Here is a 46,239-nt window from a genome sequence, read left to right on the forward strand (position 1 = left end):
CCGATATCGACGCGGAAGGAGGTGCCATGACCGGTCAGGACTGGATGGAGAAGGACTTCTACGCCGTGCTGGGCGTACCGAAGGACGCCGACGACGCGGCCATCAAGAAGGCCTACCGCAAGCTGGCGCGCCAGCACCACCCGGACCAGAACCAGGGCAACGCGGCCGCGGAGAGCAGGTTCAAGGAGATCGGCGAGGCCTACGCGGTCCTGTCCGACCCGGAACAGCGCCGGCAGTACGACGCGGTGCGCGCGATGGCCGGCGGTGCTCGGTTCTCCGCCGGACCCGGCGGTGCCGGGGCGGGTGGCTTCGAAGACATCATGGGCGCCATGTTCGGCGGTTCCGCCGGCCGAGGCGGGCCGCGGGTGCGCTATTCGCAGGGCGGCGGCGCCGCCCCGGGCTTCGAGGACATCCTCGGTTCGATGTTCGGCGGCGGAGGCCGGTCAGCCTACGGTTCGGCGGGACCGACGGGGTTCGGCGCGCCCACGAAGGGGGCCGACGTCACCGCGCAGGTCACGCTGCCGTTCCGTGCGGCAGTGGAGGGCACCACCGCCGAGCTGGACGTCAACGGCCGCACCATCACCGCCCGGATCCCGGCGGGGATCAACGACGGCAAGAAGATCCGGCTGCGCGGCAAGGGCAAGCCGGGCGTCGCCGGTGGCCCGGCGGGTGACCTCGTGGTCACGGTGCACGTGGCGTCCCATCCCGTCTGGACGCTGGACGGGCTTGACCTGCGGATGACCGTGCCCGTCACGTTCGCCGAGGCCGCACTCGGGACCACGCTGGAGGTGCCGACCCTCGACGGTTCGACCGTGCGGCTGAAGGTGCCTGCGGGGACCCCGTCGGGACGGTCGATGCGCGTCAAGGGGCGCGGCGTGCACACGGCGACCGCGAACGGCGACCTGCTCGTCAGCGTCCAGGTGGTCGTGCCGCAGAAGCTCAGCAAGAAGGCCAAGCAGGCGATCGAGACGTTCGCCGCGGAGAGCGACGGCGAGGACGTGCGCGCCGGACTGGCCGAGCGGGCGGTGGAATGACCTCCGGCGCGGTGGGGCATGGTCCCCACCGCGCCGCGGTCGGTTAACCTGCCCGCACGCAGTTCCGAGCGAACGAGACAGGGAGGGGCACATGGTCGACGACGACGCACCCGTGCTCACCGTCTCCAAGGCGGCGGAGCTGGCGGGTATGCACCCGCAGACGCTGCGCCAGTACGACCGGCTCGGCCTGGTGGTACCCCGGCGTACCCGTGGTCGTGGCCGCCGTTACTCGCGCCGGGACGTGGCCCGGCTCCTGCAGGTACAGCGGCTCGCGCAGGTCGAGGGCATCAACCTCGCCGGGATCAAGCGCATCCTCGCCCTCGAGGCGCACGTGTCGGTCCTGGAGGAACGCCTCGGTGACCTGCTGATGCGGGTTCAGGAGGAGGGGCGCGTGTTCGCCGCGGGACCTGCCGCCGGCGACGTCGTCGTCGTGCAGCGCGGCCAGCGGGTCCGGAGCACGGCGATGCGCGTCGACCTCGAGCACCGCGGCGTCGGCGGTGGAGCAGTGGTGCTCTGGCGGCCGTCGCCCCGGCGCGAGGACTGAGCACCCCTACCGCCGACCATTTCGGTAACGCAATTCTTTCGTTAATCGAGAATGCGCCGATAAAGGTAGGTAAGGCATTCCTTGCTCTACGCGTTCTGCATTTCAGGAATATGCTCGGGCTAATCCGGATGTTCACGCGCGGGTCAATGAGGAGTGAGTCATGAGCACGCTGATGGAAATGCCCGAGGTCGCCGAGTGCTCGATCGAGGGCTGCGGCTACAACCACGACCACGGCTGCCACGCCGGCGCCGTCACCATCGCAGGTCACGAAGGTGACGCCTCCTGTGCGACGTTCATCCCGCTGAGCACGAAGGGCGGTCTCGACAAGGTCATCGCGCACGTCGGTGCCTGCCAGCGCGGCGAGTGCGTGCACAACGACCACCTCGAGTGCAGCGCCTCGTCGATCCGCGTGGGTGCAGGGCCCGAGCAGCCGGGGCACGCCGACTGCCTCACGTTCCAGGAGCGCTGACCGGCTCTGCGGAAAGCGACAGAGCGCCCGCTCGACGGTGAGCGGGCGCTCTGGCTTTTCGTTCGACGTCTGCGGTTCGACGTCTGCGGCTCAGCGAGCCAGGTGGTCCAGGAGGAGCAGCGCGTCGTCGTGCGTCCCCGGCAGGCGTTCGACCCAGACCCGGGTCGGCCTGCGCACCTCGGTGGTGAGGCCGAGCACCTCGGCATTGCGCTCCACGACGCGGCGCAGCGACTGACCGAGTTCCGCGGTACTGGGACCGCGCTCGCACAGCACCACGAAGGTGCCGTCGCCGACGGCGGCCATCGGGTGGCCCTCACCGAAGACCTGATGGAGGGTGCGGCCGATCGCCGCCGAGCGCGCGAGCCGCTGCCACGTGTCGAGGCTGTCGAGGCCGACGTCGAGCACCAGCAGGCAGTGGGTGGTTCCGGCGGTGGAGCCGATGCGCTGCGCGGTGCCGTAGGTCTCGCGCAGGCGCTCGCCCAGGTACTCGCCGGTCGGCAGGCCTGTCGACGGGTCGTGCGTGGCTATCTGATAGGGCACCCGTTCGCGCTCTCCCACCCAGCCGATCGCCGCGGCGCGCAGCGCGCCGACGTCGGTGGGGCGGCCGAACGCGGCGTACAGGCAGGCGACGTCGTCCAGCGCCTCGGTGATCCCGGCGCCGACGGCGGCCCGCGCGGCACCAAGACGCTCCGCGGGCGCGATCACCCCGCGGCCCTCGGCCAATGCCTCTGCCAGCGCTTCGGCGGCGGGATGCTCCCAGTCGTTCGGCCGGATCCAGACCGACGCAAGACTCGTAGCGCGCCACCGCTCACGCAGGTCATGTACACGCACCCGCGCCTCCTGCTGTGACTCACTCATGATGAAAGGACCCTCACGGGGATACATCATGACGCACCTTCGGCCGTGGTGTACCGCACTTCACCCGAACCTGATGCCAGAAATGTTTTTTCCACCCCCAAAACCCCGACGGGGCTCTATAGTCTTGGACAGGACACAGCCGAGAGTCTGGGTAGACGTGAAGCAAGCCGAGAGCAGCACGGGGGGAACCCCGAGTGACGCGGAACTGATCCTGCAGGTCAGGTCGGGTGACCGCGAAGCCTTTGGCGTGCTCTACGAGCGTCACGCGGCTGCCGCGCGCGCGCTCGCGCGGCAGTACGTCTCGCCCGCTGACGCCGACGACGTCGTCGCGGACGCCTTCAGCAAGCTCTTCGAGATGCTGCGTCGCGGCGCAGGCCCCGACGCAGGGTTCCGTCCCTACCTGTACACGGTGGTCCGCCACCGGTCGTTCGACGTGTCCCGCGGCGCCGCACGTACGCGCCCGAGCACCGACGACGAGATCGAGTCGGTGGTCGGCCGGGTCGCGTCCGACGAGGACCCGGCGCTCGCCGGCTTCGAGCGCAGCGTCGTCTCCAAGGCCTACTTCGACCTTCCCGAGCGCTGGCGCGAGGTGCTCTGGTACGTCCTGGTCGACGACCTGAAGCCCGCGCAGGTGGCGCCGGTGCTGGGGCTCAGCCCCAACGGTGTGTCCGCTCTGCTCTACCGGGCCAAGGAAGCGCTGCGTGCCGGCTACCTGCAGCAGCACCTGACGCATGCCCCTTCGGACACGTGCCGCTCCGTGAACCCGCTGCTCGGCGGGTACGTGCGGGACAGCCTGTCCAAGCGGGAGACCACGAAGATCGCCGACCACCTGGCGACCTGCGGCACCTGCAGCGCCCTGGTGCTCGAGCTGCACGACGTCGCCCACGGCATGAAGACGGTCATCGCTCCGCTGGTGCTCGGCGCGGGCGGGCTGGCTCTCGTCGGCGCCGGCGCGCCGATCGGTGGGATCTTCGTCGCGGCCAAGGCCGGTGCGGGGGCGGGTGCGGCTGCCGGAACCGCGCCCGCGGCGACGGCGACCGTCGGTGCGGCCTCGACCGGCACGTTCTCGGGTGCGGTGTCGTCGGCGGTCTCCGCCACCGCCAGTGCGTTCGCCGCCGCGACGGGCGGCAGCGTGGCGGCCGGCGCGATCGCGGTCGCGGCCGTCGGCGTGGTCGCGGCGCTGCAGATCGCGGGACCCAGCGACCCGGAGCCGGTGGCCAACGACAAGGTGATCAGCACCGAGGACGGCCGCGGGCTCCCCGGCGCCGAGGAGATCAACGGCAAGCCGGTGTCGCCGTCCGACACCGATGTCGAGCCGGACCCGGCCACGCAGGCAGTTCTCCGCGTCGACTACACCGACGCCTCGAACCCGCTGGCTCCGCGCGAGCACCAGATCCTCGGGTTCACCATCACGAACGCGGGCGAGGTCGCCGCGACAGGTACGCAGCTCGAGCTCACGCTTCCCCCCGGTCTGACCATGACGCCGGACGAGGGGCCGTTCGGCACGGGTGTGGGCGGACGGCTGGTCCGCGACACCGCCGAGCCGACCGCAGGCGCCGACGACGGCGGGACCGCGACGCCCGACGCCGGCGCGGGCGAGAACAGCGCCGACGGCACGGAGCCCGAGAGCGTCCCCGACGGCGAGACGCAGGCCGAGCCGAGCGCGTCGCCCAGCGCGCCTGCCACGGTGGGACCGCTCCCGAACAGCGGCCCGATCGCCTGCAACCCGACCGAGCAGGCGAACGTGCTGCTCTGCTCGCTCGGTGAGGTCGCACCGGGACAGGCGCACCGCGTCGAGGTGCCCGTCCGGGCCAACGCCGGTGGTGACTATCCCATCGGTGCCGAGGTGTGGGCCGACGGTCTCGACCACGTGACCATCGATCTCGCGGACCGCACGGTCGCGTCGTTCGGCCCGGAGCTGTCCGCGTCGACCGACAACGTCTCGCTGGGCAGCCCGGGGACCGCCGCGCTGCCGATCCGTGTCAACAGCACCGGCGACCAGACCGTGCCCGGGGACTGGGGCGTCGAGGTGTCGCTGCCCGACGGTGTCAGGCCCGCCGAGGCGCAGCCCGAGCTGTCCTGCACGGCCACGGAGTCGCCGAACGCCTGGTTCTGTGCCCCGCACACGGGTACCGACGCGGCGACGGCGGTCGCCCCAGGTGACGGCCGCGTCGTGGCGCTGAACGTCACGTCCGTCGTCGAGGCATCGTCGGAGGCCACGGAGCTCGGCGTCGCCAACATCCGTCCGGTCGTCACCGGCGGTTACGCGTACTCCACCACCGCGACGGTGACCGTGACGTCGGCCTGGGCGAACGCCGCCGACGGCGTGGGCGCGGTCACTGCCTCCTGCCTCACCGAGGGCGGACACGGCACCGCCGACGCCGTGGTGACCGGCTCGTACACCAACACGACTCAGCGCACGGTGCGGGTGGCCCTCCAGGCGGCCGGTACCAGCGCTTCCACGGGCAAGAGCCTCGCACCCGGGGAGTCCATCGAGCTAACGGCGCACGACGGCCTGCGGCTTCCGGCGGGTCAGGCGGTCTTCGTCCTGGCCGCCGATGTGGACGGCCGGACCTACAAGACGCCTGTGCCGGCGGGTGACCATCAGGGAGTGGACTGCTACACGCCGTCGTGGTCGACCGAGGTGAGCGCACAGACGATCAACACCGGCGGCACCGTGACGGTCGAGGGCAAGGTGACCAACACGTCGGACGAGACCATGACTGTCGACATGGTGGTCACGGTCGATGGCACCGCCCTGAAGTCGGTGTCCCTCCCCGTGACGCCGGGCGGAACTCAGACGCTGACCGTCGACACCGGTAGCGCGGCAGTGCCCGAGGGCGAGGCAGTCTTCCGCCTCGCACGGGAGGGCAAGGACGAGGACGGCGACGCGCCCGCCGAGGCGGTCGTGTCCACGGACAACCCGACGGCGCACTACGACGCCGCGACCATCGCCCCAGCACTGGGTGACAAGCCCGTGATCGCAGGAGCCTGCGAGTTCGACGTCGAGCAGGACCGCTCGGTGCAGAAGTTCGCCTTCACCGCCGACAACACGAAGTCGACACTGCCGGTGCGGTTCCACGCGGGGGACGTGACCAGGACTGTCGAGGCCGGACAGACCCAGGTGATCGAGTACCCGGTCGTCTGGGGCACCGAGACCTCTGAGATCACGGCCGGGGGCAAGGTGCTGGACACGGCGAACGTCTCGTTCGAGTCGTGCGCCGAGCTCGAGTGGCCCAGCGACGCCGTGTCGGTCGGCACCGAGACGCAGTGCTCCGCCGACTCGCAGGTCCAGCTCCTGGCGACCGTGGACAACCGGACCGGCCGCGACTGGATGGGCCTGCTGGTCCGCGAGAGCAGCAACGACATCGGCTCCGACCAGGCGGTGCCCGCCGGGCAGCCCACCACTCTCACGCTGACCCGGCAGACCCCCATCAGTACCGAGGGCTCGGTCACCGTACGGCTCTACCGTCAGCTCGAGGGCGAGACCCACGAGGTGGAGTGGTCGTACGGCGTCCAGGGCGAGAACTGCATCGGCGCCGTCGAGTGCGAACCGACGCAGGGCGCGACGCCGACCGTCTCTGGCGGTGAGTGGCAGTGGCCGTGGCAGGACTACGCCGCCTGCGGCGAGGAGCCGGCGACCGAAGAGCAGACTGCCGAGGAGCCGGCCACCGAGGAACCGGCCACCGAAGAGCAGACCGCCGAAGAGCAGACGGCCGACCGAGCCTGACGCCTGGGCGTCAGACGATGCCGTACAGGCGGTCGCCCGCGTCGCCCAGACCGGGCACGATGTAGGCCTTCTCGTTGAGCCGCTCGTCCACGGCGGCAACGACGACGGTCAGGTTCGCGCGGTCGCCGACGTGCTCCTCGAGAAGCTGGACACCCTCGGGCGCCGCGAGCAGGCAGACCGCCGTCACCTCGCGGGCGCCGCGCTCCAGCACGTAGTCGATGGCGGCGACCAGGGTGCCGCCCGTTGCGAGCATCGGGTCGATCAGGAACACGTGCCGGCCGGTGAGGTCGTCGGGCAGGCGGTTCGCGTACGTGACGGCCTTGAACGTCTCCTCGTCGCGCACGAGGCCGAGGAACCCGACCTCCGCCGTCGGGAGCAGGCGGCTCATGCCGTCGAGCATGCCCAGGCCGGCGCGCAGGATCGGCACCACGAGCGGCGGCGGCGACGCGAGGCGGGTGCCCGTCATGGTCGCGACCGGAGTCCTGACCTCGTGCGGCTCGGTGGCGATGTCCCGCGTGGCCTCGTAGGCCAGGAGCGTGACGAGCTCGTCGACGAGCAGGCGGAAGGTGGGCGAGGTGGTTGTCTCGTCCCGCAGGACGGTCAGCTTGTGGGCTACCAGCGGGTGATCGACGACGTGGAGGCGCATGGGCCCAACGCTACCGGGCAGTTGCCCGCAACGGCCGCGTGGAGGCCCCGAACGTTGCCAGGCCCACACCCGGCGTCGGCCACACCGGGTTGTCAGCCGTGCGGTTCACTAGGGTGAGCCGTGTGGCTGAGACGTCGGAGGGCTTGAGCGCGATGAGCGTCGCCGAGCGCCGCGCGCACTGGGAGAGCTGGATGGGCGCCGCGCTCGACGAGGCGCGCCGTGCCCTCGACACCGGCGACGTACCAGTCGGCGCCCTGGTGCTCGACGAGGCCGGCGGGGTCATCGGCGTCGGGCACAACGAGCGCGAGGCGACAGGAGACCCGACCGCCCATGCCGAGGTCCTCGCGATGCGGGCCGCCGCCGCGGCGCGCGGCGAGTGGCGGCTGTCCGGCTGCACGCTGGTGGTGACGCTCGAACCGTGCCCGATGTGCGCGGGTGCGCTGGTGCAGGCCAGGGTGCGACGTCTGGTGCTCGGCGCGTGGGACCCGAAGGCAGGCGCCACCGGCTCGGTTTGGGACCTCGTGCGCGACCAGCGTGCGCTGCACGAGGTGGAGGTGCTCGGCGGCGTGCGCGAGGGGGAGTGCGGGGCGCTGCTCCGCGAGTTCTTCGAGGCGCGGCGCGGCTGATCCGCCGTCAGACCTGGGGCAGTGCCAGGTGAAGCTGGTCGAGCAGCGTGCGGAGCCGGAGCAGGTACAGCCGTTCGTTCGCGAGGCTGGACAGGTTCGATCCGGCGGACGTGTCCTGGTACTTGATGAGCATGAGCTCGAACTCCGTCAGGTCCCGCCGCCAGTTGTAGCCCTGCACCTGCTCGCGCCAGCGGTGCAGCTGCCCGACGAGCGGGCTGTCGGGCGTCCGGCTCAGCACACCCGAAGCGAGCGCCGTGTCGACGGCGGACAGCGCGAGCCGGGGACTGACCGACAGGGCGCGGTCACCGCCGGTCCGGAGCCCGGCGAGACGGCGCTCGACGATCGCGCGGTTCTGCTGCAGCTCGAAGACCACCGAGGCGACCACCTCCGAGCGGCGTTCCGTCTCGGCGTTCTGCCGCTCCACGACGAGCCCGGTGACACCGGCGAGAAGCGTCAGCGAGTTGACCCAGGGTTCCCACTCGGGTCCGACACCGAGTATCCACAGGATGCCGAGCACAAAGGCGATGCCGAGCAGGGCATACGTGGTCACGGCGACGATCACGCGCCGTCGGCGGGCCCAGCGGCGGCTCGACCACGCCACCAGGGCTCGTCGCCGCAGCAGGCGCAGCCGCGCCCGCATCACTTCCACACGTCGAACGTCGGCAGCTTGACCGGCGCGTTCTCGTCGGGAGCCAGGAGGCGCAGCTCCAGACCGAACGGGTTGTGCCGCTGCGTGTGCCGGTAGTGCTCGCGCTGCACATGGGTGGTGCGCAGGCCCGCGCTGGCGACGAGCTGGTCGATGCGCTCCGTCGTGTACTTGCGTGTCGTGTACAGCCGGATCGTGTCCTGCGGCTTGAGCCGGATCGGCCGGCTGCCCGGGACGTGCATCCGGATCGCCTCCGAGCCGGCGTTCTGCCAGAACACCTTCAGCAGGATGCTCTCGTCCTCGACCGATCCGGTGAACCTGATGTGCTCGAGGTCGATCTTGAGGTCGGTGTTGTAGCGGACGGCGCTCGCGACGAACTCCACGAACCCGCGGGTCTGGCGGTACTCGGCCTCGGTGTCGCGCACCGCGACGTCGGACAGGCTCTCCGTGCTCGCGAACTCGACGAGCATCCGGTCCTGCGGACGGAGCACCTTGGCGAGGCCGTTCAGGAAGTCCTCGTCGCCGTCGAAGTTGGCGACCGTGTTGCCGACCAGCGAGTAGAGGATCGGCTCGTCGTCGACCAGACGGTCGAGGAACTGCTTGAGCTCCTCGAGGTTCCCGTCCAGGGAGAGGTCGATCTGCAGGCCGAGCGAGCGGTCCAGCGGGAAGCGCGCCTCCCGGACGGCGGTGCGGGAGCCGGTCCGGAGCATCTCTGCGCTCATGTCGATCGGGATGTAGAGCATCGACGGGTTGGCCCGCCACATCGTCTCCAGGAACATCCCGTCCTTGGCGCCGGTGCCGACGCCCAGGCTCACGAGGTGTACGCACTCGTCCGTGACGAGCGGCGAGATGGTGCGCCACTGCCTGCGGAACATCTCGGTGCCGACCTTGATGACCATGTAGGTCGGGTCGTTCGAGGCGTTGGACCAGGCGATGGTGGGACCGATACCCCAGTAGGCGTACCCCGACGGGACGCGCTTGCCGTCGCCGGTGCTCGAGTGCCCGTCGTCGAGGTACTGGGCGAGGGTGGCGAGCTTGTCCGACTGGTCCTCGCCGACGAGGGTCACGGACCACGCGAAGTCGTCGCCGGCCAGGGTGCTGTCGATCCTTGATATCGCTGAGTCGCCCACGCGGTCCCCTCGTGCTCCGGTGCGAAGAGATCCCAGGCTAGCGGGATGCGGTCCGGTGCGAAATGGAACACATGGCGGCGCCGCCGGACCGCTCGCGGCATACCCTCGTAAGCGTGTTCCCTCAAGCCCGACCCACCACCTGGCAGCCGGAGCCCGTCGAGGTCGCCCGCACCACGGTGGACGACGCCGTCGACGTGCTCGCCGGCCTGCGGTTCACCGCGCTCACGGGCGCCGGGGTCTCCACCGACTCAGGCATACCCGACTACCGCGGCCCGGACTCCCCGCCTCGAAACCCGATGACCTACCAGCAGTTCGTGGGCGACGAGGAGTTCCGCCGTCACTACTGGGCCCGCAACCACGTGGGCTGGAAGCACGTGAACCGGACGGTGCCGAACGCCGGGCACCGGGCGCTCGTCCGGCTGGAGGAGCGCGAGCTCCTCGCCGGGATCATCACGCAGAACGTGGATCTGCTGCACGAGGACGCGGGCTCGCGCAACGTCATCGACCTGCACGGGCGTTACGACCGGGTGATCTGCCTGTCCTGCGGCAGGGTCATCTCGCGCACGCACCTCGCCGAGCGCCTGGACGCCCTGAACCCGGACTTCCTCGAGTCGGTCGGTGACGTCGCGGACATCGAGATAGCGCCCGACGCCGACGCCGTCATCGAGTCGACCGCCCACTTCCGGCCGGCGCCCTGCGAGTTCTGCGGCGGGGTCCTCAAGCCGGAGATCGTGTACTTCGGCGAGAACGTGCCGCGCGAGCGGGTGGAGCGGGCGTTCGCGATGGTGGACTCGGCCGACGCGCTGCTCGTCGCGGGCTCGTCCCTGACCGTGATGAGCGGGCTCCGGTTCGTGCGGCACGCGGCAGGCGCGGGCAAGCCCGTCGTGATCGTGAACCGCGGCATCACCCGGGGCGACAAGTACGCGACGGTGAAGATCGAGGCGGGCACGAGCGACGTCCTGCAGGAGCTGGCGGCCCGGCTCCCGGACCCCTCACCGAGGTAGAACCGTGGCGGGGTGGTTCTACCTCGGCGGGGTGCGCGGGACGATCAGCGGAGGGCCAGGTCCGTGATGCCGGCGTGGCCCGTGGGCGAGAGGGTGAGCACGCGCTCGCCCGGGCGTAGCCGGACGTCCCCGCGGTAGAGCTCCGCGAGCTGGTCGGCCGCCTCGGAGTCCCCGGCGTCCGCCGCGACGAGCAGGTAGGCGAGCTCGTCGGCGACGGCGTCGAACTCGGCGTCGGACATGTCGGCGCCCGGGAGGCCGGCGTCCTCCACCCAGGCCGACGCGTGTCCGCTGCCGGCGTCGCGGAGGTTCCGTGCACCGAGCTGCGGTCCCCACATGTCCCAGAGCAGCAGCTCGTCGCGATGCCGGTGAGCCACCTCGAGCAGCACGTAGTAGCGGACGAAGTCCTTGCCGTGCAGGTGCGGCACGTCGGGCGTGACGCCGAAGGTGGCCGGGTCGGCGGTCCCGGAGCGGATCGCCAGCCACGACTCGGCAGCCGTCGGGAACGGCGACCCGGGCCCGGTGGGCATGTCGTTGACGTCGAAGTCGAAGTCCTTCTGGTCGAGCTCCGGGTCGAACCGCACCCAGCGGCTGCCGTCCCAGCGCTCACCCACGACGTGGTCGGCGTGCCAGCCCGGCGTGAAGTACGTGGCGAACCCGATCCGGGACCGCGCAGGCACGCCGTGCGTACGCAGCACGCCGACCGCCAGGAGCGTGTGGTCGCGGCAGCAACCGGCCACCTGCTGCGCCTGCGTGCGCGGCCCGTCGAGCGGCGCGCGCATCTCCGCTGCGTCCAGGATCGAGGTCAGCCAGCGGCGGTCGGGATCGGCCTTCTGTGCCTCGGTCAGCTGCGGGCTACCGGCCCGGTAGTGCACGACGGCGGAGCAGACGAACCGGTGCAGCTCCTCCGGGTCGGTGCTCAGCTCGGAGAAATATCCCGCGTGATTTCCGGGGTTTGAGTACGGACTGTGGTCCGAGTAGTCGAAGAGCGTGGGCGCGGGCATCGGTGTCCTCCCTCGGCGGTGTCGGAAGGCTACCGCGCAGACCGCGAGATTTGACAGCCCGTTTCGGCGACCGTTTCGAGGCGCCGCACCGGGGTGTTGGCGACACTGCTCCCGCCTGCACCTTGACGGGCCGATTCACCCGCCCCACACTGTTCTACAACCTTGTAGAAGCCGGAGCGACGACGGTCCGGACCCGGAATGTGAGCGCTCACAACCAGGCCTCGTCGCGGTCGGCACCTTCCGGACGGAGGCAAAGATGCACCAGTTCCGAACACGATCAGCCGGCAGAGCCCGACACCGACAGGTGGCCGTAGCGCTGCTTGTCGCCGCCGGGCTCGCGATCAGCCCCGCCGCGTCGATGGCGGCACCCAGCGCCGTGGCGGCCTACCCCAACCCGGGGACCGTCACCGGGAGCACCGGCGTGCACGACCCCGAGGTCGCCAAGACGCCGTCCGGCGGCTACCTGCTCGCCCACACGGGCGACGGGATCACCCTCAAGACGTCCACCGACCGCACCCGGTGGAACGACGCCGGCGCCGCGTTCCCGAACGGCGTCCCGTGGGCGCACGCGTACACGAACAACAGCAACCACGTCTGGGCGCCGGACATCACCTATGTCAACGGCCGCTACTACCTGTACTACTCGGCCTCGACGTTCGGCTCGAACCGTTCGGCGATCTTCCTCGCCACGAGCACCACTGGTGCGCAGGGTTCGTGGACGAACCAGGGCCTCGTCATCGAGTCACGCACGTCGGACAACTGGAACGCCATCGACCCCAACCTCGTCATCGACCAGTCCGGCCGCTGGTACCTGAGCTTCGGCTCGTTCTGGTCGGGCCTCAAGATGATCAGGCTCGACGCGGCGACGGGCAAGCGGTCCGGGACCGAGTTCCACAGCATCGCCGGCCGCGGCGGCGGCGCCATCGAGGCGCCGACCATCCACTACCGGGGCGGCTACTACTACCTGTTCGTCTCGTTCGACGCCTGCTGCCAGGGCGCCAGCAGCACCTACCGCGTGATGGTGGGCCGCTCGACGTCGGTCACCGGTCCGTACGTCGACCGCGCGGGAACCGCCATGAACTCCGGTGGTGGGACCGAGATCCTGGCGGGCCACGGAAGCGTCCACGGGCCCGGCCACCAAGCGGTGATCGCCGACAACGACGCCGACGCGCTCTTCTACCACTACTACACGGACAGCGGGGCGCCCCGCCTCGGCATCAACCTGCTCGGCTACGACTCCTCAGGCTGGCCGTACGTCTACTGAACCCGTTGAGTGCTGGGTACTTGCGCGTTCTGAGGGCGGAGCGCACAAATACCCAGCACCCAGCGTCGGCGGTCAGGGGCAGGCGCAACTGACGAGATAATTGTTGAACAACCTAGATACTTATGTCGGACGGCGCTAGCCTGGTTGTGCAGCGATATCTGCCCGCTCACGCCGGAGGATGACCGACATGGCCGAACCGACAGTGCAGCAGCCCGTGGGGCACCGGCTCGGCCTGCTGGTCCGCGCGGTGCCCCTGCTCCGGCGCCGGGCGCGGGTGGCGGCGGGCGTCCTGCACCTGCACCTGGACCTCGCCGTCACGGACGACGCCGACGCCGCGGCTGCTCTCGAGCGCATTCTCGGTGTGCTGGGTCCGGGGGACCGGGTCTACGTCGTCGGCCCGCCTGACGTGGCGGAGCCGCGGGTGGATGACCGGCCGTTCACCATCTGGGCCTGACCGTGCCAGGCCTGGGGCGGCTGGTCGAGCGGCACGTCACCGTCGCGCGCACCACCGTCGCTACGGTCACCTACGTCCTGCTGGCCACCGCCTTCGTGCTGGGTGTGCTGTGGTTCGCGCTTCCCGGAGAGCCGCGCTGGGAACCGGCCGTCAACTCGCTGACCCTCATCGCGGGTATGACGGGGCTGATCGTCGAGCGGCTGAGCAGCGAGGCGGAACGACACGCTCAGGTGCTCGCGGCGGTCCGGCGCGAGCTGGAGCGCAACCGGGCGGTGCTCGCCGACAACGAGTTCGCGCGGACGACGGACGACCGGCCGCGAGCCGTCTTCGCGCGGCTCGCTGTCTCCGCCGTCGACGCGGCGCTCGTCTCGGGGGCGCTCGACCGGCGTCGGGACACCGTGCTGGTGACCGCGCTGCACCGCTGGCGCGACACGGTCCAGGGCTTCAACCGGCGGCTGGACCTCACCGAGAACATGAGCGTGCTGGAGCGGCAGTCGGCGGGGGAGCGTGAGGTGTGGGACGCGGCGATGCGGCTGCGGGGCGGTTATGTCGCCAACACGAGAGCGCAGCTCGAGGAGCTGCTGGCGGTGCTGCCGGTGCGGTGAGGCGGTGCGTGGGCTGTTGGCGCGGCGGAGGGGCGGGATACGCCACGTGCTCCGGGGAAGCTGATATTGAGCGGGATGTGTTGCTCTCGGTCGACAATGTCCACTCTGAGTGACACGTCTTGCTGCCGTGGCGTCAGGCAAGGTCGCCGGGTGTGCGCCGGGAGTACGCCGCCGCGACCGTCCGCTCCGACTGGACGAGGTACTCGTCGAGCTCCGCTGCTGCTGCCGCGCTGTTCCCGGCGAGGGTCATCTCCAGGATGCGTGCGTTGCGCGCCACGTAGGGGGCGTGCAGGTACTCCGGGTTGGCGAGGAGGCCGAACGCGAGACGCAGCTCGGCGGAGACAGTGGCGTAGAGCCGGTCGAGGTGCTCGCTGTCGCAGAGCGCGACGATCCCCCGGTGGAACTCCATGTTGGCCGTGCCGGCCGTGCGCCAGTCCTTCTCGTCGCGGGCGCGTTCCGCGCTCTCGACGGCCTTGCGCATGATCTCGGTGGCCGGGTGCCCGGGCAGCGCGCCGCGCAGGGCCTGGCCCTCGATCATGCGGCGTACGCGATAGATGTCGAGGATCGACGCCAGCGTGGGGATGGCCACCATGACCCCGGCATGCGGGCGCCGGACGAGCAGGTTCTCGTGCGTGAGCACCCGGAAGGCCTCGCGCAGCGTGTTGCGCGAGACCGCGAGGGTCTCGGCGACCGCCTTCTCCGAGAGGCGTTCGCCCGGGCGGGCCTTGCCCGTGATGATCCAGGTGCGGATCGAGGCTGCCGTGCGCTCCACGAGGTCGCCCGCCTTGGCGTCTGACGGGTCGTCCGCTCCGTCCACCGCAGCATCAGCCGCGGTGTCGGAAAGAGGTTCTGCGTCAGCGGTCGTCGCCATGAGACCACTCTACGGTCGGGCCCGGGTCGCCGGATGATGCGACGCGTCCGGAGGATCTGGCGGTTCCGGTCGTCGGACGGTCGTCGGCTGGGGGAGACGCTGGTCACTGTGTGCGTGGGGCGCCGGAGTCGATTCGTGGAACAGGGCTTCGACCGGGTATCCTGCTACGGCCCGCTGCTGTAGCGGCGGGTAAAGGTAGCGTGTCCGAGCGGCCTAAGGAGCACGCCTCGAAAGCGTGTGTGGGTGAAAGTCCACCGTGGGTTCAAATCCCACCGCTACCGCACCCTGAAGGCCCCCAACCGCGTAACTCTGCGGATCTGGGGGCCTTCGTCATGCCGGGCACTCCGTTTTCACTCCGGATTGGCTTCCGGGTCGGCTTCGGCCTCTGCCTGTTGGACGAGCTGATCGATGACGATCCGCAGGTCCGGGGCGATGTGCGTCCGCCTCACATAGTGCCGCACGGTGGTTCCTTCGTCAGCGTGGCCGAGCAGCGCCGTCGCGTTCGCGATGGTCGTCTCATTCGCGACCCGCGTTGCGATCGTCCGGCGGAAGTCGTGCGGCGTCACGGTGATTCCCGTTCCCTCGCGAGCCTGGCGCAGCTGCTCACGAACACGGCCGGGGGAGCGGGGCGTGCCCTCCGTCGAGGGGAACACGAGTTTGTCCGGCCCACCGTCGAGGCCCAGGCCGATCGCCTCTCGGAGAGCCGTGACCACGAAGTCCGGCAGCGTGATCGTGCGTCGGGAAGTGTCCGACTTCGGCTTGGGCTGTCGTGCCAGCCGGCCCTTGACGACGCCCGCTGGCGTTGTCTCCTCGACCCGGACCACCGTGCCGGTCACGGTGAGCGTCGGCACCTCCGCATCCAGGTCGAGGTCCGTTTGCCGCAGGGCCAGGCACTCACCGATCCGCAGGCCCGTACCGATCATCGTGTCCACGATCTGGGGCAGGAGTGTGATGCTCCGCTTGCCACGAGTGGCCGGGGGACGGCTCTCCCAACTCCGGACGGCGGCCCGCAGCTTCACGATGTCGTCCAGTTCGAGCGTGTGCACCTCAGCCCGCCGAGGCTTGCGAACGGTCACGGCATCGCGAACAGGGTTGAACGGTGCGGCGCCGTACCGGACGCACATCATCATGACCTGCGAGAGGACGTTGCGGGTCTGGCGGGCGGTGTCGTGCTTGCCGGCAGCGCTCAGCGCCATCAGGACCCGGTTCACCGCGACAGGCGTCACCTCCCGCACCCGCAAGGCGCCAAGAGCCGGCCGCAGTTCACGGTCCAGCGTGGCTACGTAGGTGTTGAGCGACTGCGAGGCCACCTGACCCTCAGCACGTTTCTCGCGGACCCACTGGTCAAAGACATCCGACATCGACGTCTCTGGCTCGACCGCCGTTGCCCCGCCGACCAGCCCCGCGTCACGCATGTTGTGGAGCTTGTCCTCCAACGCGCGTTCAGCCTTCGGCGCCGACGCCCCACGAGCCTGGGGACGGTGATAGTGCCCCGCGAAATCGCGGAACCGCGCCTGCGCCACCCACTTGCCGGGCTTGATCTCCACGCTGCTGATGTGGCCCCATCGACCAGGTTCCAGGGCCTCTCGTCCTCCCATGGTCAGCCCGCCTTCCGGGTGTCGGTGACGCTGTCCAGCCACGCCTCAACCTCGGCCGGGCGATACCGCAGCCGTGCCCCGACACGAAGCACCTTCGGCCCGCCGCCACGGCTCGACCAGGCGTAGACGCAGTGCAGCGTCACACCCAGGTACTCCGCCAGTTCGTCCGGCGTCATCAGCCGGCGCGAAGATGCGGCGCCGATCGACCTCACGTTGTCGTTGCTACCCATGACATCCCCTTCGTCAGGCCGCGTGCGCGGCTGATGTTGCGGCGGTTGCCGAACGGCTATCCACAGGCCCTGTTGACCCAGGTGGGGCCAGGCCGAGGACTTGTTTCGCAGCGTCGTACTGACCACGCCGGCGCAAGGTCTCTTGCAGGCTCGCGGCGATCACAGCCGCGTACGTGTAGGACCCGGCTTCGGGCTCGCGCCAGACGTAGCGGGCGTGCCCATCGCTGGTCTCTTGGGTGGTCGAGAGGCGGTCGGCGTCGTCGTGCTCGATGCCCGCGGCTTCCAGGGCCTGGCGGACGACGGCGGCACGGTCGGCCCGGTGCTGCGTGAGGGTCTTGCCCGACCACCCGCGCGAGACCAGGACACGGCGACCGCCGAGACCGAGGTTTTCCCGGTCGTGCGCTGGAGACAGGCACCCACCGGGCTTCATGCCAGGCGTGGGGCTCTTGGGCTGGACGCCGTACCGGAGCCAGTTCGCGCAGTCGGGGCCGCAGGGCAGGACCTTCACGTGAGCGTGCAGCCGGTCTATGTGCTTGTCGTAGGCGACCCGGGCGGCGGTGTCGGCGTCGTCGTCTCCGGCGGCGTAGGTGCCGGAGATGGACTTGGTGAGGTACTTGCAGAGGTAGCGCACCGCACGGTCAGAGTCCGGCGTGCCACCCAGGAGGCCCTTGATGTCCACCTGCTTGCCGAGCCGGACCACGTGCGCGGGGTCTTGCAACTGCGAGGTGGCTTCCTTCCACGTCGGCAGCACCTCACCCGTGTGCGGGTCGAGGTAGTTCGCGGTCTCCTCATCCCCACACGGGCGGTTCGGTGTGCTCGCCGTAGACGACATTGGCGTCGGTGCACGGCGGCCACCAGGCGGCGAAGTAGGTAGCGGCGGCGACCTGCTTCACGATCGCGCGCGGGATGGTGCCCCGGATCGCGGCGTGCAGGTGCGGCGCGAGGCGCTTCTGCGGCTCGACGGCGGCGAAGTATTGGACCGTGTAGCCCGCGCAGCGACGCAGGTTCTGCATGAACCGGTCCACGACGCGCGAGAACATCAGGGCGTCCAGCGCTGCCTTGCGGTAGTCGTAGGTGCGGGGGTTGGCCGGAACCCCGGTGGATTCCCACTTGCCGTCAGCGCGGCGACGGCGGCCGATGTCGCCGTACGAGCCGAGCGTCAGAGTGAGGAACATCGAGGGCCGGAAGGTCTGGCCTGTGCGGGGATCGGTGAACGTGCGACCGAGGGTGCCGCTGGTCATCTTCTGCGTGGGCAGGTCCGGGACATCGGGACGACGACGAGTCGAGCGAGTCACCCGCTCAGGAGCCGGCTCGTCCTCCTTCTCGTCGTCGTCCTCGTCAGGTGCCGCAGTCGGTGCCGGGGGCACGTCGGGTTCGTCGTCGCGGTGCCAGCCCTCGCGGCACTGGTGCATCCGAAGCCGGCGAGCCTTCTCGGCGCACGCCTTGCACTTGGACTCGCGGGTGGAGCCGCACGGGATCGGCACGATGTGCGTAGTACCGATCTCGCGGTCGAACACGGACCGCACCACGGGCGAGGTGCAGACCCCGTTGGCCTCAGCACCAGCACGGGCAAGTTCGCGCGCCTGGCGGGCGGCATCCTCGACGTCGAGGCCCACGGCGTGCGTGTCGAGGGTGGTGCGGAACGAGACCATCAGGCAGCTACCTCCACAACATCGGCAGTCGTGTCGAGACCGGGCAGGTCGAGGGGCAGCGTTCCCTGCACCGGCACGGGCGCGGTGTCGTCTGACAGTTCGGCGAACAGGTCGGCCCTGGACACCTCACGCCACTGTGTGCGGTCGGCGCCGGCCCAGAACCCGGCAGTGGTCTCCTTCTCGACGGCCTCACGAGCGCACGCAGCGGCGATGGGGCAGGCGACGCAGACACCGAACATGCGAGCCATGTCGGCGGGCGCGGCGTTCTCGCTGATCCACGGGAGGCCGACGTTTTCCGGGCGGGCGCAGGCAGCGCCGGTCAGGCGGTCGGTGCTCATGCCGTCACCCCCGGCAGGTCCAGACCCGGCAGCGCGTTCTGCTCAACTGGGCCACGACGGCGGGAGGTCCGTGACGACCGGACCGGACCCAGTACGGGGACGGGCGCTGATGCCGGGACCGGAGTAGTAGCAGGCTCATCAGCAGCCGGCGCAGGTCCGAGAGCCGGCAGCGAGGCCGGCGACGGCAGCGCTTCGGCGGGCTCAGCTTCGACGTGCTCGGGCTCGACGGCCGGCGTCGGGTCGTCGGTCACGACGAGGGAGGCCAGGGCGTGGGTGGAGGTCAGGACTGATAGGGGCGCGAGGGCGACCAAGACCACGCCGACGACCGTGCGTAGCTGCGGGCCGACGTCGTAGGCGTGAGCGGCGTTGGCGCCGATGGACACGACAGTGAACAGCAGCATCAGTGTCCAGGCCCAGGCCGAGGAGCGACCCCGGGAACGGAGCACCAGCGCAACGAGCCCGTAGACGAGCACGGAGGCATCGATCACGACGGGGACGAGGAACGCAATCCCTTCGGGGACACGGCCCCAGAGTGCGGCGTCTCGTAGCGAGGCGAACGAGAGGGCGAACGACGCCAGGGCGACGGCCGCGGTGGTGATGACCGTGACGATCAGGACGGGCCGGGAGTCGGCGGCGATCCGGGCCACCGGGCCGGCAGTGCGAGCGGGGCGTGCGGTGTTCATCGTCAGTCCTCCTCTGTGGCCGGAGCAGCGGCCGGCCGGGCAGCACGGGGCGCACGGGGTGCCCGAGGCTTGCGCGGGGCGCGGGGCTTGCGCTGACGAGGAGCCGGGTTTTCCTCCGGTACGTCGGCCTCGGCAGGTGCGTCGTCGGAGTTGGCGACGACGGCGAGGCGTCCACCAGCGCGGGCCCAAGCTTCGGCGGCGTCCATCCCAGAGCGCGGCGCGGCGGGAGCGTCGGGAATGGGTGCAGCTGTGGTGTCGGCGGGGGCGGCGTAGTGCAGAGCGGTGGTGCGGATGAGGTCGTCTGACCAGTAGTCGAACCGGACCAGCATGGGGGTGCCGTCCTCGGTGACGAGGTAGGCGGTGCCGGGGTCGTTGCGGTTGATCGTGTGTGCGGGACCCAGGGGCGCGAGCCCTTCCAGGACCATCACGGTTTCGGCCTCGCTGTCGAGCCGGAGGGCGATGCGTTGGGTGTAGAGGGACCGGGTGCCGCCCACAGCTTCCTGACGGGGGTTCTGCCCGCACGAGAGCACGACGACGCCGAGGGCGCGTCCCTGGGTAAGGATCTTGGACATGAGCCGCTCAGCCTCACGGCGGGTGTCCGGTTCGGCGTAGGCCATCAGGTCCGAGAGCTCGTCCACGATCAGGACGTGCAGCGGGTCACCGGCAGCCGGCACGTGGAGGCGGGAGACTCCGCGCATGGCGGCGCCGCGCTTATCAATGACGGCCAGGAGGGCACGCAGGACCCGTACGGCGTCCTCGGCGGTGTAGGCGACCTGCCCGAACAGGGCGCGGCCGGTCTCGATCTCCAGTCCCTTCTTGAGGTCCACGCCCCACAGGCAGACCAGGCCGGCGTGCACGGCGGGGGCGAGACCGCCGACGACAGACCAGAGCACGGAGCCCTTGCCGGATCCGGAGGCACCGACGACGAAGGTGTGTCGGCCCTGGATGACCAGGCGGCACTCATCACCGGAGCGAGTGCGCCCGACGGGAACGGCGTTGGTGGTGATCTTGTCGGGGTTGGGCAGTGCCGCCGAGCGGGGAGCAAGGCGCGCAGTGGTGAACAGCACCAGGTCCAGGACGCGCGGGGTGACCTGCGCGGTGTCGTACCCGTGCGCGGAGTACGCCGTGGCGAGGGCCGGCGCAGCCCTACGAATGGTGTCCAGGGTCTGACCCTCGAACGTCTGGATTCGCAGGGTGACGGACCCGCGTCCGTGAATGACCTTGCGCAGGCGGGACACGATGGCTGTGCCGTCCCTCTCCAGCCGGTGGAGCCCGCACGCCTGGGCGGTCTTGGCCCAGCTTCCGCGGATTGCCCAGGCGTTCGTGCGACGCCGGTAGTGCCACGGGAAGAGGGCAGCCCACAGGCCAAGGAACAGGCCCGGGCTCATGGAGGCCACCAGCAGGAGCAGAGGGCCGGTGGTGCGGTCTCCGCGCCACTCCGCCAGCACGAGGGCTCCGTGCCAGAGGAAGGCGAGCACGAGCCCGACCACTGGGACGCCGGGGTGCTTGACGGCCCAGGTACCACACGCTCGGGTGAACCCCCATGACCGGCGGGCCAGGAACACCGAGACGCGGACGAGGATGCGCCAGAGCAGGCCCAGGCGACCGGGGCGGCCGGTCGTCGCGGCAATGATCCGGGCACGAGCCCGGGCGTCGTAGTCACGGAACTTCGCGGCCGGGTTCATCACTCGTCCCCGTCCCGCTCGGCGCGCAGGCGGGTGAGGATCGTTCCGCGCGCGGCGCTCATGGTGTTGTAGACGGCCCAGGACTCCTCGCCCAGGTCCTTGTGCAGGCCCGAGGCGTCCCACGCGTCCTCGATCCGGTTCCGGGCCTGGGACCACTGCACCAAGGCGGCATCGGTGTACTTGGCGGCGTCCTCCAGCGCCTCGACCACTCGACGGTTGATCTTCTTGGTCGTGTTCTGAGCCATCAGGTCATCCCTTCCTTGGCCTCATGCGGTCGCACGAGGGCTTCGGCTTCGTCGATCAGCGCGTGCAGCTGCACCCGCACCTGATAGATCCGCTCGGCCAGGTCGGCGTCCAGGGGGACCAGGTACGCCCCACCGAATGCGAGCAGCGCGTACGCCTCGTGAATCTGAGTGACGCCGTCCCGGGCCGTGGTGACCAGGTCTCGGCGTTTGGCGGCCTCATCCATCGCGGGATCGGTCGGGCCTGTGTACGCCCACCGCTTCGGCATCAGCCCCGACCCCCGTTGCCGTCCGGCCGGCCGACCCATCGACCACGCGCGTCGTAGAACTCGGGCCGTTCGACGCGATGTGCGGCGCGAGCCGCGCGGCGGATGTCTTCCTGTAGGGGCTTGGCCAGGTCGTGCATGCCTTGGATCTGATCGGCCGCGCCGAGTGCTCCTGTGCTGTTCAGGACCCGTGCCGCACGGGCCAACGAGTTCACGGCCTGAATCAGGTAGTCGGCGGCGATGGCCAGGTCATCAGCGCGTGTCACTGGGAACCACCTGTCCGGGGCAGGAGGGCCAGGCCGAGGGCGGCGGGCAAGAGCAGGCCGGTTCCGGTCAGGAACCCTGCGGTCCCGGCGCCGACGAGCCAGACCGTGCCGGTCAGTGCACCGGCGATGAACGCGACCAGGCCGGCCATGGCCAGCAGCCACGAGGCGCGAGAGACCAGGGTCAGGACCCGACGGGCCGGACCCGAGGGGGCGGGAACCGAAGCCCCCGCCACCCCCGATGCGTGACGCGGCAGGTTCATCACGCAGCCGCCTTCACGCTGTCGCCGGAGCTGCTCGACTCGCCGGGGTTGTCATCGGTGCTCTCGTCGATGCCGTCACCGAACAGCGGCACCGACTGCCACCCATCCCGGGCACCCGGGCCTGTCGGCGTGGGGTGATCGGCCACCGGTTCATAGGCGGTCACCCGGACGGAGTACGGGATCATCCGTGGGTCGTCAGCGATCCAGCCTGACCAGTCACGCCGCAGGTATGTCGGCGCGCTCCCACCCAGGACTTTGACCGCCTGTGCCGCCGGGTCCAGACCCACACGCGCGGCAATCCGCTCCGCGCCTGCGAAGTCGTCGGCGTGCACGTCGAGCACCAGCACCTCGACGGGCCTCAACCCATCGCCCGGGTAGAGCGCGCCCGAGTCGAGTCGGATACCCACGGCACCGACCGACCACAGGCCGTCCAGGACCCGGAGCACTGCGAGCAGGTGCCCCACGGGCGCCGTCATCAGGCAGCCGCCTTGGGTGCGGTCTTGGCGCCGGCCATCTCGGAGATGCCGGATGCCTCCCACGAGGTGGTGAGCCCGTTGTTGCGCTTGTCGACGCGGACCGAGGCAACCAGGTCCTCGAACTTGATCGGGGAGAACAGCGACGGGGCGGGCATCTCCCGCGCCGGGACCGTCACCTTCACCGACTCCGTGGAGACCCGGCCCCAGTTCACCGACTGGTACACCACCTCGACACCCCACAGCGGGGCGCCCGTGTTCTCGTCGCGGGCCTGGACATCGCCCGGACGACGCTTGCCGTCCACCTCGATCCACTCGTTGACCGGCTCCACCACGCCGGTCGCCATCATCTGCTGTCGGTTGCTGTCCACAGCGAACATCGCCATCTCTGCATCTCCTCAGTCACCTGCTGGTTGGCAACTGGCTTAAGCCAGTGACACAGACCATAGACTGGCTTGAGCCAGTTACGCAAGAGGGTGGCTTGAACCAGTTCGCTAGTGTTGGCTTCATGCCTGATCAGCGACCCCACGGCGAGAACGCCGAAGCGCGCGAGATCGCTGCCGCGCTGCGGGAAGCGATCCACTCCGGCGAGTTGAACGCCGGCGACAAACTGCCCTCCGAGCGCGTCCTGGCTGCCACCTACCACGGCGCACGGAACACAGCCCGAGCCGCCGTCCAGGAACTGATCCAAGAGGGCTTAGTCCGGTCCGAGCATGGCCGGGGGTACTTCGTCCGTGAGCGTCCGCGCTGGATGCGGTTCGGTCGCCTGCGGTACACGACGCCGATGCGGGCAGTCACCCGGCACGGTCCGTTCGGTGCTGAGGCCCGAGCGCAGGGCAAGACGCCGAGAGTGGACGTTCGCAGCGCGGAGCGCGTGCCGGCCGATGTCGACGTGGCTGAGCGACTCGGCATCGAGGCGGGGACCGACGTCGTCAGGCGGGAGAACTGGTACTACGCGGACGGGGTGCCGATGCAGATCGGCATCACGTTCATTCCTTGGTCCATCGCCGAAGGCACTGCCCTCGCGAAGGCCGAGAACCTCGGCAAGCGGGCCCTCTACGGGCACCTCGAAGACCTCGGATACACCATCGCCAGCATCCGCGAGGAGATCACTGCGCGGCCGGCCACACGAGAAGAGGCCGAGGGGCTCGACCTACCGCCGGGCGTGCCCATGATCGATCTGTGGCACACCGGAATGACCGCCGACAAGCAGCCGTTCGAAGTGACGAACTTCTGCATGCGCGCCGACTACTCGGCACTCGACTACGACATGCCTGTGGACTACTGACGATGTGGATGGTTGACCTATGGCCCTCGTGATCCGCCCTCGTCGCGACGAAGACATTCCGGCCCTCGCCGCTGCACTGGTCCGAGTGCACGCGCAGGACGGCTACCCCGTCGAAGGCGTCGCGGACCCCGAAGGCTGGCTGCGCCACGACCGCGAGTTGCAAAGCTGGACGGCTGTTGAGGACAGCAAGCCCATGGGGCAGATCACCCTCACGCGCGCTGTGCCCGCTGACGACGCCGCTGGCGCCTGGCAGAAGCACACCGGTGACAGCATTGACCACCTGGCTATTCCTGTGCGGCTGTTCGTGGACCCCGACCACCGGGGAAGCGGAGCTGGCCGGCTCTTAATGGAAACCGCGGTGGACTTCGCGCGGAGCCGAGGGCTGGCAGTCGCGTTCGACGTCATGCTCAAGGACCGCGCCGCAATCCGACTCTACGAACGGCTTGGATTCGCGCCTATCGCTGAAATCAGCCACCACTACGGCGACGGAAACACGGAAGCTGCGGCTGTCTACGCGATCCAGTAGTAGGCGACCACTTGTGGTTTCTGGTCAAAGACAGTCGGAGTCGCATCCAACCCGGTCAACCTCAATCCCGCCAGTCCAACGGAATTAGGTGCTCATCACCTCGCCAGTTATGCACAACAGAATCTGCAAACCAAGTGTCTGTATAAAGTGCGTGGTCAACGACGATCAACTGAAAACGCGGCGCGAACTCCATGGCAAACTGGTGGAAAAGTTGAAACATGTTGCGTACTGCCTCACGGTCCTTGTCGACGCCATCCCAACCAGAGTCCGGCAACTGTTCAGACTGAAAGTGCGCCTGACTTGGCTGGTCCAGCATCAGGAACCTAGGCACCGGCCGTTGCTGTTCAACAAAGTAGTGATGTAGCGCCAAGTGTGCCGCCACATGATATCCGACCCAGTTCTCACCACTGCCAATATTCCGCAAAGGAAGCGGGCCCCGACTGGTATCGAGCACGATAGTTAGATTCGCAACATCGAGCCGGATTTCATTCTCGGCCTCTTCAAGGCGCAGCCTGCGACTGTATTCGCGAAGATGCGCGCCCAGAACGTTCAGTCTCGAAGTCAACTGCTCGCGCGTACTCGCCTCATCCAGTTCTGATCCCAGCGCTGCTGCTCGCGAGGCGGCCTCATCGCGACGCTCCCTTAACGCGTCAAGCCGCGAAGCATCACGCTCGGCCGTCCGTCCAAGGATTGCGTCCAACCGGCCGCGCACGAAGTCCTGGTTCTGCCTAATTGCAGCGGTCTCGCCAGTCACTCGCGCGGAATCTGCGGCTCGTAGCCCTCGCGCCAGCGCGTTCAGTTCGTCCCTCAGCGATCGAATATGGCCATCAAGCTGGCGAAGCGCGCGCTGTACTTGGGGCCGCACCACCTGCGCACTCTCAAGCTCCGATTTGAGTTCCCGCAAACGTGCGCTCAGATCGGCGGAGGACGGATCGGGAGTAGTCAACGGCTGAGCGCAGATCGGACACACATCCTCATCGCCGCCTTCGTGAGCCGGCAGTAGACCCAAGCTCTCAAGTCTTCCGATCTGGATTTCTATGGAGTCGCTGTAGCCTGTCTCGCCAGTCTGTCGTTCAAGCAGCAGGCCACGCGCGTTAACCGCCATCCCGAGTCTTTCTCGAAGGTCCGCCTCCTCTGCTTCGAGCGCTCGTGTCCGATCTTGAATGCGCGCATCCGCATCGCGATCCACCTCGACTTCAGCACGCTCGAATCGCAGACGCGTAAGCGCTAACCGCAGTTCAGCGTCTGACCTAGGGAGCTCGCCCGTAGCGAGCCCCACAGCTCGTGCTTCCGTCCAGAGCTCTCGCAACACGGCATCGCTCGACTGTTCCTCTAACTCCGCCGCGGTTACAGCCGCCTCAGCCGCACGGAGCTCCTTCTTGGCTGCCCGCAGCCGTGCTCGCTTCGTGGCCTGGTCGCTGTCAACAGCACCTAGGAAGAACGGGAACGTGTCTTTGAGCGTTTGAGCAATACCACCCTCGTTCTGGCGATGAAACAGCGATACGTTGTTGCCAATTTCCTGCTGGCTCTGGAACAAAAACGCCGAGGCCGCTCCGAGACCGACGTGAAACGGTCCACGGGTCGAAAATTCTGACGGCTCTAGCAAAACATCGCCCAGGCCAATCCGTGCACCTACCTGGATCCGAAGATTGTCGGAGTCTGTATTAACGCGAAGATCACCAATTTCCGGTGCGACGAGGTCAGGACCGCCAAACTCGATCATCGCGCTACTGGTTCCATGACCAGATCTTGTCGCAGGTCGAGCGAGGATGACCCTACTCGTGTCCTCAAACTCCCAGACGGTCGCGTACCACGCAACAGAACTAAACCAATCTGTTCGGGGAACCGGAGCGCTGTCTCGACCAAGGCAATAGTCCACAATTGCCAGAAGCGAACTTTTCCCGGTTCTCGATTCACCGGTGATGATATTGAGGCCGCCAGTGCGGAATCCAACATCCCGCCGTCGGCCGTCTCTGTGGTACAGAGAAACGCTTACCAGCTGCATCAGGGCATGACTCCAAACATTGTAAAGACGTGCGTAGGCACTCCCGCCCTCGCAAGCCAGGCGCCGGTGAACGCGGCCGACGAAACGATCTCCCCCATTTCGGAATCACGATCAAGCTTCACGCGCGCGGGAATTCTGCCAGACACTCGGCCCTCATCGACAAGAACAAACAGCCCGGTCCGCAGTCCAAACCGAACGCCTTCGCGTACATGTGGAACCAGCCTACGCGCACGGGGCGCGAATCCAGCGATCAGTGTTGGGTGTTCATTAATCCATTTCGGGAGATGGGCAGTAACTTTTCTCGGGAGAGCACGCCTCGTCTCCTGGTGCAATGTCAAGGGCACAGATATAAATGAATACTCCCAGGGCATTGCCTCTTTTGCGGCCTGTTCATAGCGGGTCGCTGCCCAGGCGATCGCGGCCGAAATCAGAGCCGGATTGAGCATGGTGGCGGAGATTGCCGGCTTCCTCTCCGGACTGTGGAGGCTTGCGGGCATCAGGCACCATCCTGGCCGATAAGAGCCTTTACACGACCTTCAAAATCCGGATGCCACCCCAGGAAACCACGATCGGACATCATATGCCGAGTTCCGCGCGGCAGAAACGACTCCGAGAAGCCTTTTCGAATTGCGACATTGGTGGATTCACGAAGGAGTTGGAAGAGTTCTCGCCCGGCACGTCTCCGCAGAGAATCGTCTGTGATTCCATCGGCTTCTAGACGGTCGCACATGTCTTCGAAGTTCATTGCCCATTCGTCGCGTAGTTCGCGCTCGTACCTTGCCAGATCATCCTCCACCAGATTGCCATCCTGGAGCCATCTGGTCGTCTGGGCATACGCGCGATGGTAGTCGATGATGGATTTTCTAAGATTGGTGCCGTGGACATTGATCCACTTCAACTGCTCGACAAAGCATTTCGAGTAATGATCTTCGATTTCCTGATCGCTAAGTTCGCCAAGGCCCAGATCCACGGGCAGGGAGTCCGCCGTGAAATCATCTCGAATGGTTCTAATTTGGTCGTAAAGTTGCCCCCCGCTGACGTATAACGGTGTTTCACTCTGGTTACTGAGGAGCATCTTTATGCAAGCAGACTCCCACCAACCATAGAGACGGTCTAGAAACAGAGGCAGGTGCTGAGGCCAGATCGATGCTGAGATCTCTCGCCGCACCTCGTCGTCGACAGCCTCAATGCGCGGTGACATGCCAACGATTCGCATGCGTGCGAGCAGTGCAATGCGCTCTTCGGGCGACGCCTCGATCCAGAGCGCTCGACCGGTCTTTGTGGCGTCGGAAGTCGAGGCTGTCGCTGCCGTGGTGAGCAATTCGCTGGCTCTACGCAGATCGCGGTTCACTGTACCGAGAAGTGAACCCGCAGATCCGGCCGCAATGTCGGCGGTAGTCACAAGTACTAGGTGCGGCCCGTCGGCATCTGCCAGTTGCGGCGTAGATAGCCAAACCCGAAGTGTTTTCCAGAAATCGACGCCCATGTCGGTTAGCGTAGAACGTTCACCGTGATGCTTTAGTTGGACCGCCTTGAGGGGCTTGCCATTTTCGTCTTCAATTGCGACATCATCGAGCATTTCCAGCGTCACCCGGAAGCTTTGATCCTCGCGCGCGCTTTGGAGCAACTCCAGAAGACCCCAGCGCAATTGGTGGATGTACCCAAGGGCGGATGCAGAGGCATCAAATTCAGGCATCTGCACCGTCCGTTCCGTCATCGGTTGACATCGGTCCGCTATGACCCGCTTGCACCATAGCTACATCGGCCCCGGCCGCGCTATATGTTCCGCCCGTTTCACCCGTACGTCTTGGTGTACCTGTGGTCCGCGGGATGGGCGAGCCCTGACCTTCCAATCTATTTCTGCCAGCTCGCCCGCCCGTCGCCTGCCGGGAACGGGTGGTTCGACCGCCCTCCTCGCGGCCGCCTTGCTGGGCTTCGTGGCGTAAATGGTGTGACCGCCGTAGCCCCTAGCTCGTTGACCGCGTCACCGATGCGCACTGCCGAGTTGACCTCTATGAGATCAAGGGCGCGGCTGCGCCGCGCCGGCCCGCGCCTCCGGCGGGGCCCCGCGACAGGGTCCCCCGCGCCCTCCGGCGCCTGGGGGCGCCTACGGGCGCACCCCCATCGCACCCCACCTGCGGCTCGGCCGTGTAATCCGGTGATCCCTAGCTACGTTGGATCCCGGGTCTTGCCTTTCGTCGTCATCCCGTCGCAGGGGCGTACATCGATGCTTCGCTCAGTCCTGCCAGGCCAGGGCGGTAGGCAACTAGTGGCGTCGGCTCTGGGCTTGCTCGAAGGAGTCGATGTGCGGAACGGCCCCGGGCATCACCTCAGTGAGGGACATGTCCTGCCTTCTATGCCACTGCCGTCCGCCAACATCCTTGAAGATCAGGTCGACTCTGAAGGGGTGCCCGCCGTAAAGCAGGTTGGGGTCTGACTCGGACCGCTTAAGGGCCAGCTTGTCGACGACCTTGTTCATCTGTTCCGCAACATGATCGAAGGCGACTCCCTCAGGCCCGGTCGGAGGTAGCCCACCCAAGAAACACTTCACTACTCCGTCCGCAAACAGCTTCGATTCCTTGGGCGCGGTGATGTGAACTACCGCATCCACGAGGGGCTCGGCGCTTGCATTGACGAGTCGAAACCCGAACCGTCCGGTCTTCGGACCTTCCTCGGTCCAGTACACCAACCGAGCCTGCGACATGCGTCCCTCACGGGCCCGCGCGGCTGCTTCTTGCCGGAGGACGGTTAATTGGTGGCCAGCAGCTCGGGCCGCGAAGTACGCGAACACCACGGCGGCGACCGTGGCTATGGCGGTGATCCAGTCGGGAACTGTGCCCACCAACGTCACACTACCGTTGGAACCGACGACGCTCAGTGCCATGCGTGCTGTCCGTAGCTCGCGGACGGTCACGGCGGCCGGCCCCGTAACCGGCTACGTCGAGCACCCGCCTAGCAACCGCCCGCCCCATGCCGGCGAGCCAGACCATCCGGCGTCGGACAGGAGCGGGGAGCGGGTAGGCGAGTCATTTCACCAGTGGAACGACGTCCGGTCCTGGGAGGATCTTCATCGACGCGGCACCACGTCAAGGCCGCTCCCGCGTCACTGCGTGATGGCGCAAGCGCCAGCCTTGACCCAGCACCACGACGACGAAGAACGTGGCAGGGAGTCGAACGATGCCCTACCCCGAACGCGCCAGAATGTCTCCGTTTTCGCTCCGGTTTGCGGTCCGCACCAGTGCCAACGCATCCAAGCCGGTCGGAGTGCGATCAGGGTATCTGTGCAGGTCAGCCGGGTTGTGTCGTTCCACGTGCAACGCCGTACAAGCGACCTCTCCAACCCCACCGCTACCGCACCCAGAGTGACTATCGAGCCCCTGATCAGCGAGAACGCTGGTCAGGGGCTCGTTCGTGGGCGCAGTTCCCGCGTGACGTCGCCCGGGCGGGTGTCTCCGGCCAGGTCTTCATCGCGCGAACAGTGCCCGCAGCTCGTCGGCGGGGTCCGAGGCCGCGAGCAGTCGGGCGCCGTCGGGCAGCAGGAGGAGGACTCCCGGCGGTGTCCGCGAGGCGATCCGCGCCTGCTCCCAGACCAGGACCAGCTGATGAACGACGGCCTGGAAGGCGTGGTGATCGTCGGATCCGCGGGGCTTGCCGAACCGGCGGGCGAGCTCCTTGTCGATCCGGTTCCGAGCTTGCTCGCGCCCCAGCCCGACACCGGTGAACACCGTCACGAACGTGCTGGCGGCGAGCGGGATCGTGTCCTCACGAAGCAGCGCCTCGACGCCGGTGCCTGAGCTCTCGGTCATGCCGGACAGCGTAGGGCCAGGATCACCCGCGACGTCAGACGCTCTGTGCGTCCATTTTGCGGCATGCTGGTCGAGCCTGACCTCATCGCACGGGAGTCCGATATCTCATGACTGACGACAGCGCGCACCTCGCCGATCACGACGCCATGACCGACCACTGGTGGTGGCGTCCGGGTTGGCGGATCGGCACCAGGTTCTACGCCTGGCACATCACCCAGGACGACCAGCCCGGGGTGCACGACCTCGCACAGCGCTACCGCACCGCCGTGAGCGCGATCGACACCTTCGACCCGATCCCGGACGAGTGGCTGCACATGACCATGCAGGGCGTCGGTCACGTCGAGGACATCAACATCGCGGCCCTCGATTTCGTGACCCTTCGAGTGGCCGACCGGCTCCGCACGCTCGCCCCGATCACGACGTCGTACCAGCGTGCTGACATCACGAGCGAAGCAGTGATCCTGGCGCCGGACGATCCGGAGGCGTTCGCCGAGGTGCGTCGAGCCATCCGAGCGGGGATCACCGACGCGCTCGGCGAGTGCCCGGAACCCGAGGACGGGTTCCGCGCTCATGTCTCGGTCGCGTACGCCAATGCCGACGCCGACGCCGCGCCGATCCGTGAAGCCCTTGACCGAGCCGAGCCGGCAACGCCGTCGACCGCGACGTACACGAAGGTCTCGCTGATCCGCATGCACCGGGACCAGCGGATGTACGAGTGGGACGTGATCCGGGAGGTACCGCTCGGCGAATGATCGACGCTAGGGGACGGCCCGACGGAGGTGCGCCTCGACGTCCCGCAGTAAGAGGTCGCACCTCGCCACGGTCGCCGGGCTGTCTCCGAGGTCGTTCCGGTCGAGGGTCTCCCGCGCCGTCACGACGGATCCGGGCGGGAACTGCTGCCAGGTCAGGTCGATCGCGACCGTCGCTTCCCCGACGTCGAGCTCGCACCAGAAGTGGATCTCGTGCCGGACGCCGGTCCACACGGTCCCCTTGACGATCTGGCTCCGGGGCAGGAAGCGCTGCACCACGCGCGCCGTCGGATAGCACTGGCCGAGCGCGGGATTGCCCTCCTCCCACACCCCACCGTAGGACGTCCGCGCACTCCACGAAGCCTCCAGCGCCTCGCGGAGGGCGGTGAGATCAACAGGGCCGGTCGACGGCGCATCGGTTGCGGGCACGCAGGCACGTTAGCGGCCTGACACCGCCGTCGGCCCAGTAGGGTCCCGCGCATGTCGCGACTCCCTCGGCCTCGGTCCACGGTGGTTCGGCCGCGGAGGCTGGAACACGACGACGTCGTCGCGCTCGTCTCACCGGCGAGCTGGAGCGACGAGCCGTGGGTGGAAGAGAGCGTCGCGACCGTCGAGTCGTGGGGGTTCAGGGCGCGCGTCGGCCGGCATGCCACCGACCGGCTCGGGTACCTGGCCGGCGGCGATCATGAGCGCGCCGCGGATCTCAACGCCGCGATCCGTGACCCGGAGGTCAGGGCCATCCTGTGCCTGCGAGGCGGTTGCGGCAGCTTTCGGCTGCTCGCCGACGTCGATACGGACGCCCTGCGCGCGGACCCGAAGCCGGTCATCGGGTTCAGTGACATCACCGCGCTGCACCAGGTATGGCACCTGGCCGGCGTTCCGTCGGTCCACGGTGCCGTCGCCGGGACGCGGGCGGAGACCGTCCGGCGGCTGCTGGTCGGTGAGCCTGGCGAACCCGTGCGGAGCGAAAGCGGCCGGTTCGGTGCCGAGCTCACCACCAGCGGCACGGCTTCCGGGCCGCTGTCCGGCGGCAATCTGGAGATGCTGGCGCGCGGCGTCGGCGTCGTCGACAACGACCTCGCGGGTCACGTCCTGCTGCTGGAGACTCACCGGGAGGTCGGTCTCGGGATGGTCGACCGGGCGCTTACCCAGCTTCTGATGTCCGGCGCTCTCGACGGGATCTCAGGTGTCGCGGTGGGCGCCCTGGAGGGGTTCGAGGACTACGAGGACCGCGAGTGGACGGTCCTTGACGTACTCCGCGACCGGCTCGGCCCGCTCGGAGTGCCCATCCTGGCCGGGCTGCCGCTCGGGCACCTGGAGAATCCGGTGTCTGTCCCGCTCGGGGTCGAGTGCGAGCTCGACGCCGGTGCGGGGACCTTGACGGTCGCGCCGCTGAGCGCCTGACCTCACATCACGTAGACCGCCGGTGACCGTCCGCTTCTAACGAGCAGCCTCGCGCGGACGCCCCAGCCACCGCAGCGCGTCCGGGAGCAGGACCCCCGTGTGGTTGGGATTGTGCCCGCCGTCGCCGAGCACGAGACGGAAGTCGTAGTCGGCCTCGGCGAGGGCAGCGGCGACCCGCAGGTTCTCCGCGAGCCAGTTGTTGTCGGGCTGGTTCCAGCGCAGGTCCCGGTGCCCGGCCTGCATGAAGATCCGGAGGGGTTTGCGGGGCATCAGGTGGATCAGCGCCGGATAGTTGTTGCCGCCCGGTAGCTGCGTGAAGCTGGACAGGAAGCCGGCGACCCGGCGAAACCGGTCCGGGTAGTGCCAGGCCACGGTCAGAGCGCAGTTCCCGCCGCTGCTGCCGCCAACGATGCTCCAGCGTTCCGGGTCGTCGGTGATCGCGAACCGCCGTCGGACCTCCGGGACGATCTCCTCGAGGAGGAAGGCGCCGTACCAGCCGTTGAAGGCGTCGTACTCGGCACTGCGGTTCTTGCGCCGTACGGGGTCCTCGATGTTCGCGAAGACCCCCGGGTCGACGAACACCCCGATCGTGACGGGGATGTCGCCGCGGTGGACGAGGTTGTCCAGGACTATCCCGCCCCGGACCTCGCCGTCGGGGTCGAGGTACCACCAGCCGTCCTGGAAGACGGCGATCCCCGCGGGCTCGGCCGGGTTGTAGGCGGCGGGCACGTGGATCCAGACCTTCCGCGTGGTCCCGGGGTATGCCGCGCTCTCCCAGACCAGCTCGACGGTGAAGCCGTGCGGAACGCCGGGCCTGCGTGCCGAGTCAGGACCGTGCTCGTACCGGACGTCCTCCTGATCGAGAGGTAGCGGAGCAAAGGGTACGTATGCGGTCACACGGCTAGCGTAGGTCGACTGTCCCGCCTCGGGACAGCAACCGCCCGGGCCCGGCGTCGCCTGCGCGCGAGCGGGTGAAAGAAAGCCCTGTTGACCTGCGCAGACATCTTGCGCAACGGCCGGGTGATGGGCTGGACTGGGGCCGCGCCCAGCAGCGCATGCTCCTGCATCGACAATCGAGCCCACGTCACCCGTGCCGGCAGCTCAGAGAGAGAAGGACGATGACCGAGAACGATGCGGTGCGTGCGGAACGATTCGCGTCCGGCAAGAAGGTCCTCGACTCCGTCCATGACGACCCCGGCCACAACGTCATCGACTCCCTGGCAGACATCGCGCCCGAGCTCGGGCACCAGATCGTCGCGTGGGGTTACGGCGACATCTACGCGCGGCCAGGGCTGAAGCCCAAGCAGCGGCAGCTCGTGACCCTCGGGATCCTCACCGCCCTCGGCGGCAGCGAGGCGCAGCTCGAGGTGCACGTCGGCGCCTCGCTCAACGTCGGGCTCACCCCGGAGCAGATCATCGAGGTCTTCCTGCACAGCTCCGTCTACTGCGGGTTCCCGCGGGCGCTGAACGCCGTCGGCGTCGCCAGGAAGGTGTTCACCGAGCGCGGGCTGCTGCCGCTGGCGTGACCCTCACGGCCGCGGCAGCGCCGCGGCGTCACGGTGCTCGACCAGGTCCGACCGCTCCCGCCGGATCCGCTCGACACCCCAGTCGCCGAGCGGGGCGAGGGCGGCGTTGAGCGTCCGGCCGTGCTCGGTGAGGGAGTACTCGACGCGCGGCGGCACCTCCGCGTAGACCTGACGGCGGACCAGCCCGTCCGCCTCCATCTCGCGCAGGTGCTGCGTGAGCATCTTCTCGCTGACGCCGGGCAGGCCGCGCCGCAGCTCGGCGAACCGGCGCACGCCGTGCTCGTCGAGCTCCCAGAGGATCAGCCCCTTCCACTTGCCGCTGACGACGTCGAGCGCCGCATCGATGCCGCAGATGTAGGGGCCGTTACGCGGTGACATCGCCATCGGGCGCTCCTCGTCAGGATGTGGGACCGGGTACGCACCAAACGGTAAGTACCCCAGTAAATAGTGGGTACTTCCTCGATCGTACGTCCCTCGCCGAGCATGGTCACGTACCGACCTACCGAGGAGATCTTCGATGACCGAACCCCAAGGCACCGGCGTCACGGTGCTGGGCCTGGGTGCGATGGGCAGCGCTCTTGCCACCACCCTGCTCGACGCCGGCCACGCGGTGACCGTCTGGAACCGCACTCCCGCCCGCGCCGCCGGCCTGAGCGCGCGGGGCGCCGAGGCGGCGCCGGCGGTCAGCACGGCCGTCACGGCCAACGAGCTGATCATCGCCTGCCTGTTCGACCACGCGTCGGTGCACGAGACCCTCGACCCGGTCGTCGCCGAGCTGCGGGGGCGCACGCTCGTGAACCTGACGACCACCACGCCGAACGAGGCGCGCGAGCTGGCCACCTGGGCGGCCGGGCACGGCGTCGCCTACCTCGACGGGGCGATCATGGCGACCCCGCACATGATCGGCGCCCCGGAGGCCTCGATCCTGTACAGCGGAACCCGGGCGGTCTTCGACGCCGTCCGGCCGGTGATCGACCGGTGGGCGACGAGCACCTACGACGGTGCGGACCCGGGCCTGGCCTCGCTGTTCGACCTGGCGCTCCTCTCGGGTATGTACACGATGTTCGCCGGGTTCCTCCACGGCGCCGCGATGGCCGGTTCCGCGGGCATGAGCGCCACGGACTTCGCGGCGCGCGCCACGCCGTTCCTCAGCGCCATGACGTTCGGCTTCGCCCTCGACGCGCGCGTGATCGACGGCGGCGACTACACCGTCCCAGGTCAGCAGAGCCTGGACTTCTCCGACCTCAGCCACATCGTGCGCGCGAGCGAGGAGCAGGGCGTCGCGCCCACACCGATCGCCGCGGTACAGGAGCTGATCAGCGAGCAGATCGCCCAGGGGCACGGCGCCGAGGGTTTCGCCAGGATCTACGAGAGCCTCCGGGCCGACCGCACGGATCGCACCGACCACGACACCCGCAGCACGGACAGCACCGAACTCACGGAGGCCCACCGATGAACGCACCCGTCACTCTGATCGGCCTCGGCCCGATGGGCCAGGCGATGGTCCACGCCCTGCTGCGTGCGGGGCACCCGGTCACCGTCTGGAACCGGACCCCGAGCCGGGCCGCCGACGTCGTCGCGGCCGGCGCCACCCTCGCCGCCACGCCCGCCGACGCCCTCGCGGCGAGCAAGCTCGTCATCCTGAGCCTCACCGACTACCAGGCTATGCACGACATCCTGGGCCCCGCGGCGGAGGCGCTCGCGGGCCGGACGCTCGTGAACCTCAGCTCGGACTCGCCGGAGCGCACCCGCGAGGGTGCCGCATGGGCGGAGGGGCACGGTGCTCGCTTCCTGACGGGCGGCGTCATGACGCCCGCGCCGATGGTCGGCACCGAGGCGGCGTACGTCTACTACAGCGGCCCGAGCGACCTGATGGAGGCCAACCGGGAGACGCTCGCGACGATCGGCGCGCCGCGGTATCTCGGGGAGGACCTGGGGCTGGCGCAGCTCATGTACCTGGCCAACCTCGACGTGTTCCTGACCTCTCTCGCGTCGCTCATGCACGCGACGGCACTGCTGGAGTCCAGCGGGGTCACGGCGTCGGCGGCGCTGGAGGAGCTGATGCTCACGCTGGTCGGCGTGGGGGAGATGCTCGCGGCCGGCGGGAGCCCGGGCGCCCAGATCGAAGCGGGCGAGCACCCCGGCGACCTGAGCACGGCCACCATGATGGGCGCGACGGCGGACCACGTGGTCGCCGCGAGCGAGGCGGTCGGCGTCGACACGGCCCTTCCCGCAGCGGTCCAGGCGTACTACACCTGGGTCCGCGACAACGGTCACGGGGGCGACAACTGGACCCGGATCATCGACGCGATGCGGCCGCGGCGTGGCTCGGGGAGCGAGGCCGCACCGCAGGCCTGAGGCGAGCCTGGTCAGCCCCCGCCGATCCGGCGGCGGGGGTCCAGGCCTGAGTCGGCGAGGCTCGTCACCATGCCGCCGGGCGTGAATGCCTGTTCCGCCCGCAGGTCGTGCACGACGGCGCGGAGCAGCCCGGGCAGGAAGTCCCGGCCCCGGCGCAGGCACCAGGGCAGCCCGGCCTTGACGAGCCAGGCCAGACGCTGCCATACCGACGGCGGGTCGGGCGCCCCGGGTAGGCGTGCGGCGAGGGCGTCGATCCTCGCCCTGGCTGTCGCTTGTCCGACGGCGGATGCTGTGGCCGAGGTGCTGCCGTCGACCGGGATGTTCGTCGTGACGGCGTACCGGGCGTCGAGATCGGCCAGCACCATCGCGGCGCTCAGCGTGAGCAGCCGGTGCCCGGCTGCTGAGGGGTGCACCCGGTCGACGTGCCAGGCGCGGTGCCCGGCGGGGGCGATCGCCCGCGCGGCGTCCACGACGACGACCCGCCCGGGTGCCGAGCCCGCGACCTCCTCCACCGCCGCGTTGATCGCCGCCACCCGGCGCCGCATGACGCGTCGCACCAGCCGCGGGCCGAGCTCGAACAGGCCGATGACCGGCAGCAGCACGAGGACGACGTCGGTACCGGCGCGGCACAGCTCGCCGACGGACCGGTGCAGGTCCGCCAGCGTGTGCCGGGCGTCGAAGTCGCTGCGGAGCACGTCGTTGCCGCCGACCAGCACGGTGGCGAGGTGCGGCCGTAGCGCCAGGGCGGCGTCGAGCTGCGTGCCGACGACGTCGCGGGAGCGGGCGCCCTCGGTAGCGAGGTTGGTGAACGTCTCCGCGCCGAGGACCGTGGCGAGATGCGCTGCCCAGCCAGGGCCGTGCACGGCGTCGGGACCGACCGTGTCGCCGACGCCAACGGTGATCGAGTCGCCGAGGGCGACGAGTCGGAAGCCGCGCTCACGTCCCGCCGGCGGCGTCATCTCACCGATGCCCCACAGGGCCCAGCTCGGGCAGCAGCGGGTCCGGTGTCAGGTCGAAGGCCCCGCGCGAGTGCAGCCCGAGCATCGCGTCGCCGGTGGCGCTCCACGGGAACAGCTCCGCACGCGCTCGGGCGGCCTTGCGCCGTCCGGGCACGTCGCGGTCCAGTACGTCGTGCAGGGCGAGGGCCAGCGCGGCGGCGTTCGGGGCTGCGGCGGCGCCGGCCGTACCGACCACCTCGGGCAGGGCGCTCGACGAGCTGCAGACGACCGGCGTCCCGGAGGCCAGCGCCTCGAGCGCCGCCAGCCCGAACGTCTCGATCGGCCCGGGGGCGATGACGACGTCGGCGCAGGACAGCAGCGTTGCGAGCCGGTCGCGGTCCGGGACGAACGACAGGAACCGGTGCGGCAGGCCTGCGGCCTCGGCCCGGCGCCGCATCTTCGGCAGGAGCGGCCCGGCCCCCGCGACGACGAGGCGCACGGGCCGGCCGTCCCGCACGAGCTGCGCGGCGGCGTCGATCGCGAGATCCGGGCGCTTCTCCGCGGACTGGCGGCTCGCGAGCACGACGAGCGCGGTGCCGGGCGGTGCGTACAGCGCGCGGGCCTCGTCGGAGTACCGGTCGGGCCGGAACCGTTCCAGGTCGACGCCGAGGGGTACCCGGTAGAGCGGCGGGAGCACCGCGGACCGGTTGCGGTCGGCCAGGCGTTCCACCTCGCCGGCCGCGAAGTGGGTGGTGGCCACCAGCCGGTCGAACCGGGTGAGCGTGGCGAGGTTGTACCGGTCGGCCAGGGCCGGAGCCGCGGCCGCACCGAACGTGGCCGCCGCACCGCCCGCCGCGGCGCCGGGAAACCAGGAGCGCAGCACGCCGTCGACCCGCTCGTGCAGCATCATCAGCGACGGGACGCCGGCCTCACGGGCCCAGTCGCCCAGCCCCGCGAGGGTGGTGCGGTCGCTCACCTCGAGCCGGTCGGGCGCGAGGGTCTCGAGCAGGCCCCGCATCTTGCCCGGCTGCACCACCGCGCGGTAGCCGCCGGAGAACGGCACGCGCGGCGCGGCGAGGCTGACCACCCGGACGCCGTCCACGAGCGATACGCCGTCCCGCCTGCCTGGCACGACCAGCACGGGTTCGTGACCCCGGGACAGGTACTGCCCGGCGATGGCGTGCATAGCGGTTCGGATACCCCCGGAACGAGGGCTGTAGAAGTTCGCGACGTGGACGATTCGCAAGTCAGACCTCCGCTGAGCCGGCTCTCGCGTGCACCCGGACCGCGTCCTCGTAGTGGCCGACGAGCTCGGAGCAGATGTCGTGCCACGTGCGGCCCTCGGCACGCTCGCGAGCCGAGGTGCCGAAGGCGCGCCGCTTGCGTTCGTCGCCCACCAGGTCGATGACGCGGGCGCGGAGCGCCTCGTGGTCACCCGGAGGGTACAGCCAGCCGTCGTGGGAGTGCCGCACGATGTCCAGCGGACCACCCGCTGCGGGTGCCACCACCGGGACCCCGCTGGCGTGCGCCTCCTGCAGCGTCTGGCCGAACGTCTCGAGCTCGCCCGGGTGCACGAACACGTCGAGGCCGGCCATCGCCCGCGACAGCTCGGCCCCGCGCAGCAGGCCCGTGAAGTGGGCCTCCGGGAGAACCTGCTGCAGGTGCTCCCGCTCGGGCCCGTCGCCGACGATCACGAGCCGTACGCCCGGCAGGTCCTGCACCACACGCAGCGCCTCGACCTGCTTCTCGGCGGCCAGCCTGCCCACGTAGCCCACGAGGATCTCGCGGCCGGCGCCGACCTTGCGGCGCCACGCCTCGTCGCGGAACCGCGGGTGGAACACCTCCGTGTCGACCCCGCGGCCCCAGAGCCGCAGGTTGGGGATGCCGTGCTCCTCGAGCTGCCGCATGGTCGCGGTGGACGGCGCGAGCGTCATCGTCGCGCGGTCGTGGATGTCCTTGACCCGCTTCCACAGCAGCGGCTCGAAACCGCCCAGCCCGTAGCGTGCCGCATAGCCGGGCACCTCGGTCTGGTAGACGGCGACGCTCGGCAGCCGCAGCCGCTCGGCGGCCAGGATGCCGCGCCACCCGAGGATGAACGGCGACGCGAGGTGGACGACGTCGGGCGCGAAGGTCGCCAGCGTGCGCTCGGTGCGCCACTTCTTGCCGACGACGAGCCGCACGTCCGGGTACCCGGGAAAGCCGATGGAGCCGAGCTCGACGACCGGGGCGCCGCTGACGAAGGGAGGGACATGTCCGATCGAGGCGTCGGCATCGGGCGCGAGGACCATTGCCTGGTCCCCCCGCTCGTGCAGGTGCTCGAGAACCCGCAGGACGGAATTCGTGACCCCGTTGACCTGCGGGAGAAAACTCTCCGCAACGATGGCTACTCGCACGTTACGAACTTGCCGGTCGTCGATGTCCGCACGGAGTCTTTAGTGCGGCGAGCCGAGGAACGGGTGGCGTCGAGACGGTAACCGCTGCACAGCGTTGTCACGTTCTCGACCGTAACCGAGCCATCGTGCAACTGGCACGACGAACCTCCTGGACGGCCCCTCAACTCGTCCTGGAGACCGCCCGACGCGACCAGGCGACCTGAACCAGCCGTACGATCGCCCCGACCATCAGCGCCACGAGAAGCACGTTGCGCAGGGCTCCGATGGTCGTGGCCAGCGGGAACCCGCCGAGGAACTCGCCGTACTGGAGCGGGTAGATCTCCATCGTGAGCCTGGCGACCACCACGGTGCCGAGAGCGGGCAGGAACCAGGTGCGGCGGGTGCCCTGGCTGCGGGTCCCGAGCGCGATCGCCGCGGCGATGGGCGGCCCGATCCACGCGATGAACTGCGGGGAACCCACCTTGTTGAAGACGATGAGGGCCAGCAGCTCCGCGGTGGCACCGATCAGCAGGACGTCACCCACGCGGTCGGGCCGGCGACGTGCCGCCCACCAGACGAGCGCCGCGATCAGCAGCGCGGCGACGGGGAGCGCGACGTCGAGCGCCTGCGCGACGGCGTCGGCCTGGGCGCCCTGCACCTCGTACGTGTAGATGACGTTGTCGTACTCGACCCGGATCGAGGGGTCCCAGAGCCGTGCCACCGTGAACGGCGTCGCACCGACCGCCTCGACCTGGAGCTGGCGGTCGCCCTGCTCCCCGAACACGTCGAGGACGTTGTCCTGCGCGCCGCCCACGACGGCCACACCGACGACGACCGCGCACACCGCGGCGCCCGGCAGCACCACGTTCCGGACGAACCCCTTGGCGCCCGACGCCGTCGCGGCCAGCGCGAGGGCCACCGCACCCGGGGCGATCTTGATCCAGGCGCCGATGGTCGCCAGCGCCATGGCGAGCGCGGGACGCCGGGCCGCGACGAGCAGTGACACGAGGATGATCGGCGCGAGCAGGCCGTCGAGCCGGCCGATCCAGATGGGTCCGAGCGCCACGAGGAACGCGAGCCAGAACCAGACGGCGACCCGTCCGCGCGGGCGTGCCCGGCCGAGTACCAGCACCGCACCGGCGTTCGCGGCGGTGACGAGGGCCATCCACACCCAGTCGTAGTCGTGCGTGGAGTCGGTGAACAGCGCGGGAACCACCATGGGCGCGAGCGCGCCGAGCGGATAGACCCAGTCGTAGTCGAAGACCGGCCACGACCCGGTGCCCAGGCCGTTGCGGACCCACCACTCGTACAGACCCACGTCGCCGAGGATCTGCGGCTCGAAGACCCACGCCTGCAGGAGGATCCAGGCGTGGGCCAGCACGAAGCCGATCCACAGGGCCGGCCACGAGGTGAGCACGTGGTTGGCGGACCGCAGGATGTCCTTGCCCACGGCCTTGGGGGCTGGCTGGGGCGTTGGCTTGGGCGTTGGCGAAATGTCTGACGCGCTCGGCACGGCCACATCCTTGCACGTGCTGGATGTCGGACCTGCCCGGTACTGCTGCCTGGTACTAACCGCCGAGGTAGGCCACGTCGCCGTTCGAGCTGCGGATCACTACCGTGCGCTCGGCGTTCGGGTCGGTGGTCCCCTCGACGATCTGGTCGCCGTTCGAGGTGTTGATGGTCAGGGCGACCGGCTCGCCGTCGCCGACGACCGTGACCTTGCCGTTGCTGGACACGCCGGAGACGTCGCCGCCGACCCCGGAGATCTCCACCGAGCCGTTGCTGGTGTCCGCCGAGGCGTCGCCGGTCACCGAGTCGATGGTGATCTCGCCGTTGCTGCTGTCGGCGGTGACCGTGCCGTCCACATCGGCGACCGTGATCTCGCCGTTCGACGTCGAGGCGTCCACGTCGGCCCGGGAGCCGGTGATCTCGATGTCGCCGTTGCTGGAGCGGGCGTCCAGCGGGCCGGTGAGACCCGTGGTCTCGACGTCGCCGTTGCTCGTGTCCAGGGACAGGTCGCCGGCCAGGCCGGTCGCCACGATGTCGCCGTTCTCCGTGCGGATCACGACCTCGGTGCCGGCCGGCAGCGCGACGTCGAGCGCACCCGAGCAGCGTGGCAGGGCGATGAACCACCCGCACCGGTGCGTGAGCTCGAGCCGGCTCGCGGACTCGTCGGCCGAGTACGTGGGCTCACGCAGGCCGCTGTGCGCTATGACGTCGACCTCGATGTCGCCCTCGGCGGCGGTGACTGTGACGTCGCCGTCGGCCACGAGCTCGACGGTGTCGACGGCGTCGTAGGACCGGTGGGTGGTGCGGGTCTCCGACATCGTCAGGTCGGTCAGGAACAGTGCGCCGAGGACGATCACCACGACGGCGAGGGTGATGCCTGCGGCCGCCAGAACGCTGCCTGTCGCGCCACGCCGCGGCTCCGGTGCGTCGGCGCGGACCGGGGCGTCCTGGGGGTACGGCTGGTTCATGAGCGGGATCCGTTCTGGTCGAGCCAGCGCAGCACGGCGAGCACCCGGCGGTGGTCGTCGGCGGCGGGCGGGAGGCCGAGCTTGTTCAGGATGTTGGTGACGTGCTTCTCCACCGCGGCCAGCCCCACGACGAGGCGGTCCGCGATGGCGGCGTTGGAGCGGCCCTCGGCCATGAGCGCGAGCACCTCGCGCTCCCGCCGCGTCAGGACGTCGAGGTCGGAGCCGGGGTGGCGCGCGATGATCTGGGTGACCACCTCGGGGTCCACGACGGTGCCGCCGCCGGACACCCGGGTTACGGCGTCGAGGAACTCGTCGACGTCGGCGACGCGGTCCTTGAGCACGTAGCCGAGGCCGCGGGCGCCGCGCGCGAACAGCTCGGTCGCGTAGCTCTGCTCCACGTACTGCGACAGCACGAGGACCGGCAGGTCGGGGTGCAGGCTGCGCAGGTGCACGGCGGCGCGCAGCCCCTCGTCGGTGTGCGACGGCGGCATCCGGACGTCCGTGACGAGCAGGTCCGGCAGCTCGGCGTCGGGCAGGGAGAGCGCGCGGACGAGCTCGTCCGCCGTGCCGTACCCCGTCACGGTGTGTCCCTCGGCGGCGAGCAGCCGCGTGAGGCCGTCCAGGAGGAGGACGGAGTCCTCGGCGATCACGATGCGCACGGCACCTCCACGGTCAGGCGGGTGCCCGCACCGGGCGGGCTGTCGAGCTCGAACGTGCCGTCGAGGGCCATGACCCGGCCGCGCAGGCCTTCGAGGCCGCTGCCGTGGGACAGCTCGGCCCCGCCGCGGCCGTCGTCGTGCACCGTGACGCGCAGGCGCACCGGGTCGTCGTCGGGCACGAGGGTCGCTGTCACCCGGACGGAGTCCGCGCCGGCGTGCTTGGCGACGTTGGTCAGGGCCTCGGCGACCACGAAGTAGGCGGCGGCCTGCGCCGCGGCGCTCGCGGGCGACAGGTCGCCCGTGACCTCGACGCGCACGGGCACCGGGCTGCGTCCCGCCAGGGCGGAGAGCGCGGCGTCGAGCCCGCGGTCGGAGAGGACCGCTGGGTGGATGCCGCGCACCAGGTCGCGCAGCTCGGCGAGCGTCTCCTTGATCTCGCGGTGCGCGAGCTCGAGGGCGGCGACCGCGTGCTCGGGATCCTTGTCGGCCAGCCGGCGGGCCACACCGAGCTCGACACCGAGGGCGACGAGGCGCTGCTGGGCGCCGTCGTGCAGGTCGCGCTCGATGCGGCGCCGTTCGGTGTCGGCCGCCGAGACGACCGCGGTGCGTGACTCGGTGAGGACCACTGCCCGTTCCCGCGCGGTGTGCGCTGACGCCTCGGCGAGCCGCGTTTCGTGCTCGGCGACGGCGGCGCGGGCGCGGGCGACGTCCGCGGCGGACGGCCCGAGCAGGGACGTCGCGAGGCGCAGGACGAGGTACGACCCGTACTGCGCGAGGGCGGCGGCGACCCACACGAGCACGACGGCGCCGCCGACCGCACCGACGACGGTGGCGGCCCATGACAGGCCCGACCAGCTCGCGAGGGCGCTGTCCCTGCCGAGCAGCGCGAACACGAGGGCGGCGGCGGCCCCGCCGACCAGCGCGGCGGCGGTGGCGAAGAACACGGAGCTGACCAGCATCGCGAGGAAGGCGTAGAGGGTGGCGGCCCACGCGCGGTTGTCGCGGGCCGGCGCCCACAGCGTCGACCGGAGCCCGCGCCGGGCGGGCACGGGGAGCGGCGGCGGGGCGGGGATCGTGAGCCCCGTCTGGGCGGCGAGGCGCGCACGCTCGACCCCGCCGAACCACCGCGCGCCGATCAGGGCCCCGGCGAGCAGCGGCACCCCGACGCCGAGCGCCGGGACGAGGCCGGCGGACACCGTGACGAGGACCCACAGGACCACCCCGCCCGTCAGATGCCAGATCCAGCCGACGGCCAGGGCGGCGAAGGCGCGCCAGGTGGCTGCGTCGTACGGCGCCCTGAAGAACGCGGGGGCCGAGACGAGGGCGGGCGCGACGCGGTCCTCGAGGGTGCGGGGCCGGGGCGGCGTCGGGCCATCATCGCTGGTCATGTGCATGACACTAGGCCGACACGCGGCCCGGCGACATGCTGCCGCCCCACGGCACGAGGGTGGGGTTTCCCCTACCCCCGGCCTGCCGGCGGAGCGGTCAGGCGAACGCGCTGGTGCCCGTGATCTCGCGACCGATGATCAGCGCCTGCACGCTCTCCGTGCCCTCGTACGTGTGCAGGGCCTCGATGTCGGTGAAGTGCCGGGCCACGCGGTTCTCCAGCAGGATGCCGTTGCCCCCGAGCAGGTCCCTGGCGACCGCCGCGATCTCGCGGGCGCCCCGCGTGCAGGTGTACTTGGCGAGCGAGGCCTGCGGGCCCGTGAGCTGCCCGGCCTCGTCGAGCCGCGTCATCTGCTTCACGAGGAGCTGGATCTGCGTGAGGGTCGACAGCATCGTGGTGAGGCGCTCCTGCACCATCTGGCTCGCGGCCAGCGGGCGACCGAACTGCGTCCGCTGCTTCGAGTAGGCCACGGCCGACTCGTAGCACGCGACGGCCTGGCCGACGGCCTGCCAGGCGACGCCGAGGCGGGTCGCGAACAGGACGCGCGCGGTGTCCTTGAAGGTGCGGGCCTTCGGCAGGAGGTTCTCGGCCGGGACGAACACGTCGGTCAGCACGATGTGCGCCTGGTGGATGGCGCGCAGCGAGACCTTGCCCTCGATGGTCGTCGCCGCGTAGCCGGGGGCGTCCTGCGGCACGATGTAGCCGTGCACCTGGTTGTCCTCACCACGTGCCCACACGACCGAGATGTCGCCGACCGAGCCGAGGCCGATCCACTTCTTCTCGCCGTTGATGACGTAACCCTCGACGCCGTCCCGCGTCTCCTTGACCGCGGAGGTCTCCAGGCCGACCGAGTCCGAGCCGTGCGTCGGCTCGGTGAGCGCGAACGCGCCGAGGAGCTCGCCCCGGGCCATGGGGCCGGCGTACCTCTCGATCTGCTCGTCGGAGCCGAGCATGACGATCGAGCGCAGCGCGAGGCCGCCCTGCACGCCGCAGATGGTGGAGACCGAGCCGTCGCCGCGTGACATCTCCATCGCGGCCAGGCCCTCGGCCATCTTGGAGATCTTCGGGTAGCCGGGCACGTCCACGCCGTCGCGCAGGAAGTCCAGCTCGGCCATGCGCTTGACCAGGTCCATCGGGACCTCGTACCGCTCCCAGTAGCCGTCGATGACCGGCAGGACCTCGTCCTGCACGAACCGGCGGACGGCGAGCTGGTGTGCCCGCTCCTCCTCCGTCACGTCGGCGAAGGCACCGGCGAAGTCGATGTCGAGCGGCTGCGAGACGTCGTAGTCGGGCGCCGTCACACCTGGGGTCTGAGTCATGGTTCCATGGTGCTCCGGTACTGGATCTCAGGTCAAACGATACTAGGTCTCAGTGACCGCAGGCCTGTCCGGCGGCCCATGGCTGCGGCTGGGTCCGCACCCGTTCGCCCGACGTGGCGGCGGCCCGCACCTCGAGCTGGAGGTACTGGTCCTGCGCGGCCTCGGCCACGGAGTACGGCGCCGGCGCCCCCTCCAGCACGTGGTCGGCCATGTCGGCGACGATGCGTGCGATCGACAGCTCGTCGTCGGGCAGGCGCGCGGGGCGGAACTCGTTGCGGTACAGCCACTCGCCGTCGAGCGTGTAGCCGCGCAGGTACAGGCCTTCGTGACTGCCGGCACCGCCCGCGGCGACCCGCTCCAGCCTGGAACGCCGGGGAAGCGCGTCGGCGCCGACGTGCCGCACGACGTCGTCGCGCAGCTCGCCGCGCTCACCACGGACCGACAGCGCGGGGGAGCGGACCCAGGAGCGGTACTGGACGTCGTCGAACTCGTAGGTACCGAGCCGGCCGCCGAACTCCAGCCATGCGGTCGCGTGCACCGTGTCGACGAGGTCCAGGTCCTCGGGATCGCCCGCGCGGCTGGGGCTCGGCAGCACCCGGCGTGCATCGCGCCGGGCGGTGATCACCGCGTCCTCGAACGTGATGCCAAGTGCCCGGCGCAGCACGCTGAGGCCGTGGTAGTCGTGGGCCACCGCGACGTGCGCGTCCGTCACGGTGCCCAGCAGCCCCGAGCGGGCGACCGCGAGCTGCGCCCCGACCAGCGGCTCCAGGTGGTACTGCTCGGCGACGTGCACGCAGGCGCCGTCGTCCACGAGCCGCTGCAGGGCCGCCAGCTCCTCGACGGTGCCCGC

The 46,239-nt window shown here is 69.6% G+C and carries 52 protein-coding genes and 1 tRNA gene; 17 read left to right on the forward strand and 36 right to left on the reverse strand.

Annotation, left to right across the window (positions count from 1 at the left end):
* Window positions 1-26 precede the first annotated feature (26 nt).
* The 3 genes from ACFWE2_RS05260 (at window position 27) to ACFWE2_RS05270 (ending at window position 2,047) form a co-directional block, all read left to right on the forward strand.
* Window positions 27-1,034: a DnaJ C-terminal domain-containing protein gene (locus tag ACFWE2_RS05260; RefSeq protein WP_377223160.1), complete on the forward strand. Its 1,008-nt coding sequence runs from the start codon at window positions 27-29 to the stop codon at window positions 1,032-1,034.
* A 91-nt stretch (window positions 1,035-1,125) separates the two neighbouring features.
* Entirely contained in the window at window positions 1,126-1,578 is a 453-nt protein-coding gene (locus tag ACFWE2_RS05265) for a heat shock protein transcriptional repressor HspR (protein WP_377223161.1), read from the forward strand.
* 160 nt (window positions 1,579-1,738) lie between these two features.
* Window positions 1,739-2,047 carry a DUF1540 domain-containing protein gene (locus tag ACFWE2_RS05270; RefSeq protein ID WP_377223162.1) on the forward strand — a complete coding sequence of 103 codons (309 nt, stop codon included), beginning with the start codon at window positions 1,739-1,741 and terminating at the stop codon, window positions 2,045-2,047.
* Window positions 2,048-2,137: 90 nt separating this feature from the next.
* Here ACFWE2_RS05270 and ACFWE2_RS05275 read toward each other — a convergent pair whose 3' ends face one another.
* On the reverse strand, window positions 2,138-2,905 hold the full coding sequence (locus tag ACFWE2_RS05275; protein WP_377223163.1) for a hypothetical protein: 768 nt from the start codon (window positions 2,903-2,905) through the stop codon (window positions 2,138-2,140).
* Between the two features lie 247 nt (window positions 2,906-3,152).
* Between ACFWE2_RS05275 and ACFWE2_RS05280 the strand changes: the two genes are divergently transcribed.
* Window positions 3,153-6,635, forward strand: a complete 3,483-nt coding sequence (locus ACFWE2_RS05280) for a sigma-70 family RNA polymerase sigma factor (protein WP_377223164.1) — start codon at window positions 3,153-3,155, stop codon at window positions 6,633-6,635.
* A gap of 10 nt (window positions 6,636-6,645) precedes the next feature.
* On the opposite strand, the gene upp is transcribed toward ACFWE2_RS05280, so the two are convergent.
* A complete protein-coding gene (upp, locus tag ACFWE2_RS05285) occupies window positions 6,646-7,281 on the reverse strand; it encodes a uracil phosphoribosyltransferase (RefSeq protein ID WP_377223165.1) in 636 nt (211 codons plus the stop codon).
* A 191-nt stretch (window positions 7,282-7,472) separates the two neighbouring features.
* Between upp and ACFWE2_RS05290 the strand changes: the two genes are divergently transcribed.
* The gene (locus ACFWE2_RS05290; protein WP_377223211.1) at window positions 7,473-7,907 is read left to right on the forward strand and encodes a nucleoside deaminase; all 435 of its coding nucleotides are present in this window, start codon (window positions 7,473-7,475) and stop codon (window positions 7,905-7,907) included.
* 7 nt (window positions 7,908-7,914) lie between these two features.
* Here the strand turns inward: ACFWE2_RS05290 and ACFWE2_RS05295 are convergent, their stop codons facing one another.
* Entirely contained in the window at window positions 7,915-8,556 is a 642-nt protein-coding gene (locus ACFWE2_RS05295) for a hypothetical protein (RefSeq protein ID WP_377223166.1), read from the reverse strand.
* The gene (locus ACFWE2_RS05300) at window positions 8,547-9,683 is read right to left on the reverse strand and encodes an L-histidine N(alpha)-methyltransferase (RefSeq protein ID WP_377223167.1); all 1,137 of its coding nucleotides are present in this window, start codon (window positions 9,681-9,683) and stop codon (window positions 8,547-8,549) included. The genes ACFWE2_RS05295 and ACFWE2_RS05300 overlap by 10 nt, the downstream gene beginning before the upstream one ends.
* Before the next feature lie 71 nt (window positions 9,684-9,754).
* On the opposite strand from ACFWE2_RS05300, the gene ACFWE2_RS05305 reads away from it, so the two are divergent.
* Window positions 9,755-10,687: a Sir2 family NAD-dependent protein deacetylase gene (locus ACFWE2_RS05305; RefSeq protein WP_377223168.1), complete on the forward strand. Its 933-nt coding sequence runs from the start codon at window positions 9,755-9,757 to the stop codon at window positions 10,685-10,687.
* A 44-nt stretch (window positions 10,688-10,731) separates the two neighbouring features.
* Here the strand turns inward: ACFWE2_RS05305 and ACFWE2_RS05310 are convergent, their stop codons facing one another.
* Window positions 10,732-11,688 carry a transglutaminase-like domain-containing protein gene (locus ACFWE2_RS05310; RefSeq protein ID WP_377223169.1) on the reverse strand — a complete coding sequence of 319 codons (957 nt, stop codon included), beginning with the start codon at window positions 11,686-11,688 and terminating at the stop codon, window positions 10,732-10,734.
* A gap of 304 nt (window positions 11,689-11,992) precedes the next feature.
* Between ACFWE2_RS05310 and ACFWE2_RS05315 the strand changes: the two genes are divergently transcribed.
* From ACFWE2_RS05315 to ACFWE2_RS05325, 3 genes are all read left to right on the forward strand, one after another.
* Complete coding sequence (locus tag ACFWE2_RS05315; RefSeq protein ID WP_377223170.1) at window positions 11,993-12,952, forward strand: arabinan endo-1,5-alpha-L-arabinosidase; 960 nt, start codon at window positions 11,993-11,995, stop codon at window positions 12,950-12,952.
* A gap of 187 nt (window positions 12,953-13,139) precedes the next feature.
* Window positions 13,140-13,406 (forward strand): hypothetical protein, encoded by a 267-nt coding sequence (locus tag ACFWE2_RS05320; RefSeq protein ID WP_377223171.1) that lies wholly within the window; start codon window positions 13,140-13,142, stop codon window positions 13,404-13,406.
* Between the two features lie 2 nt (window positions 13,407-13,408).
* Entirely contained in the window at window positions 13,409-14,011 is a 603-nt protein-coding gene (locus tag ACFWE2_RS05325) for a hypothetical protein (protein ID WP_377223172.1), read from the forward strand.
* 133 nt (window positions 14,012-14,144) lie between these two features.
* Here the strand turns inward: ACFWE2_RS05325 and ACFWE2_RS05330 are convergent, their stop codons facing one another.
* Complete coding sequence (locus tag ACFWE2_RS05330) at window positions 14,145-14,882, reverse strand: GntR family transcriptional regulator (protein ID WP_377223173.1); 738 nt, start codon at window positions 14,880-14,882, stop codon at window positions 14,145-14,147.
* Window positions 14,883-15,076: 194 nt separating this feature from the next.
* On the opposite strand from ACFWE2_RS05330, the gene ACFWE2_RS05335 reads away from it, so the two are divergent.
* A tRNA-Ser gene (locus ACFWE2_RS05335) sits at window positions 15,077-15,163 on the forward strand.
* Between the two features lie 69 nt (window positions 15,164-15,232).
* On the opposite strand, the gene ACFWE2_RS05340 is transcribed toward ACFWE2_RS05335, so the two are convergent.
* From ACFWE2_RS05340 to ACFWE2_RS05400, 13 genes are read right to left on the reverse strand one after another with little or no spacing between them, the layout of a single operon-like run.
* Complete coding sequence (locus ACFWE2_RS05340) at window positions 15,233-16,429, reverse strand: tyrosine-type recombinase/integrase (RefSeq protein ID WP_377223174.1); 1,197 nt, start codon at window positions 16,427-16,429, stop codon at window positions 15,233-15,235.
* 53 nt (window positions 16,430-16,482) lie between these two features.
* Entirely contained in the window at window positions 16,483-16,710 is a 228-nt protein-coding gene (locus tag ACFWE2_RS05345; protein ID WP_377223175.1) for a helix-turn-helix transcriptional regulator, read from the reverse strand.
* Between the two features lie 13 nt (window positions 16,711-16,723).
* Entirely contained in the window at window positions 16,724-17,542 is an 819-nt protein-coding gene (locus tag ACFWE2_RS05350; protein ID WP_377223176.1) for a replication initiator, read from the reverse strand.
* Entirely contained in the window at window positions 17,499-18,362 is an 864-nt protein-coding gene (locus ACFWE2_RS05355; RefSeq protein ID WP_377223177.1) for a replication initiator, read from the reverse strand. Before ACFWE2_RS05355 ends, ACFWE2_RS05350 begins: the two co-directional genes overlap by 44 nt.
* Window positions 18,362-18,700, reverse strand: a complete 339-nt coding sequence (locus ACFWE2_RS05360) for a WhiB family transcriptional regulator (protein WP_377223178.1) — start codon at window positions 18,698-18,700, stop codon at window positions 18,362-18,364. Before ACFWE2_RS05360 ends, ACFWE2_RS05355 begins: the two co-directional genes overlap by 1 nt.
* Window positions 18,697-19,383: a DUF2637 domain-containing protein gene (locus ACFWE2_RS05365; RefSeq protein WP_377223179.1), complete on the reverse strand. Its 687-nt coding sequence runs from the start codon at window positions 19,381-19,383 to the stop codon at window positions 18,697-18,699. The genes ACFWE2_RS05360 and ACFWE2_RS05365 overlap by 4 nt, the downstream gene beginning before the upstream one ends.
* A 2-nt stretch (window positions 19,384-19,385) precedes the next feature.
* Window positions 19,386-21,068, reverse strand: coding sequence for an FtsK/SpoIIIE domain-containing protein (locus tag ACFWE2_RS05370; protein WP_377223180.1), 1,683 nt, complete (start codon window positions 21,066-21,068; stop codon window positions 19,386-19,388).
* Entirely contained in the window at window positions 21,068-21,313 is a 246-nt protein-coding gene (locus ACFWE2_RS05375) for a hypothetical protein (RefSeq protein ID WP_377223181.1), read from the reverse strand. Before ACFWE2_RS05375 ends, ACFWE2_RS05370 begins: the two co-directional genes overlap by 1 nt.
* The gene (locus ACFWE2_RS05380) at window positions 21,313-21,537 is read right to left on the reverse strand and encodes a hypothetical protein (protein WP_377223182.1); all 225 of its coding nucleotides are present in this window, start codon (window positions 21,535-21,537) and stop codon (window positions 21,313-21,315) included. Before ACFWE2_RS05380 ends, ACFWE2_RS05375 begins: the two co-directional genes overlap by 1 nt.
* 41 nt (window positions 21,538-21,578) lie before the next feature.
* A complete protein-coding gene (locus ACFWE2_RS05385; protein WP_377223183.1) occupies window positions 21,579-21,842 on the reverse strand; it encodes a hypothetical protein in 264 nt (87 codons plus the stop codon).
* Window positions 21,839-22,102: a hypothetical protein gene (locus ACFWE2_RS05390; RefSeq protein ID WP_377223184.1), complete on the reverse strand. Its 264-nt coding sequence runs from the start codon at window positions 22,100-22,102 to the stop codon at window positions 21,839-21,841. The genes ACFWE2_RS05385 and ACFWE2_RS05390 overlap by 4 nt, the downstream gene beginning before the upstream one ends.
* Window positions 22,102-22,578, reverse strand: coding sequence for a hypothetical protein (locus ACFWE2_RS05395; protein WP_377223185.1), 477 nt, complete (start codon window positions 22,576-22,578; stop codon window positions 22,102-22,104). The genes ACFWE2_RS05390 and ACFWE2_RS05395 overlap by 1 nt, the downstream gene beginning before the upstream one ends.
* A complete protein-coding gene (locus ACFWE2_RS05400; protein ID WP_377223186.1) occupies window positions 22,578-22,961 on the reverse strand; it encodes a hypothetical protein in 384 nt (127 codons plus the stop codon). Before ACFWE2_RS05400 ends, ACFWE2_RS05395 begins: the two co-directional genes overlap by 1 nt.
* Before the next feature lie 122 nt (window positions 22,962-23,083).
* Here ACFWE2_RS05400 and ACFWE2_RS05405 point away from each other — a divergent pair, with 122 nt between their 5' ends.
* Window positions 23,084-23,863, forward strand: a complete 780-nt coding sequence (locus ACFWE2_RS05405) for a GntR family transcriptional regulator (protein WP_377223187.1) — start codon at window positions 23,084-23,086, stop codon at window positions 23,861-23,863.
* 19 nt (window positions 23,864-23,882) lie between these two features.
* Window positions 23,883-24,389 carry a GNAT family N-acetyltransferase gene (locus tag ACFWE2_RS05410; protein WP_377223188.1) on the forward strand — a complete coding sequence of 169 codons (507 nt, stop codon included), beginning with the start codon at window positions 23,883-23,885 and terminating at the stop codon, window positions 24,387-24,389.
* 61 nt (window positions 24,390-24,450) lie between these two features.
* Here the strand turns inward: ACFWE2_RS05410 and ACFWE2_RS05415 are convergent, their stop codons facing one another.
* The 5 genes from ACFWE2_RS05415 to ACFWE2_RS05435 form a co-directional block, all read right to left on the reverse strand.
* The gene (locus ACFWE2_RS05415; RefSeq protein WP_377223189.1) at window positions 24,451-26,112 is read right to left on the reverse strand and encodes a DUF3732 domain-containing protein; all 1,662 of its coding nucleotides are present in this window, start codon (window positions 26,110-26,112) and stop codon (window positions 24,451-24,453) included.
* Window positions 26,113-26,393: 281 nt separating this feature from the next.
* Window positions 26,394-26,891 (reverse strand): three component ABC system middle component, encoded by a 498-nt coding sequence (locus ACFWE2_RS05420; protein WP_377223190.1) that lies wholly within the window; start codon window positions 26,889-26,891, stop codon window positions 26,394-26,396.
* Window positions 26,891-28,111, reverse strand: coding sequence for an ABC-three component system protein (locus ACFWE2_RS05425; RefSeq protein WP_377223191.1), 1,221 nt, complete (start codon window positions 28,109-28,111; stop codon window positions 26,891-26,893). Before ACFWE2_RS05425 ends, ACFWE2_RS05420 begins: the two co-directional genes overlap by 1 nt.
* Window positions 28,112-28,660: 549 nt before the next feature.
* On the reverse strand, window positions 28,661-29,278 hold the full coding sequence (locus ACFWE2_RS05430; RefSeq protein WP_377223192.1) for a hypothetical protein: 618 nt from the start codon (window positions 29,276-29,278) through the stop codon (window positions 28,661-28,663).
* A gap of 580 nt (window positions 29,279-29,858) precedes the next feature.
* On the reverse strand, window positions 29,859-30,200 hold the full coding sequence (locus tag ACFWE2_RS05435) for a hypothetical protein (protein ID WP_377223193.1): 342 nt from the start codon (window positions 30,198-30,200) through the stop codon (window positions 29,859-29,861).
* Between the two features lie 107 nt (window positions 30,201-30,307).
* Between ACFWE2_RS05435 and ACFWE2_RS05440 the strand changes: the two genes are divergently transcribed.
* Entirely contained in the window at window positions 30,308-30,952 is a 645-nt protein-coding gene (locus ACFWE2_RS05440) for a 2'-5' RNA ligase family protein (protein WP_377223194.1), read from the forward strand.
* 6 nt (window positions 30,953-30,958) lie between these two features.
* On the opposite strand, the gene ACFWE2_RS05445 is transcribed toward ACFWE2_RS05440, so the two are convergent.
* Complete coding sequence (locus ACFWE2_RS05445) at window positions 30,959-31,378, reverse strand: hypothetical protein (protein ID WP_377223195.1); 420 nt, start codon at window positions 31,376-31,378, stop codon at window positions 30,959-30,961.
* Between the two features lie 51 nt (window positions 31,379-31,429).
* Here ACFWE2_RS05445 and ACFWE2_RS05450 point away from each other — a divergent pair, with 51 nt between their 5' ends.
* Window positions 31,430-32,353: an LD-carboxypeptidase gene (locus ACFWE2_RS05450; protein ID WP_377223196.1), complete on the forward strand. Its 924-nt coding sequence runs from the start codon at window positions 31,430-31,432 to the stop codon at window positions 32,351-32,353.
* A gap of 36 nt (window positions 32,354-32,389) precedes the next feature.
* On the opposite strand, the gene ACFWE2_RS05455 is transcribed toward ACFWE2_RS05450, so the two are convergent.
* Entirely contained in the window at window positions 32,390-33,250 is an 861-nt protein-coding gene (locus ACFWE2_RS05455; protein WP_377223197.1) for an alpha/beta hydrolase, read from the reverse strand.
* 221 nt (window positions 33,251-33,471) lie between these two features.
* Between ACFWE2_RS05455 and ACFWE2_RS05460 the strand changes: the two genes are divergently transcribed.
* Window positions 33,472-33,879, forward strand: coding sequence for a carboxymuconolactone decarboxylase family protein (locus ACFWE2_RS05460; protein WP_377223198.1), 408 nt, complete (start codon window positions 33,472-33,474; stop codon window positions 33,877-33,879).
* A 3-nt stretch (window positions 33,880-33,882) separates the two neighbouring features.
* On the opposite strand, the gene ACFWE2_RS05465 is transcribed toward ACFWE2_RS05460, so the two are convergent.
* Window positions 33,883-34,263: a winged helix-turn-helix transcriptional regulator gene (locus ACFWE2_RS05465; protein WP_377223199.1), complete on the reverse strand. Its 381-nt coding sequence runs from the start codon at window positions 34,261-34,263 to the stop codon at window positions 33,883-33,885.
* A gap of 133 nt (window positions 34,264-34,396) precedes the next feature.
* On the opposite strand from ACFWE2_RS05465, the gene ACFWE2_RS05470 reads away from it, so the two are divergent.
* Window positions 34,397-35,335: an NAD(P)-dependent oxidoreductase gene (locus ACFWE2_RS05470; protein ID WP_377223200.1), complete on the forward strand. Its 939-nt coding sequence runs from the start codon at window positions 34,397-34,399 to the stop codon at window positions 35,333-35,335.
* Window positions 35,332-36,237 carry an NAD(P)-dependent oxidoreductase gene (locus tag ACFWE2_RS05475; RefSeq protein ID WP_377223201.1) on the forward strand — a complete coding sequence of 302 codons (906 nt, stop codon included), beginning with the start codon at window positions 35,332-35,334 and terminating at the stop codon, window positions 36,235-36,237. The genes ACFWE2_RS05470 and ACFWE2_RS05475 overlap by 4 nt, the downstream gene beginning before the upstream one ends.
* 11 nt (window positions 36,238-36,248) lie before the next feature.
* Here the strand turns inward: ACFWE2_RS05475 and ACFWE2_RS05480 are convergent, their stop codons facing one another.
* The 9 genes from ACFWE2_RS05480 to ACFWE2_RS05520 all read right to left on the reverse strand — a co-directional run.
* Window positions 36,249-37,196 (reverse strand): SGNH/GDSL hydrolase family protein, encoded by a 948-nt coding sequence (locus ACFWE2_RS05480; protein WP_377223202.1) that lies wholly within the window; start codon window positions 37,194-37,196, stop codon window positions 36,249-36,251.
* A 1-nt stretch (window position 37,197) separates the two neighbouring features.
* The gene (locus tag ACFWE2_RS05485) at window positions 37,198-38,421 is read right to left on the reverse strand and encodes a glycosyltransferase (RefSeq protein ID WP_377223203.1); all 1,224 of its coding nucleotides are present in this window, start codon (window positions 38,419-38,421) and stop codon (window positions 37,198-37,200) included.
* 1 nt (window position 38,422) lies between these two features.
* Complete coding sequence (locus ACFWE2_RS05490) at window positions 38,423-39,568, reverse strand: glycosyltransferase family 4 protein (RefSeq protein ID WP_377223204.1); 1,146 nt, start codon at window positions 39,566-39,568, stop codon at window positions 38,423-38,425.
* A gap of 160 nt (window positions 39,569-39,728) precedes the next feature.
* Window positions 39,729-40,997, reverse strand: coding sequence for a hypothetical protein (locus ACFWE2_RS05495; RefSeq protein ID WP_377223205.1), 1,269 nt, complete (start codon window positions 40,995-40,997; stop codon window positions 39,729-39,731).
* A gap of 118 nt (window positions 40,998-41,115) precedes the next feature.
* Complete coding sequence (locus ACFWE2_RS05500) at window positions 41,116-42,024, reverse strand: DUF4097 domain-containing protein (protein ID WP_377223206.1); 909 nt, start codon at window positions 42,022-42,024, stop codon at window positions 41,116-41,118.
* Window positions 42,021-42,683 (reverse strand): response regulator, encoded by a 663-nt coding sequence (locus ACFWE2_RS05505; RefSeq protein ID WP_377223207.1) that lies wholly within the window; start codon window positions 42,681-42,683, stop codon window positions 42,021-42,023. Before ACFWE2_RS05505 ends, ACFWE2_RS05500 begins: the two co-directional genes overlap by 4 nt.
* On the reverse strand, window positions 42,671-44,071 hold the full coding sequence (locus ACFWE2_RS05510) for a histidine kinase (protein ID WP_377223208.1): 1,401 nt from the start codon (window positions 44,069-44,071) through the stop codon (window positions 42,671-42,673). The genes ACFWE2_RS05505 and ACFWE2_RS05510 overlap by 13 nt, the downstream gene beginning before the upstream one ends.
* A gap of 97 nt (window positions 44,072-44,168) precedes the next feature.
* Window positions 44,169-45,389 carry an acyl-CoA dehydrogenase family protein gene (locus tag ACFWE2_RS05515; RefSeq protein ID WP_377223209.1) on the reverse strand — a complete coding sequence of 407 codons (1,221 nt, stop codon included), beginning with the start codon at window positions 45,387-45,389 and terminating at the stop codon, window positions 44,169-44,171.
* 49 nt (window positions 45,390-45,438) lie between these two features.
* A partial coding sequence (locus ACFWE2_RS05520; protein WP_377223210.1) for a gfo/Idh/MocA family oxidoreductase occupies window positions 45,439-46,239 on the reverse strand: 801 nt, incomplete at its 5' end.

The organism is Promicromonospora sp. NPDC060271, from assembly GCF_042726755.1.
GTDB lineage: Bacteria > Actinomycetota > Actinomycetes > Actinomycetales > Cellulomonadaceae > Promicromonospora.

Excerpts from the sequence above, each read along its gene's own strand:
- ACFWE2_RS05260 (WP_377223160.1), top strand. The coding sequence starts at position 27 with ATGACCGGTCAGGACTGGATGGAGAAGGACTTCTACGCCGTGCTGGGC.
- ACFWE2_RS05265 (WP_377223161.1), top strand. The coding sequence starts at position 1,126 with ATGGTCGACGACGACGCACCCGTGCTCACCGTCTCCAAGGCGGCGGAG.
- ACFWE2_RS05270 (WP_377223162.1), top strand. The coding sequence starts at position 1,739 with ATGAGCACGCTGATGGAAATGCCCGAGGTCGCCGAGTGCTCGATCGAG.
- ACFWE2_RS05275 (WP_377223163.1), bottom strand. The coding sequence starts at position 2,905 with ATGAGTGAGTCACAGCAGGAGGCGCGGGTGCGTGTACATGACCTGCGT.
- upp (WP_377223165.1), bottom strand. The coding sequence starts at position 7,281 with ATGCGCCTCCACGTCGTCGATCACCCGCTGGTAGCCCACAAGCTGACC.
- ACFWE2_RS05290 (WP_377223211.1), top strand. The coding sequence starts at position 7,473 with ATGGGCGCCGCGCTCGACGAGGCGCGCCGTGCCCTCGACACCGGCGAC.
- ACFWE2_RS05305 (WP_377223168.1), top strand. The coding sequence starts at position 9,755 with ATGGCGGCGCCGCCGGACCGCTCGCGGCATACCCTCGTAAGCGTGTTC.
- ACFWE2_RS05310 (WP_377223169.1), bottom strand. The coding sequence starts at position 11,688 with ATGCCCGCGCCCACGCTCTTCGACTACTCGGACCACAGTCCGTACTCA.
- ACFWE2_RS05320 (WP_377223171.1), top strand. The coding sequence starts at position 13,140 with ATGGCCGAACCGACAGTGCAGCAGCCCGTGGGGCACCGGCTCGGCCTG.
- ACFWE2_RS05330 (WP_377223173.1), bottom strand. The coding sequence starts at position 14,882 with ATGGCGACGACCGCTGACGCAGAACCTCTTTCCGACACCGCGGCTGAT.
- ACFWE2_RS05345 (WP_377223175.1), bottom strand. The coding sequence starts at position 16,710 with ATGGGTAGCAACGACAACGTGAGGTCGATCGGCGCCGCATCTTCGCGC.
- ACFWE2_RS05350 (WP_377223176.1), bottom strand. The coding sequence starts at position 17,542 with ATGTCGTCTACGGCGAGCACACCGAACCGCCCGTGTGGGGATGAGGAG.
- ACFWE2_RS05355 (WP_377223177.1), bottom strand. The coding sequence starts at position 18,362 with ATGGTCTCGTTCCGCACCACCCTCGACACGCACGCCGTGGGCCTCGAC.
- ACFWE2_RS05360 (WP_377223178.1), bottom strand. The coding sequence starts at position 18,700 with ATGAGCACCGACCGCCTGACCGGCGCTGCCTGCGCCCGCCCGGAAAAC.
- ACFWE2_RS05365 (WP_377223179.1), bottom strand. The coding sequence starts at position 19,383 with ATGAACACCGCACGCCCCGCTCGCACTGCCGGCCCGGTGGCCCGGATC.
- ACFWE2_RS05370 (WP_377223180.1), bottom strand. The coding sequence starts at position 21,068 with ATGAACCCGGCCGCGAAGTTCCGTGACTACGACGCCCGGGCTCGTGCC.
- ACFWE2_RS05375 (WP_377223181.1), bottom strand. The coding sequence starts at position 21,313 with ATGGCTCAGAACACGACCAAGAAGATCAACCGTCGAGTGGTCGAGGCG.
- ACFWE2_RS05380 (WP_377223182.1), bottom strand. The coding sequence starts at position 21,537 with ATGGATGAGGCCGCCAAACGCCGAGACCTGGTCACCACGGCCCGGGAC.
- ACFWE2_RS05390 (WP_377223184.1), bottom strand. The coding sequence starts at position 22,102 with ATGAACCTGCCGCGTCACGCATCGGGGGTGGCGGGGGCTTCGGTTCCC.
- ACFWE2_RS05395 (WP_377223185.1), bottom strand. The coding sequence starts at position 22,578 with ATGACGGCGCCCGTGGGGCACCTGCTCGCAGTGCTCCGGGTCCTGGAC.
- ACFWE2_RS05400 (WP_377223186.1), bottom strand. The coding sequence starts at position 22,961 with ATGGCGATGTTCGCTGTGGACAGCAACCGACAGCAGATGATGGCGACC.
- ACFWE2_RS05405 (WP_377223187.1), top strand. The coding sequence starts at position 23,084 with ATGCCTGATCAGCGACCCCACGGCGAGAACGCCGAAGCGCGCGAGATC.
- ACFWE2_RS05410 (WP_377223188.1), top strand. The coding sequence starts at position 23,883 with ATGGCCCTCGTGATCCGCCCTCGTCGCGACGAAGACATTCCGGCCCTC.
- ACFWE2_RS05415 (WP_377223189.1), bottom strand. The coding sequence starts at position 26,112 with ATGATCGAGTTTGGCGGTCCTGACCTCGTCGCACCGGAAATTGGTGAT.
- ACFWE2_RS05420 (WP_377223190.1), bottom strand. The coding sequence starts at position 26,891 with ATGCCCGCAAGCCTCCACAGTCCGGAGAGGAAGCCGGCAATCTCCGCC.
- ACFWE2_RS05425 (WP_377223191.1), bottom strand. The coding sequence starts at position 28,111 with ATGACGGAACGGACGGTGCAGATGCCTGAATTTGATGCCTCTGCATCC.
- ACFWE2_RS05430 (WP_377223192.1), bottom strand. The coding sequence starts at position 29,278 with ATGGCACTGAGCGTCGTCGGTTCCAACGGTAGTGTGACGTTGGTGGGC.
- ACFWE2_RS05435 (WP_377223193.1), bottom strand. The coding sequence starts at position 30,200 with ATGACCGAGAGCTCAGGCACCGGCGTCGAGGCGCTGCTTCGTGAGGAC.
- ACFWE2_RS05440 (WP_377223194.1), top strand. The coding sequence starts at position 30,308 with ATGACTGACGACAGCGCGCACCTCGCCGATCACGACGCCATGACCGAC.
- ACFWE2_RS05450 (WP_377223196.1), top strand. The coding sequence starts at position 31,430 with ATGTCGCGACTCCCTCGGCCTCGGTCCACGGTGGTTCGGCCGCGGAGG.
- ACFWE2_RS05460 (WP_377223198.1), top strand. The coding sequence starts at position 33,472 with ATGACCGAGAACGATGCGGTGCGTGCGGAACGATTCGCGTCCGGCAAG.
- ACFWE2_RS05465 (WP_377223199.1), bottom strand. The coding sequence starts at position 34,263 with ATGGCGATGTCACCGCGTAACGGCCCCTACATCTGCGGCATCGATGCG.
- ACFWE2_RS05470 (WP_377223200.1), top strand. The coding sequence starts at position 34,397 with ATGACCGAACCCCAAGGCACCGGCGTCACGGTGCTGGGCCTGGGTGCG.
- ACFWE2_RS05475 (WP_377223201.1), top strand. The coding sequence starts at position 35,332 with ATGAACGCACCCGTCACTCTGATCGGCCTCGGCCCGATGGGCCAGGCG.
- ACFWE2_RS05480 (WP_377223202.1), bottom strand. The coding sequence starts at position 37,196 with ATGACGCCGCCGGCGGGACGTGAGCGCGGCTTCCGACTCGTCGCCCTC.
- ACFWE2_RS05500 (WP_377223206.1), bottom strand. The coding sequence starts at position 42,024 with ATGAACCAGCCGTACCCCCAGGACGCCCCGGTCCGCGCCGACGCACCG.
- ACFWE2_RS05510 (WP_377223208.1), bottom strand. The coding sequence starts at position 44,071 with ATGACCAGCGATGATGGCCCGACGCCGCCCCGGCCCCGCACCCTCGAG.
- ACFWE2_RS05515 (WP_377223209.1), bottom strand. The coding sequence starts at position 45,389 with ATGACTCAGACCCCAGGTGTGACGGCGCCCGACTACGACGTCTCGCAG.